Below are 57,671 nucleotides of genomic sequence, written 5' to 3'. Positions count from 1 at the left end.
GGACACGCTCGCGGGTGAGTTCGCCGCGCTCGGCGCCCTCATGCCCATCACGCCGGATCCAATCCCTGCTATCGCCGATCGCGGCGCGGGCTGGGTCGCGTTGGACGACGGACGGTTCGCTGCCACGGCCCGGATCACGTCCTGGCCCGAGGAAACCGACGGCGACCTCATGCCGAAGATGCTGCTCGGCACAGACGCAGACCGCTCGTTCGCCGTCCTCTACCGGCCGCTGCCGGTAGGCCAGTCCCGCCGATCCGCAAAGTGGCAGCGCGCCGCGAGCGAGGCGTTCACCACCGACAAGGTCAAGCAGGACGCCCACGATCTGGCCAGCGGGACCACCCATGGCGCCCTGGTCCAGGGCGCGACGCTCGTGGACATCGACGCCTACCTGACGGTGTGGGGCGACAGCCCTGAGGCTGTCACCGACGCCCGCTGGCAGGCCTCTCTCGCCGCCGACCGGCACCGCATCCGTCTCGACTGGCTCGCTGGCCAGCAGCACCGCGCTCACGTGATGACCACCCCGCACGGGGCCTCCACCAGGAAAGGGGCGATCCTCTGATGATCCGCCTGCCCTCCAACCACGCCGCGATCACGGCGCCGCTTGTCGCGTCCAGCACCCGGTTTCCCGGCGTTCCGATCGGCCGGTCGCTGCTGGACGGGCGCCTCTTCCACCTCTCCCCCGTGCTGACCGACACGGCCGTCCTGCCCGCCACGAACAGCCTGGCCCTGGGTGGTCTCGGCTCCGGCAAGTCCTCGACGGCGAAGGCGCGGATCCGACGCGAGATCCTCCACCATGCCCACCAGGCCGTCATCATCGACTCCTTCGGCGAGGACAGTGCCGGCGGCGAATGGGCGCCGCTGGTCCGCTCCCTAGGAGGCAGAGTCATCGAGGCCGGCACTTTCACCCTCAACCCGGTCAGCACGCTCTTCCCGCCGGGGGTCCGCGAGCAGCTGATCCGCTCGCTGATCCTGGCTGTTGAGCCCGGCGCCCTCACCCACCAGGCCACTCACGCACTCCAGCACGCGCTGACCCACCCGAAGGCGACATCGCTGACCGGTCTGGTGGACGCCCTGGTCACCCCTGAAAACGGCCGGTGGCCCGCCACCAAGCTCAGTGAGTGGGGCGAGGGCGCAGCGATCGCCCTGTCCCGCTACACGGAGGGCTCGCTCCGCGGCCTGTTTGACGGCCAGGACGCGAGCCTCCCCGAGACGAACCTTCCGATCCTGTCCTTCGACTTCTCCGCCCTGGACCGCAACTCCCCGGCGATTCCGTCGCTGATGGCCGCGGTGTCGTGCTGGGCAGAGCAGGTGTGGCTGCGCCAGTCGACCGCCGTGCACCGGCACCTGGTCCTCGAGGAGGCGTGGCAGATTCTGCTGTCCCCAGCCACGAGCGAGCTGATCCAGCGGCTGCTGAAGAACTCCCGCAAGGCCGCGCTGAGTTTGGACGTGGTGATGCACACGCTGTCCGACCTCGGTGAGGGCAGGGCGCAGGACCTGGCGCGGCTGTGCGAGATCGCCCACGTCGGACGCCTCGGTCCCGAAGAGGCGGCCATCGTCGGTTCACTGCTCGGTCTGCCCGCCTGGGCTGTCGAAAAGATCCCGGCGCTCGATCCGGGACAGGCCGTATGGAAGGTCGGTCCGGACCACGTCGACATCATCCAGACCGTCCTCAGCGAAGAGGAAGCCACACTCACCGACACATCCTCGCGCCGCCGCAAGGCGCAGCAGGCCCTGAGCATCGAGATCGAGCAGGACGATGAGACACAGACGGAGATCGGTGGCGCCGTCGCCTGGGACTGGGACATGCCGTCCAACGTCATCGACATCTGCCACTTCGGCCTTGCCCGACACGAGACAGTTTTGAAGGCCGCGCTGGCCGGCCGGTTCGACGAGGCCGCTCAACTGGCTGCCGTCGGCGAGCGAGAGGACATCACCTCCCACGGCCTCAACTCCACCCAGGCACTTGCGTGGTTGGAGACCCGTGCGCAAGTGGCAGAACTGCGCGGTGACCCCGGACAGGCAGCGCAACTGCGCGCTACCGTCGCCCGCATGGGCAACGAGGCGGACTGGTTCGACAAGAGCGGCGACAGCACGTCCCCGGCCTGGCATAGCGTGCCGCAGCCGCCCGCACCCGCCCTGCTGACTCCTGACGAGAGGCAGCCCGCACCGACGCGTCGGCGGGCTTGGCCCTACGTCGCTGCTATCGCGGCGTTGTCCATCACGGCAGTCGGCGTGTGGCAGCACGCCAATGATGAACAGCACACCCAGGAGCGCCAGCAGAAAGCCGCCGCGTACAAGGGACGGTCCGGAGCGGCAGTCCGCATCGACGGCGTTCACGCGGACGTGGTGGCGCAATGGAACAGCGCCAGGGACCACGTCGTAGTGGAACTGCGCTCCTACTTCGACCGCAACGCCAAGTATCTGCGGATCGATGCCTCAGGGAAAAGCGCTCAAAGTGCTCGAGGGGATGACAGGTGGTACCCCAAGACCCCTGAGCTTTCGCTTCCGGTAGAGGACCCGCTCGCGGACGTGACAGTGCGAATCGCGATCGGCGGAAAAAGCTGGAAGGAAGGCTCGCGGGCAGACTTCCGTAGCGTCCGATTGTCTCCGAGCGGGATTGCCTACGACGCAGAAACCGGAGACGAGCTGCCTCCTGACTGACGCAATCTCCCTTCTAGCGGCGACGGCCCGCCCCCTTCCCGGGTGCGGGCCGTCAGCCTGTCCTCTCACCTTCCAGGTGCTCCGCCTGGCTCCCGCCCTGCCCCGATCGGCGCGGTTTTGCGAGGACCGAACAGGCCGCCCGGCCACCTGCCCCACCCGCCTTCCGCGCCCGCCGACGAAAACGCCGGCGGGCGCAGTGCTGCCCCGCCCAACCTGTTGGAGGAGATCACGCGTGCTCATTTCCCGCCCGCGCCGCCGGATCGGCCGGCCCCCGCTACCCGCACCGCCCCGACCGCCTGCCCGGCACCTGGAGTGCGTGATGGGTAGCCGGCCGAAGGAGGAACTGGTCGACGTCGACGTCTACGACGACGGAATCGACCGGTTCCCGTTACGACTGGGGCCAGGCCCCGAAAGGGCTAGCCACGCGCCGCCAGTTACGTGCTTTGGGTCTTTGCGCCCCGGCGGCCAGGACCCCGTCGTGGAGGTCACCTGGCGCGGTGGCCGCAGGGTGGCCTACTTCTACCGCATCGACCTGGCGAAGCCGGTACGGCCGATGACGCTGGCCAAGGAAGCAGCGCTCGATCGCGCGATGGCAGCGAGACAGACCTGTCCCCGGTGCCGCCGACGCTATGACGCGTGCTTGCCGCTGCGCACCCTCGGCATGTGCTTGGAGTGTTTCGACGGAACCCCCGCCGCCCCCGGCACCTACACCCTCCCCGCTGACACCACCCATCACCTCGCCGCCTGATCAACGAGCTGGCCGAAGGAGTAGTCACCCATGGCTCTTGCCTGGTCTTCCCGCACCCCATCCGCGCCCACCGCCACGGCGGGCCTCGACACGGCCACCGTCGACGCGGACCAGAACCTGGACGCCGCCTGCGCTACGGTGGCGGGCGTTTCCGCCCGCACCGACGGCAAGGCCTCCCTGCTGCTCGCTTTCAACGGCGCCGTCCTGGCCGGCCTCGCGTCCGTTGCCGACCCGCACCTGCCGCCGCTCCCCGGGCCTTAGGTGAGGTCGCTGTCCTGGCTCTGGCCGCGGCCGCTGTCCTGCTGCTCCTGGTGGTCCGGCCCCGCCTGGGCGGCGATGGACGCGCATCGTTTCCGTGGGCCGGCCTGGACGACGACCACGAGATCGTCGCCTGCATGCAGGGCGACACTCGTGCCGCCCGTATCCGGGTGTTGTCCCGGATTGCGGTCGGCAAGTACCGCCAGCTGCGCGCGGTCGACCTGAGTCTCGCCGCTCTCGCCCTGCTCCTGCTGGCTGGCGCCAGTGCCCTGATCTGACGGTCCTCCCTCCCGCCTCGCTCTATCCAGTGCTGTCACTGGCGTGGGCGGGGCCGGGCGGTGGACCGGACAGTCCGGCCCGGCACAACGAACCGACTGGGAGACCCGAATGACGGACACCCTGCACAGCCCAGCCCGCGCGTACGGCGCGGACTCCCCGCTCGCCTACCTGCTGGATCTCGCCGACCAGGAGGGTGGCGCCCCCACCGATCAGGAGCAGCGCGACGACGCCGAGACTGCGGCCGCGCACCACGTCTACGCCTACTCCCTCGAGCAGGTCGTCGACGCGGTGGCGTGGCACGGGTATCCGGCTGTCCTCGAGGCCGGTCGCCGCGGGTGGGAGGCGTCGGCGGTGGCGTGGCTGGACGGCGGCCTGTGGCTGCACCACACGCTGCGCATCAGCGAGGCCGACGGTGCGAGTGACGTGCTCACCCTGATCGTGCCGTGTACGTGCGGCCGTGGCTACGTCGACATCGGCCTCGACTCCGAGGACGTCCTCATGGACATCCTCACGGAGCTCCGGCCCACCTGCGGCCGCTCCCCGCACGACGACCGGGACCCGCTCGACTGCGCCAGCGTGAAAACCGTGCCGCACATCGGCCCCGCCAGCTCCTGGCGGTAGCGGGACCCGGGACGGCCGCAGCATCGGCAAGGCGCATCGACCGCCCCGGGCGCTCCCATCCCCATCACAAGACAGAAGCACCATCCAGCATGCCCGACCTGCGGTCGGACCGGAATCGAATGATCAACGCGAAAGGCGCACCCTCCGCCTGCACAGCACCGGGTGCGCCTTCCTCATGCCCCGCCCCGAAGGGCGAGAACAGGAGCCATCATGCCCGCCCCCACTGCATTACGTCAGCGGTCCCGCACACTGATCATCGCGGCCACCGTGCCGCTCGCGCTGACCGCGCTGCTCGCCGACAACGTCCGCGTGCGCCGCCAGCTGGACGCCGCCCGCAAGGACCCGCTGACCGGACTGCCCGGCCGCGACGCCCTCACCGACCGCACCGAACGCCTCGCCCGCACACGCCGCGAGCAGCTGCACGTCCTGGTCGCCGACGCCGACGGACTGAAGGCCGTCAACGACAGCCTCGGACACGCAGCCGGCGACACCCTCATCGCCGCCACCGGCCATCGCATCGGCGCATGGGCCGCCGCCCGCGGAGGCATCGCCGCACGCCTGGGAGGCGACGAATTCGCCGCCGCTGTTCTGCTGCCGCCCACCGCGACCGCGCGGGAGATCGCCGCGCTGCTCAAGCAGCTGGAGCAGCCCCTCGACCACGCCGGACACCCCCTGCACCCGGCCGTGTCGATCGGCATCGCGCGCGCTATCGACCTGCCCGAGACGGCCGGCGCTGCCCGCCTGCTGCGCGGCGCCGACATGGCCATGTACCGCGTCAAGACCCGCGAGAAGCCGGCCGGCTACACGGCGACCCGGCAGGACGCCTACACGCCCACGGTGCACGGACGCCGCCCCGGCCGCCCCGGCACCCACCTGACCATCGGATGACCGACCCCCGCAAGGAGCCGCTGTTCGAGCCGGGACTGGTCCCGGCTCCCGGCAGCCTCCTGGACTGGCGCGACAGTCGGCACTTCGACCGCTGGCAGGACCGCCCCTGCGCGCTGTGCGCCAAGCCCACGCGTGCAGGACGCGCTTGCGCAGGAGGTCGAAGTTGGCGCGGCCGAACATCTGGCGCTTCAGCATCTTGATCTTGTTATTGTGGCCTTCGACGGCGCCGGAGCTGTAGCGCAGGCTCAGGCCGGCGACGACGGCGTCGAGGTCTTGTTCGAGGCCGGTCGCGAAGGTCCGCAGGGCCGGGATCGAGTCGGCCTGCACTTGTGCGATCCAGTCCTTGAGCCGGTGTCCGTGGCGGTTGTTCATCAACTCGGCGCCTTGGAGCAGGCCTGTTGGTGGCAGCGGAACCGGCGCACCTGTAACTCGATGATCACGCGACGTTGACCAGTTGCAGTGTCGTCCAGGCGGCGTACGTAGCGACTGTGTACCCGTGTCGAGCTGGTCCCGCAGCCCGGACATGGCGCTCGGCCGGACCTCGCGGCGGCTTGGACGGTCACCAACTCGCCGCGGACGGCGATGGCGTCGAGCACGACGTCATCAGCGTGGTGGAACCAAAGGTCTTGGAGGAGCGCGTCAGTCACGAGGGTTCATGATCTCGGTTTCGGTGACCCTCCGTGGCCCTGGCACGGAAAGTGATCCAGAACCACTTTTCAGGAGTCGCCGACACCCACCCGACCTCACCTGAAAGGACCAGTCTGCCCAGGCCGCGATGGCACTCCCCCCTCCCCCAGAGTCCTGTTCATCCTCGGGGCAGCTGCCTCACCGGAGTGGAGAGCCGCATCCAGGCCTGCACGTGGCCGCCCGCCACCTGGCCCCCTCCGGCTTCCAGCGCGAGATCTCCGTCCTCGCCGCGCCGCTGACCGACCACGGCCCCAGCGCACCGATGCGCAGTTTCTGCCCATCTCAGGAGTAACGCAGGGAGAACGCTGGAGGCCGACCATGACCCCGACCACGGTTTCGCCCCGTCGGGGTGTTGTGCCGGCAGGGCGGCCACTCAGTGAAGCGACACCGGCGGACACGCGCCGGGTGATGGCTCATGTGGTGGCCCATACACCTAGAATCGGAAACATGTTCGATGACCTGCCGCCGGACCTCGCCAGGCTGCTCACCCTGCGGGTGTGGCACACCATGTGGCTGCAGCGCATCGACAGCCAAATCGCCGCTGTCCAGCAGCGGGAGGCCGAACAGGAACACGGCTGTACGAACCGGCCCGCAGAGCCAGACTGGATCGTGGAGCTCGGCATCGGCGCCGGCCGCCCGCCCATCGAAGTCCACATCGGCGGCTGCTACGCGGCAGGCAAACGCCGGCGCCCCATACCCCGCGACGAAGCACGCCGACTCCTGGCCGCCGACGTGCGCGCCTGCGGCCACTGCCAGCCCGACAACGCCCTGGACATCCCCGACTTACCCGCTGGCCCGGCCTCCCCCACCGCGATGCACTGACCGGCACCCCGCCCCTTCCGTCGCGGTGATCCACCCGCCCGACACCCGCGACAGGACACCCCGCTGACCGCCGCTCCCCCGCCACCGCCGATCAGCGAGCCCGACCCCTCCACCTTCACCTGCTCCAGCGGCCTGGTCGGCCTGTGCTCTGGCTGCCAGCGCCACACCCACAAGTACGGCGCCAGCGGCCTGTCCTTGTGCCAGTGGTGCATGGACCCGTCCAGAAGAACTGGGGCACCACGTCCGCTTCACCAGCAACCGACCGTAGACGCGCTCGGCAACCAACGATGTCTACCCGAAGCACTCCCCCGCGTACTTCGGGCAGGGTGAGGCCCGTAGAGGAACTGGGGCCCGGCTGTGCCCACGTACATATCCAGCTGGTGCGTCACCCCCGCAGCGCTACACCAGCTCGGTCGGGTGAAGCAGCACGGATCTGCGAACTGCCGTCGCTTCAGCCGCGTTGTGGCGGGCATGAGACCGATCAATGAGGCGCACCCGGCGGAGCCGGGTCTGGCCGTGGTGGAGATCGCGGCCGCCGACGATGCCACCGCCTTCGCCGTCCAGGAGCTGCTCGCCGCACGATGCGTCATCGCACCGGCAGACGCCACCATGCGAGAGCCAGGCGAGATCGGTATCCGGCTGCGCTTCTTCCTGGATCTACGCCAGCAGCCCGATACATAGCCGTCAGGCCCGCCGGCCGGGCGAACGACACCGCCCCGGGCGGTCAGGAGACCAGGGGCATGTGCGAATAATGCGCAAGGCCAGTGAGGTGCCCCAACGCGCTGACCTGCTGTGGTCGGGGTGACAGGCGGGGGTGCCCAGACCGTGGTCAGGCCCGTGGTCGGGGTACGTGCGCCGCCGGATTGCGGACGGACGATCTTGGTGAGACATGGGCCTGTGACCTGGACGCTGCCAGAGGCCGATGCTCGCCACCCCCGTGCCCAACCCCACTCTGCGGCCCGGATGGGCCGCAGAACCGAAATGGGACGGCTTCCGGGCCCTGCTCTCCATCGACGCGGATCGGGTCGTGCTGCGCTCCAGGCGCGGCACCGAGATGCTGTCGGCGTTCCCGGAGATCGGGGCCGAGGCCGCGCAGCTGCCGGACGCGACCGCGCCGGACGGTGAGTTGGTCGTCTGGGACGCCGCGGGCCGGCTCGCCTTCGAGCAGCTGCAGCACCGGCTCCAGCGCCGGGGCGCCCAGGCGGCCCGGGCCGCGGGCGAGTGGCCGGCCCATTTCGTTGCCTTCGATCTGCTGCGGCTGTCGGGCACCGATACGACCAGCTGGCCTTATCGGCGGCGCAGGGCCGCGCTGGAGTCGGTGTTCGCCGACCGTCGGCTGTCGGCGCCGTGGGTGCTGTGCCCGTCGACCACCGAGGCCGACACCGTCCGCGAGTGGCTGACCTGGAGCCTTTTTCACTTGTACGGCCTGCGGGTGAGCGTCGGTGAAGTGTTGACGGTGGCGTGCCGAACGGGGCATCCCGTTGGTTTGGAGAGTCGCCAGGCATAACCTTCACCTGCGGAGATGCCCCGTGTTCTCCTATCCTGCCGGATGCGATGTCGATCCGGAGCTCCTGGAGCTGGTCACGATGGTGATCGCGTCCTGTGAAGCCGGCCGGCGCTGCAGACTGCGTCCGTACGACCGGGCCCGGTGCACCCTGGTCTACCTGCGCAAGCACGACACCCTCGAACAGATCGCCGCAGGCTTCGGCATCAGCACGGCCACCGCCTGGCGCTACGTGAACCACACGATCGGGCAACTTGCGGAGCACGCGCCGTCGTTGACCGAGGCGCTCACCAGTCATCACACGGACGGCTACGTGCTGCTGGATGGCACCGTCGCGGAGACCGACCGGGTCCAGGCGCCGGGGCACTTCTCCGGCAAGGTCCGCCGCGAGGGCGTGAATCTGCAGGTCATTGCGGCAGAAGAGGGCAAACTGCTGTGGATGTCACCCGCCCTTCCGGGCGGCACCCACGATGTGACGGCCGCCCGCGAGCACGCCATCGTCGACACCTGCGCGCGACTGGACCTCGAGATCCTCGCGGACAAAGGGTACGTCGGGGCCGGCGGCACTGTGATCACCCCGATCAAACGACGGCCCGGAACTGAACTGCCCGACAAGCACAAGACGTCGAACAAGGTCCACGCCGCACTGCGTGCTCCCGTCGAGCGAACCATCTCCCGGATCAAGCAGTGGCGGATCTTCCGGCATGCCCGCGTCAGTCCGAACAGACTCACGTCAGTAGCTGCCGCGATCCTCACCCTCATGATCTACACGTGAAAAAGGCTCCTGGTCGTCGGTCGGCATGGAAGGCGCGTCTTCAAGCAGCTCGAGGATTTCTACCACCCGTCAGCGAGAGGGTGGTTGAAGTACAAACCGCGCGAGACCACCGAGGCAGTCGTCGGCCGGTCACCGGCACCCTCACCGCGCCCCGCACCCTGCTGCTGGGCCGGTACGACGACAACGGCCACCTGCAGTACGCCGGCCGCACTGCCACGCTCACCCAGGCGGCCGGCAGCGCAGTCGGCGGACTGCTCGCCCCGGCAGGACCCGGTCATCCCTGGACGGACTGGTCCTTCTCCGCCGGGTGGGGCAGCCGCGAGAAACTGGACGTCACCCTGGTGAACCCCAAGCTGATGGTCGAAGTCAGCATCGACGTCCCCCGCGATGCTGCCGGCCGGTGGCGCCACCCCGCACGCTTCCACCGCGCCCGCCCCGACCTCACCCCCACCGGAGGTCGCCGCCGCACAGACGGCGGCACCCGGTGGCCCCGCCGACACGACTGAGCACGCCTCCCGCCGACAACTATCCGACTGTGCTCGGTCGTCCCCTTCGGAATTGCCACACCCGAGTCCTGCACCGTCCCCGACTCCGCCCCAACTGGCCTCACCGCGGCCACGGCGTCACCACGGAGAACCAGGTCGGCTGGTTGGTCGCTTGAGGAGAGCCCAGCTGAAGAGGCGCCCTTGCTCCTTTTCTCGCCGCTCCTGTTCTACGTCCCAGTCGCTACGGGGGAATGAGCGCTGTGCGACATAGACAGGCTCTCGGAGTGCGGGCCCGCATACCCCCACGACCTCCCATCCGTTTAGCCCGAAGCGGTCAAGTGATACCTCAACGGGGCGCCACTCGTTCTCCTTCTCCCACCACTTCTCCTCCACTCGTACCCACAGGTACTCCCAGCGCTGAACGTCAGCCATGAAAGCTTTATGCCCGCTTGGTGAATCTTTGTGAATAATGTCCGCCGTTTGCTGCGCCGTTCCAGTCACTGACAGCCCCAAACTGCGCTGCCCTAGCGGTCCGCTCGCGTCGACGCAGGGTCGGCGACCGGTCGGACGTGTTCGCGAGCATCCGACGGACGGTCTCCGGATGCCAGTGCTCCCCACGTTTCGGGCGGAACCCTTCGACTTCGAGCGTGGCCGCGACCTCCATCAGGTCCAGCTCGGACTTAGAAGTCATCTCATTTGGCTGGGTAAGCTGCCAGTCGTGGCGAGGATCGTTGAGCGGCTGGTGCCGGATGAGTTGTGGGAGCTGTTCCAGCGGGTGGTGCCGGAGGCGCCATCGCGGCCCCAGGGTGGCGGCCGGCGTCGGCACGGCGACCGCGAAGTGCTGGCCGCAATCGTCTTCGTGGCGACATCAGGCTGCACGTGGCAGCAGTTGCCGACCGCGTCGTTCGGGCCGTCCGGAGCGACGGCTCACCGGCGATTCACCGAGTGGACGAAGGCCCGGGTGTGGGCCAAACTCCACCGTCTGGTCCTCGACGAACTCGGATCCCGCGGCGAGTTGGACTGGTCCCGGTGCGCGATCGACTCGGTCAACATCCTGAGTTCCGCAGAACTCCCGTCACCTAGAGCTACAAAATGTGAGCTGACCAGGGAGGATGTGGCGAGGCATAGCGAGAAGGCGTGTCACTAGGCGCTGACATTCTCGCTGGTCAGCGCGTTAACGACCGCCAAATAGCCTCTTGATGCTGAGGGTTGCCCTCACGCTACTCGATCACGTAGCGCACTTCGAGTCCCGGCGCACTACATCGAACTGGGCCCACAAAAGGGACGTTAGGTGGCGGAACTCCTCCACTTCTCACGGCATTACTGGAGGGACGCGCCTGCCTCGGCAGCTCTCTGACCAGCGAAGATGTCAACGCCTAGTGACACGGACGATTCGGGCAGGAGGCGGCGAAGTCGCAGGTCACAGCCCACTTCGTGCCGCTAGGCGGGCCGACTTCTGTGGAACCCGGGAACATGCGGGCCCTGAAAAGGGGGAGCTGACAGGCCCGAATCCTGTAGACCGGGGCAAGTACGGGTCAAAGATCCACCTGATCACGGAACGGACCGGCCTGCCCCTGTCCATCGGTGTCTCGGGCGCTAACACGCACGACAGCCAGGCACTGATCCCCCTGGTGAAAGGCATACCGCCGATCCGATCCCGCCGAGGACGCCGACGGCGCAGGCCACACAAACTCCACGCCGACAAGGGCTACGACTACAACCACCTGCGGCGATGGTTATCCAGCCGAGGCATCCGGCACCGCATTGCCCGCAAGGGCATCGAGACCTCGCAACGACTCGGCCGCCACCGCTGGACCATCGAACGCACCATGGCCTGGCTCGCCGGATGCCGACGTCTGCACCGCCGCTACGAACGCAAAGCCGACCACTTCCTGGCCTTCACCAGCATCGCCTGCACCCTGATCTGCTACCGCAGACTCGCCAAATGAGATGACTTCTTAGACGGTCTGCGTACGCAGAGAGATCTTGCGTTGCGGCCATCTGGTGATGATGTCGCGGCCCACCGACATGCCTCGCCCGCGCAGTTGGGGCGACTCTGTGGCCTTCGAGGGTGAAATACGGGGCAGGTAGCCCTCGTAGCGCGAATGACCTAGTAATGTTCGGCCACATGAGCATCCCCAGCCCTCGTGGGGAGCGAGAGAAGCTAATTACATCCCTCACTCCTCAGCTGCGCAGACACCTGAAAATCCGTGCCTTTGAGCACGGAATGGACATCCAGGACGCGACCGAGCACGCCATCAACGCCTGGTACTCGGCGGACGGTCTCCCCGAGGTCAAGACCGACGGTGCGAAGACGTGGGGGACATTCCTCCCGGTCGGCGAACCAGACAAGTTCAAGGCCACTTGCACCGAGCGCGGCGTCACCTATGTGCAGGGGCTCGCGCAGGCTCTGACCTTGTGGCTCGACAACCACCCCTCCCCCACAGCCCCGTTGGTGGCACAGCCAGTCGTGCGGGTCATAGTGGCCAACCAGAAGGGCGGCGTCGGCAAGACGTTCATCTCCTCCGGCATCGCCCAGGCCCTCGCGGAGGCCGGCCACCGCGTACTGCTTGTCGACTACGACCCGCAGGGACACCTCACGGCCGAGCTCGGCTTCGAAGACCTCATGTACGAGGACGACGTCGAGACGCTGATGATGCACATGGACGGCACCGCCAGGGGCGACATACACGATCTGTTGGTCGCCCTGGATCAGAAGGTCTTCGGCAATCGGCTGCATCTGCTTCCCGCCTCCGACGACGCGTTCCTGCGCGATGTCGCCCTGTCGAAGGTCAGCTTCAGTGAAGCGGCGCTGGAGCGGGCGCTGGAGCCGTTGGAGGCCGACTACGACGTCATCATCATCGACGGGCCTCCCAGCCTGGGGCTGAACATGGACACCGCGTTGTACTACGTACGCCGCCGTGACGGAGAGCTCGCCGACCGGTCCGGCGTCATCACCCCGGTGTGGGCCAACAAGGCGTCTCACCGGGCGTTCCGGCTCCTGAAGTCGCAGAAGGACGACCTGTGCCGCAAGGGCCGCATCCAGGTCGACTACCTGGGACTGGTCGTCAACGCCTACGACAGCCGCCGCGGCAAGCTGGTCCAGGAGAACAAGGACCAGTGGGAGAAGAGCAGTTCGCCAGGGGTCCTGGCGGTGATCGGTGACTTGAAGGAAGGGCGCGAGGCAGCGGACGGCGAGATCCCTCTGCTCGAGTACGCGCCCGACAGTGAACATGCGCAGGTAATGCGCGACCTGGCGAAGGAGCTTGCCGTATGACGCGTTCCAAGCCGCAGCGGGTCACCCGCGGCTTCAGCGTGGATGATGACGGAGGAGACACCGGTACGCCGGCCCCGCGTCGCATCCGTACCCGGCAGCAGATCATCAACGGTGAGGGCAAGCGGCCGCCGGCCAAGGTGGAGCTCGCACTGCTCGCGCACAACCCGTACAACCCGCGCGAAGAGCTCACCAACATTGAAGAGACCGCGGATTCCTTGCGGGCCAAGGGACAGATCCAGCCGGTGACAGTGGCCCGGCGAGCTGCCTTCCTGACGGCGCACCCCGGGCAGGAAGACACGCTGGGCGAGGCCGAATACGTCGTCATCGACGGCAACCGGCGTCTGGCTGCCGCCCATCTCGCCGGCCTGGAAGAGCTACGTATTGACGTCAACGACGATCTCGCAGCAAGTGCGGCGGACCTCCTGGAGTCCGCGCTGATCGCCAACATCCACCGCGAGGATGTGGCCCCCATAGACCAGGCGAAAGCGATCCAGGAACTGACGCAGGTCCACGGATCGCAGGGTGAGGTAGCCAGGAGGCTGGGGAAGACCCCGGCATGGGTGTCGCAGCGCCTGGCGCTCCTGGAGCTCACGCCAGAGCTGCAGGAGAAGGTCGAGGCGGGCGAGTTGAAGGTGGAGCCTGCCCGTCGGATCGGTCGGCTTCCGAAGGAGGAGCAGCAGGCTGAGGCAGAGATGGCCATTAGTGCGGTTAAGGCTCCGCGTCAACGGCGCCGCAACCCTGCGGGCGAAGCCAGCGACGCCCTTGCCGTTAACGCCGTTGATACCCCTGGCGGTCCGGCCGGGTCGGACTCGGACGCCACGGAGACCGTTAACGCCGTTAATACCTCTGTCCAAGACGCTGGTCCGGTGGGTGCCGCCGACACCGGAATGGACACGTCGACGCAGGGTGAAGGTGGCCAGCCGCGCCGGCTGCCGTACGACGACGCCTTCTACATCGTCCAGCACCTGCACGTGAAGATGACCACCGAGAACTTCGTCCAAGGTGCGCGCTTCTGGATGGACGTTCTACGCCAGCAGCACCCCGACGCCTACGGGGCACTGCTGCAGGAGCTGTCCCAGCAGGAGCAACCAGCCTGACGTGGCAGCAGGTCTGGCACGCAAAAGAGGCCCTGTCACCGGCCGTAGTGAATCAGTCGGCGACAGTGGGGACAGGGCGTCTTGGACTTGCAGCACAACGAGCACAACGAGTTCTCAGTAGTGCGGAGCGCCTGCGGACGACGCCGGGCAAACGCTGGTCCGACCGGCCGTCTACGTGCGCCCCGACCAGGTGACGGACGCACCGGAACTCGCCGGCTGGTACACCGGCGAGCCACTCCCCGTGGCCGCCGGATGGGAGTCCGCGTACAGCCGCACGGCATGGTCTCCGAACTGGTCCAACGATCCCGAGGGCTGGCCGAGTTCACCCATGCCCTGGACGCCTGGCGGCAGGGAAACGCAGCGCAGGCCGACCACGTACTCGCACGGCTGCTGCCGGGCGGCGGCAGCCCGACATCCGACAGCGGCACCGGATTCGTCACCCCCGACCTCGTCCATCTCTTCTGGGGCCACACGCTGGAAGACATCGCCGTGACGGACCCGAAGAACATCCGCCGCTCCACACTCGACGCCGCCCGAGCCGAATGCCTCGCCATCCCGGACTCCTCCCCTACCCGGCTACGTGCGCGGCTCAGTCTGGCCACCAACAACTGGCAGACGATCCCGCCTTCACACGGCTGGGCCGCCTCAAAGCCTCGGTCGACCTGGCCCAGGTGGAGAACTGCCGTGTCAGCGCCGGGCTTGTGGCCGACGACGGCACGATCGGCCGGGCCCTGCGGCGGGTTCGCCGCGCTGAGCGCACCGAGGGCGGCTGGAGCTCTACGCCGACACCGAATCGGGTGTCGGGTCAGGCCGCGGACAAGCACGCGCAGTGCAAAGTGTCTGGCCAGGTCGTCGGGCCACCCGTTAACGCCGTTAATACCTCGGAGTCCCGGCCGCGCGCGAGACACAGCCCGCTCCACTGTTAACGCCGTTAATATCGGGCGCCGACGCAGACCAGGCCGGGCCGTTCGGTGGGGGAGTGGAATCTCAATGAGCGTGTCAAGGCGTCTGCGGGACCGGCGGGGTAGAGGTGAACAGCCTCTTGTCGCGCAGCATCGCCCAGAGCACATCGACCCGGCGGCGGGCCAGCGCGAGTAGCGCCTGGGTATGGAGCAGCCCTTCGGCTCGCTTCTTGAGGTAGTAGTCCCGGGACGGTCCTGGTCGCATCATCGCGGACTGCGCGGACTGCGCGGACATGTAGAACAGCCAGCGCAGGCGGCGGTGGTAGCGTTTGGGCCGGTGGTTGTTGCCGGTGCGGCGGCCGGAGTCGCGGGGTACCGGGGCCAGGCCCGCGTGCGAGGCCAAGCGGCCGGCGTCCCGGTAGGCGCTGTCAAGTTGAGTGAGGGGCCTCGGGTCTGGGATGATCGTCGGGTTTGTTGATCGTCCGGGGAGGGGGCGGCCGTGGAGTCCGAAGCGACGGTGTCGTACAAGGGTTTCCGGTTCCCGGCGGAGGTCATCTCCCAGGCGGTGTGGCTGTACCACCGCTTCCCGCTCAGCTACCGCGAGGTCGAGGAGTTGCTGCTGGCGCGCGGGATCATCGTCTCCCACGAGGCCATCCGGCAGTGGTGTGACCGGTTCGGGCCCCAGTACGCGGCCGCCCTACGCCGTCGCCAGCCGAAGGCCGGCGACAAATGGCATTTGGACGAGGTATTCGTGAAGATCAAAGGGGTCCGGTACTACCTGTGGCGAGCCGTCGACCAGGACGGCAACGTGCTCGACATCCTGCTGCAGTCGAGGCGGAACGCGAAGGCCGCCAGGCGCTTCATGGCCAAGCTGATGAAGAAGCAACAGCGGGTGCCCCGGGTTCTGGTGACCGACAAGCTGAAGAGCTACGGTACTGCCCGCCGGACGCTGATGCGCTCGGTTGAGCACCGGTCCCACAAGGGCCTGAACAACCGGGCCGAGAACAGCCATCAGCCAACGAGGCAACGCGAACGCGCGATGAAGGGCTTCCGCTCCGCCGGCAGAACTCAACAGTTCCTGTCCGTGTTCAGCCAGATCTCGGCCCCACTTCCGGCCTCGCCGCCACCGGATGACCGCACCCAGCTACCGCGCCGAGATGCAGCACCGCTTCACCCTCTGGAACCAGATCACCGGCACCGCCAGCATGCCCACCACCGTCTGAACACGGCATCATCACCGGCCCCACCCCACCCTGACACACCCTCAACCACCCAGACCACGGACAACTTGACAACGCCAACGTGGGAACCACCTCGGAGCTTTCGTCTCAGCGCTGGGAGTGTCTAATCAACGGCGGATCTGCTGATCAAGGGGGTCTATCAGGATTCAGGTGTGGTTCGTCTGTTTGGCCTACAGGTTTTTCGGTGGGCTGGTCGGCCTACACTCGTCCGGCGGTAAGGCGGCCGTCGAAGAGAACGTCGAACTCGTTCAAAGCGCTTTTCCAGCGGTTGTTCCAGCGCTGGCGGCCGCGGCCGGTGGGGTCGAGTGCGAGGGTGGCGAGGTAGAGGCGTTTCAAGGCGGCGGTCTCGTTGGGGAAGTGTCCGCAGGCCTGGGCCGCGCGCCGGTAGCGGGCGTTGAGGGACTCGATCGCGTTCGTGGTGTAGACGACCTGCCGGATCGCGTCGGGCAGACCGAGGAAGGGCACGAATTCGCTCCAGGCCCGCTCCCAGGTCCCGGCGATCGACGGATAGCGCTTGCCCCACTTGTCGTCGAAGTCGGTCAGCCGTGCCCGGGCCTCGTCCTCGTTGACAGCGGTGTAGACGGGCTTGAGGTCGCGTGCGACGTCGGCCCAGTCGCGGCGTGAGGCATACCGCAGACTCGCGCGCAGGAGATGAACCACGCAAGTCTGCACCACAGTCCGGGGCCAGACGGCGTTCACCGCGTCGGGCAGGGCGCTGAGCCCGTCGCAGACCAGCATCAGCACATCACGGACGCCTCTGTTCTTGATCTCGGTGAGCACCGTCTGCCAGTACTTGGCGCCCTCGCCGCCGTCGCCGGCCCACAGGCCGAGGATCTCGCGGTAGCCGTCGGCGGTGACCGCGATGGCCACGTAGATGGGCCGGTTGGCGACATGACCGTCTCGGATCTTGACGTGCACGGCATCGATGAAGACGACCGGGTAGACCGCGTCGAGCGGGCGGGTGCGCCATTCCGCCATCGATTCCAGGGCCTTGTCGGTGATCGTGGAGATGGTCTCCTTCGTTGTCGTCATCCCGTACGTCTGGGCGAGATGGGAGACGATCTCGCCGGAGGTCAGGCCCTTTGCGGTCAGCGAGATCACCAGGTCGTCCAACGCACCAGTGCGGCGGGCGTACTTGGGCAGCAGCCGGGGCTGGAAGGTGCCCAGACGGTCTCGCGGGATCTGCACCGTGACGGCGCCGACCTCCGTCATCACCTTCTTGCTCCGGTAGCCGTTGCGGGTGTTGCCGCCCGAGCGCGACCCGCGCCCGCCGACGCGGCCGACCCCGTCGGCCAGGTGCTGGTCCATCTCTGCTTCCAGCGCGGACTGCATCAGGTGCTGAGCGAGCTCGGGCAGCAGGCCGCCCTCGCCCATCAGCCGCAGTCCCTCTCCGCGGACCTTCTCGGCCGCGAGCGCGGCCAGCTCCTCCAGCAGCTCACTGGACAGACCATTCTGCGACACCGGCATCGACTTCACGTCGGCACCCTCGACGCCACCGCCGACCTCGGCAAGCGACACGCCCTCCACGGTCTCGATCAGGTGACCAGTCGTCGTACTCATCAGGCTCACTCCTTCGGGGAGATCCACACCTGATTCATGACACTCCCTCAGCGCTCTCTCCAGGTGCGATGGGGCGGGAAGGCGTCCGCCGACGGCCCGGGGTGGGGCGGAGGGCTGGTAGTAGTCCGGGGGCGGGAAAGCCGTCCACATGGCGAAGCAGCCCAGCGGATTCAGGTAGTTGAGGAACTGTAATGGACGGAGACGCTGGTGAATACCGGTGATCTGTGGCCCGACCCCGATGGGGCCTGGCTGCGGGTACGACGGATACAGACCAAGCTGCACCAATGGGCGGTCGGTGATCCCGACCGCAGGTTCGATGATCTCTACAACCTTGTCCATCACCCCGATTTCCTCACCGTCGCGTGGGAGAGGGTGAGGGGCAACAAGGGCGCGCGCACCGCCGGCGTGGACCGGGTCATCCCGGCCTTCATCGCCGCCGACGCCGACATCGTGGCCTTCCTGAAGAACACGCGGGAGCAGTTGAAGGCCCGCACGTTCACCCCTCTGCCGGGGCGGGCGCGCATGATCCCCAAGCCGGGCAGCGGGGGAAAGCTCAGGAGGCTGGGGATTCCGACGGACATGGCATAGTGCCGCGTCGTCCAGGCAGTCTTTGGGTTCCTTGACGGTGACCCACCCGTTCCATGCGCTGGCGGGCCGGCAGCTGGACATTCTGTTCGTCAAGCGCCGGGGTGGTGCGCTGGTCTTCGTTTGCGCGTACGGCGTGGGCCGGAGTGTGACGCTGCCGCAGGAGTGGACGGATCGCGGCGGGGAGCCGGGCGGGGACCGGCTCGCGGTCGAGGGGCTGAGTGCTCTTCGTGCGCTGGTGGATGCCCTGGTGAGCCGTGGTGCCGGCACGGACGGGGGCGGATCCTGATGCCACGACTGTTGTGTCGCGCACCAGCCCCGGGGCGGGCGGAAGCGAGGGGCCGTGCCGTCATCACCGCAGTGCCGCGTGGAGATGGTGATGGTGCTGGCCAACATGGTCGAGTCCGTACTGGGAGGCGGCCGTGATCGTCAACGGGACCTCGAAAATCACCGCGTCCCACCGCTCGCGGACGGCGGCGGTCTATCTGCGGCAGAGCACGTTGATCCAGGTGAGGGACAACACCGAGTCCACGCTGCGGCAGTACGCGCTGGGCGACGAGGCGGTCCGGCTGGGCTGGGACCGCGAGGACGTCCTGGTCATCGACGCGGACCTGGGACTGTCGGGCAAGTTCGGGCAGGTCCGCGAGGGCTTTTGCGACCTGGTCGCCAAGGTCTGCCTGGGCGAGGTCGGGGCGGTCTTCGGCCTGGAGGTCTCCAGGCTCGCGCGCTCTTCCGCCGACTTCGCCCGGCTGCTGGAACTCGCGCGGCTGACGGACGTGCTGCTGATCGACGACGACGGGGTCTACGACCTGACCAACTTCAACGACCGGCTGCTGCTCGGCTTGAAAGGCAGCAAGAGCGAAGCCGAGCTGCACATCCTGTCGAGTCGGCTGCAAGGAGCGAAGCGGGCCGCTGCCGAGCGCGGCGACCTGCGCTTCCCGCTGCCGGTGGGCTACGTCTACGACGACGAGGGCGAATGCGTGATCGACCCGGATATGGAGGTGCAGGCCGCGATCCGTGACGTCTTCGCCGCGTTCGCGGCCGGCGGCTCGGCCTACCAGGTCGTCGCGGCGTTCGCCGGCCGACGCTTCCCGCTGCGCGCCTACGGAGGAGCGTGGGCAGGTCAGTTGCGGTGGGGCAAACTCACCCACGCCAGGGCACTGGGGGTTTTGAGTAACCCCTGTTACGCGGGCACCTACGTCTACGGCCGTAACATCACCCGGCGCCGGGTCCTACCGGACGGCAGCGTGCGTACCAGTCTGACGCGGGTGCCCCGGGAGAAGTGGCCGGTGGTCCTGCACGATCACCACGAGGGCTACTGGACCTGGGCGGACTTCGTGGCGGCCGAGGCGAAGCTGAAGGCGAACTGCACCCACGACGGAGCCAGGCCGGCGCGGGAGGGCCTGGCCCTGTGCCAGGGGATCATGTTCTGCGGATCGTGCGGGCGCCCGATGACCACCCGCTATCACCACGACGGCCAGGCCGTCTACGGGTGCTCGCTGTCGCGGGCCGACCACGAGGCCACTGCGACCTGCCGCTCGATCCGCGCCGACATCGTGGACGACGCCGTGGTCGCCAAGCTCCTGGCCACCCTCGGCCCCGGGCAGATCGAGCTGGCCCTGGCCGCCGCCGACGAGGTCGCCGGCCGTCACACCCGCTCGCACCGCGCCGCCGAACTGGCGATGGAGCGAGCCCAGTACGACGCGGATCGCGCCGAGCGGACGTTCACCGCCGTCGATCCGGAGAACCGCATGGTCGCCCGCACCCTGGAGGCCCGCTGGGAGGCCAGACTTGCCGCACTCGACCAGGCCCAGGCCGCCCTGAACACCGCCCGCGAGGCCAAGCCGGCCCTGCCGGACCGCTCCGCACTGCAGGCCCTGGCCGCCGACCTGCCCGGATTGTGGCACGCCTCCGAGACCAGCGACCGCGACCGCAAACGCCTGCTGCGGACGCTGATCTCGGATGTGACCCTGCTGCCCGAGTCCGACCGGGCCCGCGCCCGGGTCGGGGTGCGCTGGCACGCCGGCGCCACCGACGAACTCGCCCTGACCCGCCCCCGGCTCTCGGCCGATATCCGGCGGACCCCAGCGGCGTCGCGGGAGTTGATCGCGGCCCTGCGTCCGAGCCATACCGACGAACAGGTCGTCGCCGCACTCGCCGACGCCCAGCTGACCACCGGGACCGGGCGCCCCTACGACGTGGCGGCCGTCAAGTGGGTCGGCTACACCTACAAGATCCCAGCACAGGTCCCGTTCCGGGACGGGGAGATCTGCGTCAACCAGGCAGCCCAGATCCTGGGCATCACCGCGGACGCCGTCTATTACTGGCTCACCCATGGGCGCCTTCATGCCCGCAAGGATGACGGCGGACGCTGGTGCATTCCCTGGAACGACCAGGTCGAAGCCGCCTGCCGCCGCCAGATCGACACCTCCGGCCACCTCCCTCCCCGCCCCACGACACCGCCGCTGACCTTGCCCGGCGAGGTCAGCGTCCAGCACGGTGCCGCCCTCCTCGGTGTGGTCGAGCACGCCCTCTACTACTGGATCCGCTGCGGACGGCTGAGGGCCCGCAAGGACGTCGGGGGCCGCTGGTGCATTCCGTGGAATGACCAGGTCGAAGCCGCCTGCCGGGACTGGATCACCCACCCCGAGCAGTTCATTCCCACCGGGCGCCGCCCGCTGCCCGCCGAGGCCGCCCGCGCAGACGAGATCAGCATTCCCGAAGCAGCAGCCCGCCTCGGGGTCCTCGACGCGGCCGTGCGCTACCAGGTGCGTGTCGGGCGCCTGCCCGCCCACCGCACCCCCTCCGGCCGCATCGCCATCCCCTGGAACGACCAGGTCGAGGTCACACTCCGGGCTGATCTGGACCGGCCCAAACACCCCGGTCCCACCGGCCCCGGCAGCCACCCACTGCCCGACACCGCCACCGCGCGCGGCGAACTGAACGTCCAGCAGGTCGCCGCACGACTCGGCGTCCGTGCCGGCGCGGTCTACTACTGGATCGCCCGCGACAGCCTGGACGCCCACCGCGCCGCCGACGGCCGCCTGAGCATCCCCTGGACCAGCGACAACGAGGCCGTCTGCCGCCAACTCGCCGCCCAGACCATGAAATCCGCTCCCACAACCCGAACACTCACAGCAGGAGGGGCAGTATGAAGCCACCATGCCCACTGTGGCGGACCGGGTGGTGATGACGGCCGCGAAGCTGGTTCTCGAACCGGTCTTCGAGGCTGGGTTCACCGAGGCGAGCTATGGGTTCCGGCCGAAACGGTCCGCGATTGACGCGTGTGAGGGATGGCGTCCCGCGTGATGGTGTAGGCGATCACCGTGCGGGTGTGCGCGGGCGGGTGCCCGGGGCGTGCATCCGGTGACGGTCTCCGCTCCCTGCGCATGAGGCAGGCCACCGTGCAAATCTCCCTGGTGAACGGCCAGTTCAACCCTGGAGGTGCCCGATGGCCTTGTCCCAGTCTGACCTACAACGCCTGCTGGAGTCACTACGCACGGCGGACGGGATCGAGCTCGTCCGCAACGTCGCCGAGCGCATGCTGCAAGAGCTGATCGAGGCCGAGCTCAGCGGCCGGATCAGCGCCCAGTGGAACGAGCACACCGAAGCCCGCACCGCCTTCCGCAACGGCCACCGGGAGAAGACCTTGGCCACCCAGGCCGGCGATCTGGACCTGGCGATACCGAAGCTGCGCAGCGGCAGCTTCTTCCCCAGCCTGCTGGAACGGCGGCGCCGCATCGACCAGGCGCTCTACGCCGTCATCATGGAGGCATACGTGCACGGGGTGTCCACCCGCTCGGTCGACGACCTGGTCAAGGCGCTCGGCGCGGACAGCGGAATCTCCAAGAGCGAGGTCTCACGGATCTGCGGTGACCTGGACGAACAGCTCACGGTCTTCCGCGGCCGGCCCCTGGATCACAGCCGCTTCCCCTACCTCTACCTGGACGCCACCTACTGCAAGGTGCGCGTGAACCACCGGATCGTCTCCCAGGCCGTGGTCATCGCCACCGGCATCAGTGAGGACGGCGGCCGTGAGGTGCTGGGTGTGATGGTCGGTGACAGCGAGACCGAAGCGTTCTGGAGCGAGTTCCTGCGCTCCTTGCGCGAACGCGGCCTGGGCGGGGTCCGTCTGGTCATCTCCGACAGTCACAGCGGCCTGGTGGCAGCGATCCGCAAGGTCATGCTCGGTGCCGCCTGGCAGCGTTGTCGTGTCCATTTCTTGAGGAATGTGTTTTCCGTGATCCCCAAGGAATCCGGGGAAATGGTCGCGGCGACCATCCGCACCATCTTCATCCAGCCCACCGCCGAAGCCGTCCATCACCCACTCGATGCGGTGGCCGACATGCTCGGGCAGCAGTTTCCCAAGGTCAGGCAGATGCTCCTGGACGCCAAGGAGGACCTGACCGCTGAGGGGCCTCGCGTTTTCCGGACAGGCTTCTGACCGTTTATTTCACGCGGCGATTCGCAACTTCTCGTACTCGGCATGGACTTCGCGTGGAGGGCGGTACCCCACCGCCGAGTGGAGGCGTTTGCGATTGTACCAGAATTCGATGTAGCGAGTGATGTCCTGCCGGGCGACCTCGCGGGTCAGGTAAGTCACCCTTGATACGCGCTCGTTCTTCAGGGCGCCGAAGAATGATTCGGCCATGGCGTTGTCGAAACAGATCCCGGTGCGGCCGGCAGATCTGCGGAGCCCGAACCGGTCCAGCGTCCTCCCGAACTCGGCTGACATGTAGTTACTTCCGCGATCCGAGTGAAATATCGCGTCGGCCGAGAGGTTCCTGTTCCGTGCCGCGTTACGGATCGCCTTGGATATCAGTGGGGTTTGGTAGTGGTCGTCCATCGCGTAACCGATGACTTCCTTCGTGCAGCAGTCGATTACCGTCGCGAGGTACAGCCAGCCTTCCCCGGTCCCGATATAAGTAATGTCACCGACGAGCTTTTCGCCGGGTGCGTCCGCGGTGAAGTTGCGGCCGACGAGGTCCGGCACTTGGCCGGCCGCGGCCTTGGTGAGGTTGAACCTCTTCGGCTGTGGCTGGCAGGACTCAAGTCCCAGCTCGCGCATCAGGCGGCGGACCAGTTCCAGGCCGACGCTGATGCCCCAGCGGTGCAGCTGGGCTTGGATGCGACGGTGGCCGTAGGTGCTGTCGGAAATGTCGAAGGCTTTCTTGATGAGCAATTTCAGTTCCTCGCGCCGCTGTGCCGTCGCGGATTCCGGGCGGGATCGCCAGTCGTAGTAGCCGGATCTGGAGACGCCGAGTCTGCCGCACATGAACTCGACGCTGTATGCGCACTCCGCAGTGTCGAGCCGCATCTCATCGATGAACTCGTACTTGCTTGCTACCGGGGATCCTTCGCGAAGTACGCCGCGCATTTTTTCAGGAAGGAGTTTTCCATCTCCAGCTCACGGTTCCGCCGTTCGAGTTCCTTCAGGCGTACCCGCTCGTTCACCGTCAATTCTGCATCGGGATCCGGCTCCTGCTGCTTCTGGTGCTTCTTCACCCAGCCGCGTAGCGTCTCCGAGTTCAGCTCAAGCTCCCGGGCAACTTCGGAGATCGTCTTGCTTGACCTCAACGCGATCTGGACTGCTTCCTCACGGAACTCCGGCGAGTACTTACTGGGTGGCGCCACTTCTTCCTCGTTTCCTGTTCAGGACAACCCTATTGGGTCCCTGTCCGGAAACTTCGGGGCCCCTCACCGCCTTCGCTGCCTTTCCCATCTCGCATTGGAAGAAGATCCAGTCTTCAAATCCCCTGGAGCGGATCAACCGCGAGATCAAGCGCCGCACCGACGTCGTGCAGGTCTTCCCCAACCCGGCCGCCCTCGAGCGGCTGGTCACCGCCGTGCTCAGCGAGATGCACGACGAATGGATCGCCTTCCCCCGCCGCTACCTGTCCGAAGGCAGCATGACTGCCATCTACGCCGCCGAACACGCCGACCACACCACCCATGCACTCCCCAACACCCCGAACACTACGGAGGATTGATCGCCTACACCATCACAGGGGACGTGACCGTGTGAGGCTGTGCGCGTTGCGGCGAACCAAGGTCGGGAGTGGGTGTTCGAGGCCGATATCCGGGACTGTTTCGGGACGATTGGGCACGACGCCCTGACCGCTCAGCTTGAGCGGCGGGTGGCGGACCGGTCGATGTTGAAGCTGATCCGGGCGTGGCTGCGGATGGGAGTGCTGGAGGGTGGGGTGACGTCCCCGACCGGGGCGGGAACCCCACAGGGCTCACCGATTTCCCCGTTGCTCGCCAATATCGCCCTGCACGTCCTCGACGAGGCGTGGCAGGAGCGAGGCGGGCGGCTGGGGACGCTGGTGCGCTACTGCGATGACTTCGTGGTCCTGTCGCCGACCAGGCAGCGGGCCGAACAGGCACGTGAACTGGCGGCGGAGGTGCTGGGCGAGCTCGGGATGCGGTTGCATCCGGAGAAGTCCGGCATCGTCTGCCTCACCCGGGGCGGACAGGGCTTTGAGTTCCTCGGCTTCCACCACCGCAAGATGGAGTCGTGGAAGTGGCGTGGCAAGTTCTACTTGCAGCGCTGGCCGTCAGTGCGGGCGTTGGGGGTGTTGCGGGACAAGATCCGCGCGGCGACTTCCCGGTCCCGGACCGAGCGGTCGGTGGCTGCCGTGGTGGCCGATCTCAACCCCGTGCTGCGGGGATGGACCGGGTACTTCCGTAACGGGCATTCCAGTCGGAAGTTCAACGCGGTGGACCGCTATCTCCACGAGCGGCTGGCGATCTTCGCCAGCCGCAAACACGGCCTGAAGGGCCGCAACTGGGCCACCCGCTACAACGGGGAATGGCTTACGCGACTCGGGGTCTTCCGCCTCAGCGGGAACGTGCACTGGGTGACGGCGCATGCCAGCCGGTGAACGATGTCGGAAAGCCGTGTGCGGGAGAACCGTGCGATTACCGCTGGTCCCGGCCCGGCGATCCTCAACAGGGCCTCCGGCGGGGGCGATTGGGGTCGCGACCTGGGGATTCTGTCAGCTTGATCGGCTACACCACTTGGCGGGACGCCATCGTTGCCCGGTTATCCATGGCGTTGAGGACTGGCTGACGCTCGCGCCCGTGGGCTTGGCTGCGGTGAGGTTCCCCGCTGCGCAGGAGTGGCTGACTAGCAGGTCAGAACAGGTTGACGTGGTTTCAGGTTCACTGGTTCGGCGCTGCCGCGAGTTCGCCCCCCGCTCCACGCGCAAGTACCGCTCGAACGCGGCCACCAGGGCCTGGGCGGCCGCCCCGGGTGCTCGTGGTTCCTCACCCGGCAGCGCGTTCTGCCTGTTCAGATGGGTGAGCAAGGGGGTCAGCCCACGCCTGGTCGTCAACCCCCGGTAGCCTGCGGCCCGGCGGGAGGCCAGATACGTCTCGACTCGCTTCGTGGTCAGATCCGCCGCGGACAGCCCCCGCACTTCGAGCCAGCGGCTCAGATGGACCATCAGCCGCAGCTGGACTACCGCTGACAGCGGCGTGTAACCCGCCGCCAGCAGCGCGGACTTGAACCCTGACGCGAACGGAGCCAACGGCCCCGGTACGCGTACTTCGGCCACCTTGCTGATCGGCGAACTCATCGTGCCTCCTTCGGTGGAGTCCCTTGAAGGAAGCATCGACGGATTATGCCGATGTCGTCACCGGCTGCACAGGCCATGGCCAGCCGGTTCACACCGAGATCGGCATAACCCCAACCTCGGCATAATCGACATAGACGCCCTCGGGGACCCCGCGCGCCGCCAGCGCCGGCCGAAGCGCCGCGGCGAGGCGGACGCTGTCCTCGGCGCCGCCCCAGCGGTGCCCGACCACCGCCCGGCTGTTGTCGTCCACGAACGCGAAGAGATATGCCTTGTGACCTGCGATCTTCGGGCCGTGCAGTGCGTCGCCGACCCAGAGTTCGTTCGGGCGCGTGGCTTCGAACCGGCCGAACGCCTCCGGCGCCTGGCCGTCCGGGCGGGCAGACGTGCATCGTCCACTTGATCCGCAACAGCATCCGCTACGTGTCCCCGGCAGGACTGGGACAAGGTCGCCCGGGACCTCAGGCCCGTCTACACCGCCCCGAGCGAGGCCGCCGCGACCGAGCGGTTCCTGCAGTTCTCCGAGAAGTGGGGCGGCAAGTATCCGGCCGTGATCAAGCTGTGGTCCGACGCGTGGGCCGAGATGGTCCCCTTCCTTGCCTTCCACGTCGAGATCCGCAAAGTGATCTGCTCAACGAACGCCATCGAGAGCGTCAACGCGCGCATCCGCAAGGCCGTCAGAGCCCGCGGCCACTTCCCGTCGGAGAACGCGGCACTGAAGTGCGTCTATCTGGCGCTGATGAGCCTGGACCCCACCGGCAAGGGCCAACGACGCTGGACGATCCGCTGGAAGGCGCCGCTAAACGCCTTCCAGATCGCCTTCGAAGTCCGGCTCACACCGAGCAGCAACTGACCAACCAAACCAAGATCAGCCGTTAATTAGACAGACCCGACGGCGCAGCTCAAGCGGGTACTGGGAAGGGCGTGCCATGACTCGATCCTCTCAAATGATCGAGTCTCTTCCGAACCCGGAACGGTTCAGTTTCGTCTCAGGCGAGTAACGTGGTGATGAGTCATATATATCCGCATGTCCTTTGATGTGAGGGAAGCGCGATGACCGTGGACGGGTTGGATCAGGCGACGCGATGGCCGCTGCAAGGCCGAGAGGCGGAGTTGGCAGCATTCGAAGGAGCGTTGACTGACCGGCGGGGCCAGGGGTTTATGGTGTATGGCTCGGCAGGGGTGGGGAAGTCTCGGTTGGCGGAGGAGTGTCTCGCGCTGGCCGTACACGGAGGGCTTCGCGGCGGGCGGGCCGTGGCCAGTACGGCATTGGCGGCAGTGCCACTGGGAGCGATTGCACACCTCCTTCCCGCGGGTGTGGACATGTCAAATCCAGTGGCGGGTTTCGCCGCTGTTGGGCGCGCGCTTGCCGGTCAGGGCCAGGCGGGCAAGCCGGAACGGAAGCGGTGGGTGATCTTCGTCGATGACCTGCATCTCCTCGACGCAACATCAGCGATGCTGCTGCGCCAGTTGATGGACGCCGGCGCGATCCGGCTGATCGGCACAATCCGCTCAGGCGAGCGGCTGGGGGAAGCAGTGGAGGCGCTGGGGCACAGTGACGCCGTGCGTCGGGTGGTTCTGGCCGAACTGGACGAGCGGCAAGTAGAAGCGCTGCTGGCCCGAGTCTTGGAGGGTCCGATAGGGCGACGTACGGTGCATGAGCTCTTCACCGCCTCGGGCGGGAACGTGCTGTACCTGCGGGAACTGGTGCTGGGCGCATTGGGCTCGGGGGCACTGTCCAGTGACGGGGAAGTGTGGGAGCTTGCCGAAGGTCGGCTACTGGGTACTCCACGGCTGGCGGAGCTGATCGAGGCCAGGCTGGCAGCGGCCGGTGCGGCCGGACGGCCGGTGCTAGAGGTACTGGCCTTGTGCGGTCCGCTTTCCCTGACAGATGTCCGCAGCGTTGCCGACCTGCAGATCCTGACCGACCTGGAACGCGCTGGACTGCTGCGGGTCATCGAGGAGCGGCGGCGCGCCGATGTGGCACTCGCACACCCCCTCTACGGGGAAGTCCTCCGCGACGGGATCCCTGCCCAGCGCTTTGGCGAGTTGCTGCTGCAGCAGGCGCAGCGGATCGAGGCCCATGGCGCACGCCGTCGGGCAGATCTGCTGCGCATCGCCTCCTGGCGGCTGGCTGCTACTGGTACTGCAGATACCAGCCTGCTGCTTCAGGCGGCCGTCCTGGCCCGCCATGCGCACGACTACCCCCACGTCATTTCCCTTCTTCAAGCCGTACCGGCAGAGCACCAGACCACCGCAACGCGCCTCCTGCACGGCGAGGCGCTCTTCGAACTGGGCCAGAACAGCAAAGCCGAGGCTGTCTTGGCCAAGGCTGATGCTCAAGTCGTTGGTGAGGAAGACAAGCTGCTGGTAACGAACATCCGAAGCACGAACCTCTTCTGGGGAGCAGCCCGCACGGCGAAAGCGCTGGCGGTCAACGAAGCCGCTCGCACGCAGGTGACCAGTGCGGCCGGGCGCCAAGTACTGCACACCATAGAAGGCGCTATTCGGATCGCGTCCGGCCAATTCGAGCAGGGTATGGCTCTGCTGAACCAACTGGGGGCCGATGTCGAACAGGCACCGGATATCAACACCTGGCTGCACGGAGCGTCTTTGAAGACCATGGGACTGGCGCTGATGGGTCGCACCTCTGAAGCGGTGAAGTGGGCAGAGGATGCCTACAGCGCAAACCTTCGCGTAGACAAGCAAGCTCTCCGGCCACCTCCGGCCACACAACTGGCCCCCCTGGTCGTCGCACTGTCTGAGGCCGGCAAACTGGCTGAAGCCCGCGAAGTTGGAGAGCGCGCCTTTGCTGACCTTGTGGCAGCCCGAGCGCCCGTGCCCGAGATCTGGACAGCGCTCTTCATTGCCCGCGCCGAGCTTATGGCCGGACACTGCGCCCTTGCCCGCCACTGGTATGCCGAATCCGCCGCATTGTGCCGCGCCCACCACCAAACCAGAGCGTTGCGTCCCGTGCTGGCCGGCCTGGCCGCGTCCGCAGTACTCCTCGATGACCGTGAAACGGCAGAGGCCACGTGGGCCGAAGCCACGACCCACCCTCCCTTTGGCATGTTCACGGCTGAAGAGTGCCTCGCCGAGGCCTGGCTCCAAGCGGCTCGTGGGCAACAACCTCGCGCGCGCGCCGTGCTAGTCGATGCCGCCGAAGCCGCGCGCGACATGGGCCACTTCACTTCCGAGGCACTGCTCCTCACAGACATCGCCCGCCTCGGGGGCGCGAACGACGTTACCGACCGGCTGACCGAACTCACTCACACATGCGACGGAGCTTTCGCTCCCGCCCGGGCCCACCTCGCCGCAGCCCTGGCAGCCAGCGCTCCGATTGATCTCCTTGATGTCACCAGCGAATTGGAAGTAATCGGCGCGGACCTTCTGGCCGCCGAAGCCGCCACCGCCGCAGCCACAACGTGGCAGCAGGCCGGCGAGTCCCGCCGCGCCACGGCGGCGGCCACGCGGGCAGAAGCCGCAGCATCCCGTTGTCCGGGCCTCCGCACGCCGCTCCTGGCCACCGCCATTGCCGCAATTCCGCTCACCCCGCGAGAGCAGCAGGTTGCCCAACTCGCCGTCACCGGTGCCACTAGCAAGGACATTGCAACTGCTCTGACCCTCTCGGTGCGTACGGTCGACAACCACTTCCGCCGGATCTACGGCAAGCTCGGCGTCACCAGCCGCCAGGAGCTGGCCCATGCACTCCGCAGGGGCGCTGATGCCCCTATGGATGTCAAGCAGTGACTCCCGCGGGGTTCGGGTGGTTGGCTGAGGTGTCAATCCCCTCGGACTGTGGAGATCTTCTATGCGGCCAGCCCCAAGGCGGAGTTGGCTCGGTGGTCGTGGTCGTAGTCGATCGGACTGCGGTATCCGCACACGCTGTGTAGTCGGTTGGTGTTGTAGAAGCGATGCTGTCACGACGATCCGGTAGAGGGCAGCGTTGGCCTGGCGGTTACCGCCGCGGTTCAACCGCCGGCGCTGGGTCTTGCCGGAGGACTGCTCGACCGCACTGACACCGCACAAGGCGGCGAATGATGCCTCGCTGGCCAGCCGCTCAGGCCCGGGTTCGACATCATTCGGCGGCCTAGAGAGCCGAGAGTGCGGCCTGACCTGCGGGAACATGACTGTGACCGCCTGGAGGGCGTGTCTCTAGGCGGTGGTGTTATGGCTGGTCAGCGCGGTGCGGGATGAAGGCTGGCGATCTGCCTGGGCGCAGGGATGCCGAGCTTGGCGAGCAGGTCCTGCTGGGGCTTGGTGGGGGTGGTGACCTGCTGGAACGTGCCGGCGGGGCCGGTGAAGGTGCCGAGGTGGACACGGTCGAGTTATGGTCAGCAGGAGCGGGAAGTGCTCCTTGGTGTATCCCTCGCGACTCTTGTGCCACACAAGCAGCCTCGGCTCGAACCCGGGCCTGTAGGCGACGAACGCCACCATGTTCTCCCGGTCCCCGCGCGACCCGTTCAGCTTGATCACCGGAGTGGTGCCCCGCTGTCCCCAGGTGCGGCGCACCACGCCGGCGAGCGCCGCTCCGGACTCGTCCCCGAAGACGATCCAGCGCCCCTCGGTCACGGCTTGACCGGATGGGACACCGCCGGCCACGTCTCCGTGCGCCATGCGATCGCCTCCTCGTCGCGCTGGACCGCCTGCGTCTTCGGAACCTGCCACGACCAGCCCAGACGGTCCATGAGGTACCACACCCCCGGCACCGTGAACCGCGCCCCGTACTTCTCCTCGATCACGCGCGCGATACGCGCGAGCGTCCAGCCCTGGCCCTCCCAGCCGTGCGCCGACGCCCCGAGTCGTAACTCTCGCAGCAACTCCTGCTCCTGCTGCGGCGTCAGATACGAGCGGGACCCGTTCGGCCGCGCCACAAGCGCCTCACGACCGCCCTCCCGCCACGCCGCATGCCACTGGCCGACCGCCTGCCGGGACACCCCCAGCAGCCGGGCCACATGCGCCTGCCTCACATCCTGTTCGAACAGGTCGGCGGCCTGCATCCGCCGCGCCTCCCGCTCAGCCGGCCCCCAACGCGCGGCATTCGAAGTCCCCATACCGCCCATATGCCCGAACTGACAGATCGTCAAGCAAGACCTTAAAGATCAGTACCACCTCATCCAGCCTGCCCCGAACGCAATCACTGCCACGAGTTGACAACTATAGGAGCGTCAACGCCCTGATGGAGTCCACGATCGGCCTGTTCAAGACCGAGTTGATCAAGCCTCGTCGGCCCTGGAAAACGCTTTCCCAAGTCGAACTCGCCACCGCCGAATGGGTCGACTGGTACTGCCACCGTCGGCTCCACGGTGAAATAGGGCACATCCCACCCGCCGAATACGAGACCAAGTACTACCGCGAAACCACGAAACACCAGGTCACAGTCACGACCTAGAGTCTCGATCAAACCCGGAACGGTTCAGACCGTCACCAGCAGTCCTCGGAGCGGATCTGCGTGGAACACGCCAACGCCGAACACAAGCAGTGGCGCACCCTTCAGCGCTACATCGGACGTCGCGAGTACTTCGACGAGACCTTCGCCGCCATCGCCGGCCTCGTCTCCGACCGAGCCGCCGAACGGTGATCAACCTCCAGCCAACCCGACAGGCCAGCACGCCCCAACCTCAAGCGCGCACCCCTCCGTTATTGTACGACGGCGGCACATCCGACACCGGCGATCCCTCGCGGTCACAGAAACCCGAAAATCATCCCACCCCACCACCAACAACGTGACAGTGCCACATGAGCGCTTCGTCTCAGCGGGGGCCCTGAAAACTCCCCTGCAGCACCGGGATGAAGTTGAGTACCAGTTACTCGGACTGGGAGGCGTTGGGAATCCGTATGCGCTAGCAGCAGTGCTCCCCGCCGGCAGCGCCCTTTGCTTCCGGTCTATCGAAGGAACTGACACGAAATGTCGACTCTACGTAATAGAACTCTCGCTCTCGTTGCCACTGGCGCCGCCTCCGCCGTTTTGGCTGGCTTCTCCGCTACCCCGGCTGCGGCTACTATCGATAGCGGGAGGTATAAAGTCACGATAAGTCTCAACTATGTGGTAACGGATGATGACGGTGACGGGGTCTCGAACCCTACTGTCAGTGGATCCTATAAGAGAGATGTCAATGTCGGACCGTTCTATCCCGTGGACTGGGAACCCCTCGGGAAAACGGCATGCGCGGGTGGGGAAGTGTGGGCACAATTGCAGGAGAGGGTCGCGATTTATGACAGTCGAAACCCCGACGGAGCTCACCGCCCCAATCAAGTGCGAGTCGATCTGGGGACGGTCCTCTACGAAGGTGCTTCGTGCTCGACGGGCGACTCTGACGGTTATGGCTACAGAACTTTTTACGTCGACGCGGGCACGGATACCTACGGCACATTCAATGTCTACAACACAGAGGAAGGCAGTAGCGACAAGATAAAGGTCGCATACAGGATCACCAACAGCAAGGTTGGCTGAGAGCCGGGGCGGTCTGATACTACAGGGAAGCTTCGAGAGCGCGTTGCCGTTATTGGATGACCGGCGTCACGGCGGTGGGATGATGGGTGGCCCTGAGGTTGGTCCCCGAGAGTGGACACCGGGTTTCATACGGCGAGTGACAGCGTACGTGACGTGATCAGTTGCTGTTCGAACTCGGCTGGTGTGAGGTAGCCGAGGGCGTAATGCCGACGGCGCCCATTAAAGGAATTCCGTCAGTGTGGTCATTCTCTAGTGAAATTGAAACCAAGGCGTCCCGCAAGTTCGCTTGGGACTTTTGGTCGAACGTCGAAAATTGGGTGAACGTAGATCCTATTGAGGTCCGCCTGGAGGGTGCTTTTTCCATTGGCGGTCAAGGCGTTACCGTGACCAAAGAAGGCGATCCCGTACGTTGGGAAATAGTGAACGTAATTAAGGGATCGCAGGCGGAAATAATGTTCCCAGTCCCCGGGGCGAAACTTCTTGCCAAGTGGGTATTCTGCTCCTCGCCCACCTTGCCCAGAGGATGTAAGATTTCTCAGGTTCTATCATTACACGGGGAGTTGGCAAAAGATTACGAGGCGGCCGTTTCTGCAGGGATGGAAGGCGGCGTCCCGGAAGGGATGGAGCGGCTGCGTCTGGCAATAGATCAAGCATTCGATCAAGCCGCCGAGGAAACGAAACGCGGTGATTGAGCTTCTTCAGCTTGGCACCGATCGGGTGACGGCCGTCTCCGCAAAGCTTGCCGATCGCTGCAGGCCGTGCCGCGGTCAACCTTCGGCACCTATTCGCCTTGGGGAGTGGCCGCTGAAGAGGCTCATTGAGCCGTTTCCATCCTGTCTCTGTGGGGTGAAGGTGCCAGGGCTTGATCCAGGGCCCCGGCGAGTGCCTGGATCGTCCCGGTCTGGGGTGTTGATCTCGGTGGTGGGCCCCGGAAGCAGGTGAACACGGCACCTGTGGATCATGTAGTTCTCTACGCTGCAAGATCCACGAAGGTGCCGTGTTCGTTTCTCCATCATCCCCTGTCGCTGTCCCCGTGCCTTGTGCGCCCTGCCTGGAAGCCCTCGGCGAGGGTGCCGCCAAGGAGCAAGTGCGCTGCCTGGTCGCCGAGTTCGAGTCGGTCACCGATCCGAGAGGGGCTTGCGGAGTGCGGTACCGGCTCTCCTCGCTGCTGGCCCTGGTGGTCTGCGCGATGACCCCGTCCGGCCACGACTCGATCACCGCGGCGGCGGAGTGGTGCCGACGTGCGACGCGGCTGTGATCATGATTCGTGTGTACTTCGCGGAGCTTCGAGGCGCTTCTTCCTCATCTGACGGGTGTCGTGGTGGAGTTGGTGGAGCGGCCTGTCGGCGGGATCACCCTGCATGCCCGCGCGCGTGCGGCCGATGGGCTGTGCCCGCACTGCGGCAGTTCCTCGGGACGGGTGCACGGCCGGTATCCGCGACGGTTGTCGGATGCGGCGATCAGCGGCGCCCGGGTGGTGATCGAGCTGCTGGTGCGCCGGTTCCGGTGCCTCAACGCCGCTTGCGCGGCAGTGACGTTCGTCGAACAGGTTGCCGGGCTGACCAGCCCACATGCCCGCTTCACCCCGCTGCTGCGCGAGATGCTTACCAGCATCGCGGTGGCGCTGGCCGGGCGGCCGGGGAGCCGGCTCGCGGCGGCTCTTGGAGTTCCGGTGGGCGTTGTCAAGTTGTCCGTGGTCTGGGTGGTTGAGGGTGTGTCAGGGTGGGGTGGGGCCGGTGATGATGCCGTGTTCAGACGGTGGTGGGCATGCTGGCGGTGCCGGTGATCTGGTTCCAGAGGGTGAAGCGGTGCTGCATCTCGGCGCGGTAGCTGGGTGCGGTCATCCGGTGGCGGCGAGGCCGGAAGTGGGGCCGAGATCTGGCTGAACACGGACAGGAACTGTTGGGTTCTGCCGGCGGAGCGGAAGCCCTTCATCGCGCGTTCGCGTTGCCTCGTTGGCTGATGGCTGTTCTCGGCCCGGTTGTTCAGGCCCTTGTGGGACCGGTGCTCAACCGAGCGCATCAGCGTCCGGCGGGCAGTACCGTAGCTCTTCAGCTTGTCGGTCACCAGAACCCGGGGCACCCGCTGTTGCTTCTTCATCAGCTTGGCCATGAAGCGCCTGGCGGCCTTCGCGTTCCGCCTCGACTGCAGCAGGATGTCGAGCACGTTGCCGTCCTGGTCGACGGCTCGCCACAGGTAGTACCGGACCCCTTTGATCTTCACGAATACCTCGTCCAAATGCCATTTGTCGCCGGCCTTCGGCTGGCGACGGCGTAGGGCGGCCGCGTACTGGGGCCCGAACCGGTCACACCACTGCCGGATGGCCTCGTGGGAGACGATGATCCCGCGCGCCAGCAGCAACTCCTCGACCTCGCGGTAGCTGAGCGGGAAGCGGTGGTACAGCCACACCGCCTGGGAGATGACCTCCGCCGGGAACCGGAAACCCTTGTACGACACCGTCGCTTCGGACTCCACGGCCGCCCCCTCCCCGGACGATCAACAAACCCGACGATCATCCCAGACCCGAGGCCCCTCACTCAACTTGACAGCGCCTACCGGACCACCCCAGAAACGCCGCTACCAGCATCGATCTAAATCAGACGGTCTCTGATCTCCAACTGAAGGGACTGCGCGATGACCTCCACCGGGTACCGGTGACGCTTGTACGAGGGCGACACACTCGCCACGGCAGACCTCCCAGCCCGATCAACCCGAAGATCATCCCACGCCACCAGAGTTAACGTGACAGCACCGTCCAGACCGACCTATCGCGCTGATGCTTACTTGTCACTGGTGAGTAAAAACGGCAACTTCTCGGTCGAAGCCGACGACTAGTTCACCTCCGGATGCGATCGCCAGGCTCGTTATTGGATAGGGGAAAGTCAAATCGGTGCCGAGCCGTGTACGGGTAACGAGATCCCATGCCTGCACTGTCCCGTCTTCGCGGCCGGCAACAACCGTAGGTCTGCCATCCACAATGCCGGTGGCCACCGCGCAGACAGTTGAGGTTGGCCCCGTGAGCGGCTGACCAATCTGCTGCCTACTGGTCAGATCCCACACCCGCACCGACCGGTCCCTGCTTCCTGTAACGGCAATGGGTATGCCATCCAGCACCGTGGACGCCACCGTGCACACCCAGCCGGTGTGTCCGACCAGCGGTGCGCCCATCTGCCGTCCGCTGGACAAATCCCACACTCGCACCGATCGGTCTTCGCCGCCCGTAATGGCGATGGGCTCACTGTTCAGCACCCCTGTGGTCACGGCACGCACTCTGCCCGTGTGTCCGATGAGCGGTGCTCCAACCTGATGTCCAGTGACCAGATTACGTACAGTAACGCATTTGCCTACTTCTGTGATCATGACAAGGGGGATGCCCAGCTCGGCCACATCCCGTTCCGGCCTCTCAGTGATGTTGTCAATGCTGGTAGTGCCGATCTGCCGGCCGGAAGCGAGTTCCCAGGCCAGTACGGTCTTGGCATCGGATCCGGAGACGGTGACGGCAATCTGTGTACCGTTGGCAACCCCCGTGCTGATTGTGTGCACAGGACTGGTGTGGCCGACGCGCGGCTGGCTGAGCAGACGCGGGGCAGCCAGGTCCCACACGCGCACCGTCCCGTTCTCCCCTCCCGTGACGACGAAGCAATGGTTGTCCACCGCGGCCGTAGCGATTGACCACACGGTATCTATGTGTCCGGACAGGGGCCTGCCAGTTTGCTGGCCGGTGGCCAGATTCCGGATCTGCACCCAGCCGCCTGACCAGTCCACGGCCACGACCGTAAGCCCGCCGTCAAATGCAGTAGTGGTCACTGCATGCATCGGATTACTGTCCTGGCTGGTAAGGAATTGGCCTGTTTGTTCGGATTCCCGTAGATCCCACACGCGGAGGGCATCCCCGGTGACGAAGTTTCCGGTAAAGCCGACGGCGACGGGCTTGGCGTTCAACTTTGCTGTCGCTACTACCGTAGGCATGCCAGTAGGACCCATCAAGGGCGCTCCGGTCTGCTGCCCCGCCACCAAATCCCACCGTAAAACTGTTCCATCCGAGCCGCCGGTGATGGCGACGGGCCAGCCACCCACCACGGCTGTGGCGACCGTAGTCACTTCAGAGTTGTGGCCGGTGAGAGGTTTCCCGACTTGCTGGCCGACGGCCAGGTCCCACACGCGGACCGTGCCATCGGCACCACCGGTGACGGCGAGCGCACAACAGTCAACGATGACAGTCTCCGCACACCGGACGGTCCCGTTGTGGCCAGTGAGAGGTTTCCCGACTTGCTGGTCGGTGGCCAGGTCCCACAGGTGGACCGTGCCGTCGGCAACACCGGTGACGGCGAGCGGCCGGTCATTGACAACGGCTGCTGACACCGCAGTCAGTGCTACGCCATGACTGACGAAGCACTCACCGATCTGAGAGCCGGTAGCGAGGTCCCACCACCGAAGAGTTCCGTCATTGCTTCCGCACAAAGCGACGATTCTACTGCCTAGCGTCACCGTCGCCACGCCGCGAATCCCACCCTGGCAGCCATCGATGGAATACAGGAACCGAGAGTCGACCAGCGAGCCTGTCGCCCAGCCCACTCGCCATTGCTCCCCGGGCGCTCCTGCCACATTCACTGCGGTGATCCGCTCGGCCAGATCACGAGCCCCGAAGCGTGCCGCGTCCAGCGCCAGCGCTTGCCGACGCAACGCAGGTGTTGCGGTCCGCCATCGAGCCACTGACGTTCGATACACCGCAGCCATCAACTGTGAATCCCGACCGGCAGTCCTGTCCAGCAAAGGAAGCACCCGCCCGGAGTCGGCAAGCACCATGAAGCGGGGATCCCTCAAACCGCCATCTGCCTCAGCCCCGTCGAACCATCGAGCTTTAGACGACACATCCTGTGACATGCCAGCCAAATCTACAGGCGCCCAGTCAGTTTGAGGCGCCCCGAAGTTCTCGGGCAGTGGTCCCCAGGGCCCGGCGAGTGCCCGGCTCGCCCCGACTTGGGTCGGTTGGCCTTGAGGGTGAGGCCCGGAAGCAGGTGAACACGGCACCTGTGGATCATGTAGTTCTCTACGCTTCAAGATCCACGAAGGTCCTGGGTTCCGCCAGGGCCCCGGCGAGTGCCTGGATCGTCCCGGTCTGGGGTGTTGATCTCGGTGGTGGGTCCCGGAAGCAGGTGAACACGGCACCTGTGGATCATGTAGTTCTCTACGCTGCAAGATCCGCGAAGGTGCCGTGTTCGTTTCTCCATCATCCCCTGTCGCTGTCCCCGTGCCTTGTGCGCCCTGCCTGGAAGCCCTCGGCGAGGGTGCCGCCAAGGAGCAAGTGCGCTGCCTGGTCGCCGAGTTCGAGTCGGTCACCGATCCGAGAGGGGCTTGCGGAGTGCGGTACCGGCTCTCCTCGCTGCTGGCCCTGGTGGTCTGCGCGATGACCCCGTCCGGCCACGACTCGATCACCGCGGCGGCGGAGTGGTGCCGACGTGCGACGCCGGAGGAACTGGCCGCCTTCGGCCTGCCCTACCACCCACTCCTTGGCCGCTACCGGGTGCCGAGCGAGAAGACCCTGCGCAGCGTCCTGGGGCGACTCGATCCCGGTGAGATCGGCGCGGCCGGTTACGACTACCTTCGGCCTCTGCTGTCCGCACAGCCCCGCCGGCCGGAGCCGGTGATGCCTGGCTTTATCGAGCAGTAGCGACGTCGCTTGTCGATGAGTTTGGGAGGCGCCTCGATACACGGATGGGTGGTGTTGACGAGTTTGGGAGGCACCGGGGTACTTGCCAGGGCAGCATCGGGATGCTCCTGGTGAAAGGTGCTGGTCATGCCGCGGATGTCGAGGGTCGAGCTGTACGCGGCGATCCGGCGTGACCACCGCGGCGGCATGTCGATGCGGGAGCTTGAGCGCAAGCACGGCGTGACGTGGCGGACGGTGCGGAAGGCACTGGACTCGGCCTGGCCGGAGCCGCGCAAGACGCTGCCGCCCCGGGCGAGCGGGCTGGATCCGTACAAGCCGGTGATCGACGAGATCCTCCGGACGGACCTGGATGCGCCACGCAAGCAGCGTCATACCGTTACACGGATCTTCCACCGGCTGGTCGAGGAACATGGGGCGGACGTCTCCTACGGGATGGTCCGCTATTACGTCGCCGGCCGGAAGCCGGAGATTCTGGTGGCGTCCGGCAAGGCACCGCTGGAGGCGTTCGTCCCGCAGACCCATCAGCCTGGTCACGAGGCGGAAGTCGACTTCGGTGACGTGACGGTGCGGCTGGCAGGCGAGCTGGTGACCTGCTATTTGTTCTCTTTCCGGCTGTCGTATTCGGGCAAGGCCGTCCACCGGGTGTTCGCCTCCTGCGGTCAGGAAGCGTTCTTCGAAGGTCATGTCCACGCGCTTCGGACACTGGGCGGCGTCCCGCGGAGGAAGGTGCGCTACGACAACCTCAAGGCCGCAGTCGCAAGGGTGCTCGGGCTGAGCCGGGCAAGGGTCGAGGCTGACCGGTGGATTGCGTTCAGGTCGCATTTCGGTATTGAGAGCTTCTACTGCCAGCCCGGTATCGACGGCGCCCACGAGAAGGGCGGTGTCGAAGGCCAGATCGGCTACTTCCGTCGCAACCACTTCGTTCCCGTCCCCGAAGTTTCCTCGCTCGCCGAGCTGAACGAAATGGTCGGGCAGTGGGACCAGCAGGACGATGCACGCCGCATCGGTGCCCGGTCCAAGACTGTCGCTGAGTGCTTCGCGCTCGAACAGCCGCTGTTGATGCCCCTGCCCGAGGAGCCGTTCGAGACGGGCCGGCTGTTCACGCCGAGGGTGGACCGCTATGGCCAGATTCCCGTCCGCACCAACCGCTACTCGGTGCCGATCCGGCTGATCGGCAAGCGGGTGCGAGTCGTCCTGCATGCTTCTCACCTGGTGGTTTATGACCAAAACGTGGAAGTGGCCAGACACGAGAGACTCATCGCCAAGGGCGCCGTCCGCCTGGAGCTGGATCACTACCTGGAGGTCCTGGTCCGCAAGCCCGGCGCGTTCCCGGTTCCACCGCCCTCGAACAGGCCCGCTCGGCAGGCAAATTCACCCCTGTCCACGATGCTTGGTGGGCTCAGGCTCAGAAGATCCACGGCGAGCGGGACGGCACCCGCGCCTTGATCGAGGTCCTGCTCCTTGGTCGGCACCTGCCGCACGAGTACGTCGTCGCAGGACTGGCCGCGGCCCTGCGGGCGGGGGCGATGACCGCTGACGCCGTCGCGCTGGAGGCCCGCAAGGCCGCCCAGGCCGAGACCGAACCCGACCCGTCAAGCCGACCATCGCCCGCCAACTCGTCGGCGAACGTGACGTCTCTGCACGAATGGAAGCTGTCTCATCTCCCTCCGGACACCCGGCCGCTGCCGTCGGTGACCCCCTATGACCAGTTGCTCCGACATCGTCGCGCAGTCCACCGAGAGGGAGAAGCGCAGTGACCCTGCCCCGCCAGCGAGGCTTGACCGAGCAGGCCGCCGACGCCGCCATCGACACCGCCTGCCGCATGCTGCGGCTGCCGTCGATCAGAAATGAGTTCAACGAGATCGCCGACCGGGCGATGAAGGACCAGATGACCTACCGCGGCTTCCTCGCCGAGCTGCTGATGGCCGAATGCGACGACCGGGCGCGGCGCCGCTCGGAACGGCGGATCAAGGCGGCCGGCTTCCCGCGGGAGAAGTCCCTGCGGGCCTTCGACTTCGACGCCAACCCGAACATCGACGCGGCCACGATCCACACTCTTGCCAGCTGTGAATGGATCAAGAAGAGTCAGCCGCTCTGTCTGATCGGGGATTCCGGCACCGGCAAGTCCCACATGCTCATCGCCCTGGGCGCCGAGGCCGCGATGAAGGGCTACCGCGTCCGCTACACCCTCGCCACGAAGCTGGTGAACGAGCTGGTCGAGGCCGCTGATGAGAAGCAGCTCAACAAGACCATCGCGCGCTACGGCCGCGTCGATCTTCTCTGCATCGACGAGCTGGGCTATATGGAGCTCGACCGCCGCGGCGCCGAACTGCTGTTCCAGGTTCTGACCGAGCGGGAGGAGAAGAACAGCGTCGCGATCGCCTCGAACGAGTCGTTCGGCGGCTGGACCAAGACCTTCACCGATCCCCGCCTCTGCGCGGCCATCGTCGACCGTCTCACCTTCAACGGCACCATCATCGAGACCGGCACCGACTCCTACCGTCTCGCCCAGACCCGCGCACGAGCTCACGAGCAGGTCAAGGCCGGCTGACGTTCCGGCTGCCGAGCGGGACCGAGAGGATGTGACTGGCCTCACAGCATTCCCGCGGCGTCTGCTGTCGATCCGGCCACTGCTGGTTCGTCCTTCCAGCGACGCGGCCACCGGCCGCCAGAAGGCAAAGCGCAAGGAAAGGCCTGATCATGCAATACGTGGTGCTGATCTATCGGGACGAGTCAAAGGACGGCGAGGTCGACTGGGACCAGCTCGGCAAGGACTACGATGCCTACGCCGCCGCAGCCGTGCAGGCCGGTGTGATGCAAGGCGGCCAGAAGCTGCAACCGTCGGCTACCGCGACCACGGTGGCCATCCGCGAGAGCGAGCGCCTGGTCACCGACGGCCCGTTCGCCGAGGCCCGTGAGCAGCTGGGCGGATTCTTCGTACTGAAGTGCGCGGACCTGGACGAGGCGCTGGAGTGGGCGGCGCGCTGCCCGGGCGCGAGTCACGGCACGGTGGAGGTGCGTCCGGTGATGCCCACCTGAGCGGCGGCGAAGAGCTCGGGCAGATCTTCCGAGCCGAGCACGGCCGGGTCCTGGCCCGGCTGGTGAGCCTCCTCGGCGACTTGGACGTCGCCGAGGAGGCCCTCGCCGATGCCTGCCTTCAGGCGGTACGGCGCTGGCCGGCCGACGGCATCCCGGACCACCCGGCCGCCTGGCTGACCACGGTGGCCCGCAACGCGGCGATCGACCGGATCCGTCGCGAGCAGAACCTGGCCGGCAAGCTCGCGCTGCTGCGAACGGAGACCACGATGGCCCACACCCAGGCGCCACCCGAACCGGCGCAGGGCGACATCCCCGACGAGCGGCTGCGGCTGTTCTTCACCTGCTGCCATCCCGCCCTGGCACGGTCCGCTCAGGTCGCGCTCACCTTGCGCTGCCTGGCTGGTCTGAGCACGCCGGAGGTCGCCCGGCTGTTCCTGGTAAGCGAGCCGACCATCGCCCAGCGCATCGTGCGGGCCAAGCGCAAGATCCGCGACGCCGCCATCCCCTACCGCGTCCCGGACAGCACCGAGCTTCCTCAGCGGCTGCCGGCTGTTCTGGCAGTGCTCTATCTGCTGTTCACCGAGGGATACGCGGCCACCGCCGGACCCACGCAGATCCGCCCGGAACTGTGTGAGGAGGCCATCCGTCTGGCCCGCGTCCTGCACCGCCTGCTGCCCGACGAAGCCGAGACCACCGCGCTGCTGGCGTTGATGCTGCTGACCGACGCCCGCCGCCCCGCCCGCACCACAGCCGACGGCCAGCTGGTCATGCTCGAGGACCAGGACCGCACCCTGTGGGACCAACAGCAGATCGCCGAAGGCCGCCAACTGGTCATCACCGCCCTGCACATCAGGCCGCCCGGACCCTATGGGCTGCAGGCGGCGATCGCCGCGGTGCACGCCGACGCCCCCACCGCACGGGCCACCGACTGGCCGCAGATCGCCTCCCTCTACGGCATGCTCGCCAAGACAGTCCCCTCACCCATGGTCGAACTCAACCGGGCCATCGCCCTCGCCATGGCCGACGGGCCCGCCATCGGCCTGCGCATCCTCGACCAGCTCCAGGAGGACGGACACCTTGCCGGCTCCCACCTGCTGCCCGCCGCCCGCGCCGAACTCCTGCGCCGCCTCGACCGCACCACCGAAGCGGTCGCCGCCTACGACACCGCACTCGCCCTCGTCGGCAACCAAGCCGAACACGACTACCTCCTCCGCCGACGCAACCAGCTCACCCAACCCGAACAAGGACCCGCCCATGACCCCCGATGAACTCTTCGACGACATCGCCGTCGACCTTGCCCACCACGGCGCTACCGCCGGTGCGATGTTCGGCAAGCGCGCCCTCAAGGCCCACGGCAAGGCCTTCGCCTGTCTCAAGGACGACTACCTCGCCTTCAAACTCGGCGACGGAACCCCCGCCCACGCCGAAGCCCTCGCCCTGACCGGGGCCGAACTCTTCGACCCGTCGGGGAAGCACCGTCCCTTCAAAGACTGGGTCGCCGTGCCCCACGCACACGCCGCTCAGTGGCCCAACCTGGCCGAAGCCGCACTGAACAGCCTCAGCTCATAACCCGGCTGTCGAGCGCCCCGGTCCTGCCTCTCGCCGGAAGCAGCGCCGTCATTTCTCACGGACAAGCACGAGCCAAGTGATCACCAACTGCTGCTAAAACTCACCCACAAACGCTGTTGCTGAACGTGCACGAAGCCACGATGCCCGACGGTGGCACCGAACGTGAACAGCGCCGGGCTCACCGGGCGGCCGCCCGCGCCGAGCCGGTACGGCTCCGGCGGCGGGCGATCGCGGTGGACGGCACGTGCCTGCGCGGCGCGAGGCGCCCGGACGGCAGCCGCGTCTTCGTCCTGTCCGCCGTCCGTCACGGCGACGGTGTCACTCTCGCCTCCCGCGAGATCGGCGCGAAGACCAACGAAATCCCCGAGTTCGCACCTCTCCTCGACCAGATCGACGACGCGGATCTCACGGGGGCGGTCGTTACCGCCGATGCCCTCCACGCCCAACGCGACCACGCCATCTACCTGCGCGAACGCGGCGCCCACTACCTGCTGACCATCAAGAACAACCAGCGCGGCCAGGCCCGTCAACTCCACGCCCTGCCCTGGAAGGAGATCCCTGTGATCCACCGCGACGACGCCCGGGGCCACGGCCGTCACGAGCAGCGGCTCGTGCAGGTCGTCACCGTCGAGGGCCTGCTCTTCCCGCACGCGGCCCAGGTCCTGCGGATCCAGCGCCGACGCCGTCTCTACGGGGCGAAAAAATGGTCCAACGAGACCGTCTACGCCATCACCGACCTGCCCGCCGAGGAAGCGAACGCAGCCGAGATCGCGTCCTGGGCTCGCGGGCACTGGACCGTGGAAAATACCGTCCACTGGTGTCGAGATGTCACTTTCAACGAGGACAAGTCCCAGGTCAGAACCCGCAACGCGCCCGCCGTACTCGCTGCCCTCCGCGACCTGATCCGCAGCGCGCTCAAGCTCGCCGGCTACGTCAACACCGCCGCCGGACGACGAGCCCACACCGAGCGCCCCCGCGTCCTCGCCCTCTACGGCATCACATAACCAAACCGGACGATCCAGGCACACGCCGGGGCCCTGTGGGTTCCGCAGAAGTCGGCTCGAATGAGCAACCGGCTCGAACTCGGTCCGCTTGGGAGCAGAGCAGGCCGCTGACCTGCCGCTGACGGCGGGAATCGGACAGTGAGATGGATCTTTGTGATCGTCCACAAAGAGTTCCGTCCCTGACACTGCTCTGGCGTTCTGCGTGATCAGCTTTTGACAGGGCGTCGGCCGGGAAGCAGTGCGTACTCAAGTGTGATCCGAATTCGCTCGCGCAAGCTGGTTGAGATTGGTAGGGGGTCTCTGGGACCGCTGAGGGCGCCCGGTCCCCGCCTTTGTGATAGGGATCACTGCAATGCGTGCGGCTGGTCGGACAGGACTGTGCGTGGACATATCACTACGCGCCCGGGTACGGGCCGGGGACCCGGCCGCATTCGGGCAGATCTTTGATGCGCACGCCCGTGTCGTGTACCGGCACGCGGTGCGCTGGACCGGTGACTGGGCCGCGGCCGAGGACGTGGTGTCCCTGACGTTCCTGGAGGCCTGGCGGCTGAGGAAGAAACTGCGCCCGGGCGGAGAGAGTCTCCAGCCGTGGCTGCTGGGAATCGCCACCAACGTATTGCGTAACACTGCCCGCGCTGCGCGTCGGCACCAGAAGGCGTTGACCCAGCTGCCGCTACGCGAGGCTGTGCCGGATTTCGCGGAGGAGCTGGTCGGGCGGCTCGCCGATACCGAGCAGCTGGCCGCGGCCAAGGCCGCGCTTGAGCGGTTGCGGCCGGCGGAGCGGGAGGTGTTCGCCTTGTGCGTGTGGTCCGGCCTGGAGCACGCAGCGGTGGCCGAAGCGCTGGGCGTGCCGGTCGGCACAGTCCGATCCCGGCTGTCGCGGGCGCGCAGCCGCCTGCGGCAGCTCACGGAGCAGGAGCTGGCCCGGGTTCCGAAAAGTATGCAACGCGACTCTGCCAGCGGACAGATACCGGGTGACCGCGCATCCGCGGTCCGGTCGAAGCAGGAGAAGAACCGATGAATGCCACCCCGCACTCGCCGCGAAGCCCGGAGCGTGAGGAACTGTCCCGGCTACTGCCAGCAGCGGCAAACCCGGATCTCTCCCGCGACCGCCACCGTCTGCTGAAAGAACACCTCATGAATCACGTACAAGAAGAGTCCGGTCTCACTGCCAGGCGTTGGCGGCTGGCCACACGCGTTGCTGCTCCGCTGGCACTGGCAGCGGCCGTGGCTGGTGTCGCGGTGAGCGTCGGCCAGACGTCCGGCAGCAGCGACACCGTTACCGTCGCGGCCGGCCCGGGCCAGATCCGTAACGTGGCCTACACCCTGGACCGGGAGCCCAACAGCACGGTGAAGATGAGCCTGCGGGTCAAGGGAGGGGAGATGAAGTGCGTCAATGGCAAGTGCACCACCCCCGGCGAAGCCTGGCCCGGGCGAACGAGGGTGGTGGCAGACCCCGCCGAGTTGCAGCACGACCTGGACCGCATGGGCGTGCCCGCCCGTGTCTACCGCGATGATCCCACCTGCCCCATCGCCCAGAAGGACCTCAACCGGGACAAGGAGGCAAGCGGGGCCGCAGTAAGCAAGGTTGAACGCGTGCACAACCGGCTGGTGGCAACCATTCACCGGGACAAGATTCCCGACGGATCTACCCTCGTGGTTGTCCTGCCGTCCGGTGAAGGCAAGGATGAGGGACTTTTCGGTACGGATGTCCTCAAGGGCGACCTTCCGTCCTGCTACCACGCCCAGAAGGCGGAACTTCCCTAACGAAGGACATGCCTCGCTGAAGATCTTCAACGCTCACCGCGGCAAGTAGCCACCTCTTAACCTGCAGCAGCCGTGGCCCGCCGGAACACATCACCCGGCGGGCCACACCCATGCGACTGCTCAAAGGCGGAGTCCGGAGTCAGTCCCCCGGCCGCCTGACGGCGGCGCCTCGCGGCCGTGAAAACCTGCCGGGTGGGGCCGCCCGCAACGCCGTTCGCTTCTTGGCACATCGAGGCCGTGAGTCAGTCTGGCGCCGGGGGCCGAACAGAGGGGCCGCGCACTGTCGCTTCGAGCACGCCGGTTAGATTCTCACTCTTCCCTCAACCGGTCCCCCGGGCGGTCCCAACCTATCGCGCAACAAGGCCGAAGGCAGGGAGAGGCGTGCACGCAGCGGAAGACATCGAACAGGCCGAGGAGATCGTCGAGCGGGTCGCCGCGATCGACATCGCCAAGGCCTCGGGCATGGTGTGCACGCGCCTGCCCCACGACGACAAGCCGGGCAAGCGCGTCCAGCGCGTCTGGAACGTCGGCGCGACCACCAACGCCATCCTGGAACTCGCTGACCACCTGCGCTGCCAGGGCGTCACCCGCGTGGTCATGGAAGCGACCGGGTCGTACTGGAAGTGCTGGTTCTTCCTGCTGGAAGCGGCCGGGCTGCAGGTGTGGCTCGTCAACGCCCGCGACGTGAAGAACGTCCCGGGCCGGCCCAAGACCGACAAGCTGGACGCGATCTGGCTGGCCAAGCTCACCGAACGCGGCATGCTCCGGCCCTCGTTCGTGCCCCCGAAACCGATCCGGCAGCTCCGGGACCTCACCCGCACCCGCACCGTGCTCACCGAGGAACGCACCCGGCACAAGCAGCGCGTGGAGAAGCTCCTCGAAGACGCCCAGATCAAACTCTCCACCGTAGCCACCGACATCTTCGGCGTCTCCGGCCGCGCCATGATGGACGCCCTGATCGCCGGCCAGCGCAACCCGAAGGTCCTCGCGGAGATGGCCAGAGCCCGGATGCGGAACAAGAAAGCCGCCCTCATCGAGGCCCTGACCGGCCAGTTCGAGAACCACCACGCCCGGTTGTGCCGGATGCTGCTGGACCTGGTCGACTCCCTCGACGCCCGCATCACCGAGCTGACCACCTGGATCACCGACGCCGTCGAAGCGATGCCCCGGGCCTGCGGCCCCGAGTCCGAGACGCAGGAACAGGCAGGCGCTGCGTGCCTGCCGCTGGTGGAGCGGCTCGACGAGATCCCCGGAATCGGGATCCCCACCGCCCAGGTCATGATCGCCGAACTGGGCCTGGACATGGGCGTCTTCCCCACTCCGGGACACCTAGCCTCCTGGGCCAAACTCTCACCCCGCACTATCCAGTCCGGGAACAAGAACACCTCCGGCCCCACCGGCAAGGGCAACTCGTGGCTCAAGGGCGCCCTCGGAGACGCGGCAATGTCCGCCGCGAAGACCGACACGTTCCTCGGCGCCCGCTACCGCAAGCTCGTCAAACGCCGAGGCCACAAGAAGGCCCTGGTCGCGGTCGCCCGATCGATCCTGGTGATCGTCTGGCATCTCATCAACGACCCCACCGCCCGCTTCGCCGACCTCGGCTCCGACTGGCACACCCGACGCCTTGATCCAGAACGTCGCACCCGCGACCTGCTCCGCCAGCTCAAGGACCTCGGCCACGACGTGACCCTCACCCCGGCAGCCGCCTGACCACCCCGCCTCCGACCCCGCCTCCTGACCACCTCACCCCCGACCCACTGACGCCGAGGGGCCACCTCGGCACGCCCGTCTCACCAAGTGTTTTCCGCTTATCTTGTTCTTTATCTACCAAGACCTTCCCGGCTTGCCGATGGCTTTGAGGGAGTGTCATGAATCAGGTGTGGATCTCCCCGAAGGAGTGAGCCTGATGAGTACGACGACTGGTCACCTGATCGAGACCGTGGAGGGCGTGTCGCTTGCCGAGGTCGGCGGTGGCGTCGAGGGTGCCGACGTGAAGTCGATGCCGGTGTCGCAGAATGGTCTGTCCAGTGAGCTGCTGGAGGAGCTGGCCGCGCTCGCGGCCGAGAAGGTCCGCGGAGAGGGACTGCGGCTGATGGGCGAGGGCGGCCTGCTGCCCGAGCTCGCTCAGCACCTGATGCAGTCCGCGCTGGAAGCAGAGATGGACCAGCACCTGGCCGACGGGGTCGGCCGCGTCGGCGGGCGCGGGTCGCGCTCGGGCGGCAACACCCGCAACGGCTACCGGAGCAAGAAGGTGATGACGGAGGTCGGCGCCGTCACGGTGCAGATCCCGCGAGACCGTCTGGGCACCTTCCAGCCCCGGCTGCTGCCCAAGTACGCCCGCCGCACTGGTGCGTTGGACGACCTGGTGATCTCGCTGACCGCAAAGGGCCTGACCTCCGGCGAGATCGTCTCCCATCTCGCCCAGACGTACGGGATGACGACAACGAAGGAGACCATCTCCACGATCACCGACAAGGCCCTGGAATCGATGGCGGAATGGCGCACCCGCCCGCTCGACGCGGTCTACCCGGTCGTCTTCATCGATGCCGTGCACGTCAAGATCCGAGACGGTCATGTCGCCAACCGGCCCATCTACGTGGCCATCGCGGTCACCGCCGACGGCTACCGCGAGATCCTCGGCCTGTGGGCCGGCGACGGCGGCGAGGGCGCCAAGTACTGGCAGACGGTGCTCACCGAGATCAAGAACAGAGGCGTCCGTGATGTGCTGATGCTGGTCTGCGACGGGCTCAGCGCCCTGCCCGACGCGGTGAACGCCGTCTGGCCCCGGACTGTGGTGCAGACTTGCGTGGTTCATCTCCTGCGCGCGAGTCTGCGGTATGCCTCACGCCGCGACTGGGCCGACGTCGCACGCGACCTCAAGCCCGTCTACACCGCTGTCAACGAGGACGAGGCCCGGGCACGGCTGACCGACTTCGACGACAAGTGGGGCAAGCGCTATCCGTCGATCGCCGGGACCTGGGAGCGGGCCTGGAGCGAATTCGTGCCCTTCCTCGGTCTGCCCGACGCGATCCGGCAGGTCGTCTACACCACGAACGCGATCGAGTCCCTCAACGCCCGCTACCGGCGCGCGGCCCAGGCCTGCGGACACTTCCCCAACGAGACCGCCGCCTTGAAACGCCTCTACCTCGCCACCCTCGCACTCGACCCCACCGGCCGCGGCCGCCAGCGCTGGAACAACCGCTGGAAAAGCGCTTTGAACGAGTTCGACGTTCTCTTCGACGGCCGCCTTACCGCCGGACGAGTGTAGGCCGACCAGCCCACCGAAAAACCTGTAGGCCAAACAGACGAACCACACCTGAATCCTGATAGACCCGGCTTTGAGGCTCTCGGGGCGTTTGACGGTCTTGCCGACGTCGTAGCGGGGTGCCCGGTGTCTGTTCTTGGCGCCGGGTGGTCGTCCGGGGCCGGTGCCTCGGGGTTTGGGAACACGGGTCGGGCAGGCGAGGTAGGCGCGGATGTTCCTGAACCCCCGGCGGACCCGGGCCGGGGTGAGCCGGTCGGAGGTGGCGGGTTTCTCCCACGGCCGGCGGAGGTCTTCGGCGAGGGGCCGGGCGAGCCGGAGCTGGGTGTGAGCGACGATCAGGATCCAGGTCCAGCGGTCCGCCGCCTCGGGAGTACGCAGTTTCGGAGTGGTCCAGCCGAGGGTCTGCTTCGCGAATCGGAAGGTGTGCTCCAGGTCGAAGCGGCGGAGGAATGCCTGCCAGAAGCGGTCCACGTCTTCCGGGGTGGCGCCCGTCTTGGAGGACCATAACCATACCGGCGGGGCATCGCGGTCCTTGGACAGATGCTCGACTTTCAACCGGATCAACGTCCCCTCGACCAGGGGAAGTTCACCGTCGTGGTCGAGCCATGAGGAGCGGTGGGTGAGCCGTGGGTGGACCCGGTCCCAGGCCTGGGTTTCGGCCTTGCCGTAGTTGGTGGTGTCAGTGACCGTGGTGATCGCGGGCTCGGGCCAGGTTTCCGGCTTGGTGAAGCGGAATTCCGGGCCGTGCTTGGGTGGCCGCCCGCCCTTCGGGTCGTGGACGCGAGGCGGCTTCGGCAGGCGCATGACGCGGTCGGAACGGACCCGGCCGACCAGCTCGACGGGCAGGTCGCGCAGGACCCAGGCCAGGCGGGTGACGTCGTAGCCGGCGTCCATGACGATCACGATGTCCGGGCCCCCGACCTGCCACTGGCCTGCGGCGATGAGCCGTTCGATGACACCCCGCAGCTGGGAGGCCGTGACCGCGGTCGCGTCGTCCGCCGGGCCGAGCCGGACCGCGTCCAGGATCGCGGTCCAGGACGTGGCACCCGGCTCCAGGACGGCCACGAAGGAATAGGGCCAGCCCGGAATGAACTGCGATGCCGTCTTCGCGCGGCCATAGACGTGACAGAACAGCCGGTCGGCTGAGCACGGCGCGTCCGAGCGGAGCCACGGCGACACATCGACCGCCAAGACCAGGCGCCCGCCGTCGAAACGCGGCAAGGGCAGCCCTGCCAGCAGCGTCCGAAGCCGGTCGACGTCGATCCGGCCGCGGTTCAAGCCTCCGTACATCGCTCCGTGCCCGCGCCGATGCTCGGGCAGAAGGGTCAAGTTCACCGCGGACTTCACCGCACCATCGGCACACAGCACCGCGTCCACCAACTCGAACAGTTCGTCGCGCCGAGCGGTCAGACACTCGTAGAACTCGCCCCGGAAGCGTGACGCTTCCGCGAACGCTTCCCTGCGGACAGCATCAGGCAGCAGACTCATCCTCACGGCCTTCGTCGTGGTCACGTGCACCTTGGTCGGAGCACATGATCAGACGAAGGCCGCCCCCACGTCCGACCAACCCTCAGGTGAGCGACTTAGTTCGAGACACCGTTCGGGGCCGGAAGAAAAAGAACAAGCTGATGTGTCGCTGTTGGGGCTGCAGGGCTGTCCCGGCCCCTGCCGGGACAGCCCTGCGCCTGACACCGCGGGGGAAACCTGTTGTGTCCACCCCAGATGATCATGGGATTCCGTCTTTTGGGTGAGTGATCGCTACTCCATCTGCGGTCACGGCCTGGTCCGCGACCGGGCATGCTCCTGGCAGTCGGTAAGACGGAACCTGACGGAACCCGGCACGGTCAGCCGTGGCGGCTGGACTCAGCCGTAAAGACCCCGCACGCGTACCCGGGTCGGGTTTCCGCCTCCCTCACCTGGACGGACTACGCTCGGCTCCGGCCCGTGCCGGTAGGGAGCGCGCGGGACAGGCCCCGGTCCCCGTGACGGGACGCAATGCGGCCGGGGCCGCTCCCTCTCACGGGCAGCGTTACGGCCGCCGCCCAGTAGAGTCCGAGGTCGGCGAGTGCGGCCAGCTTGTCCACCATGAGCTTTTTGCGCCTGCTCTTGCTATTACTGAGAAACACCCCGACTTTGACCCCCGACTCGACTCGTCCTGCAACACCTCTACGTGGGCCCTGGGGACCGTCACAGAGCATGCGGGCCTTGTACTTGGGCCACGGGGCCCGCAATGACGGAGTGCGCCGTGCCCGGGTGCGGATGCCGCGCACGGTGGTGGACAGAGGCGGGAAGTCCCTACCGGCTCCCTTACCGTTCCCCCTACCAAGTCCCCTGCCGGGCCGTGGAGTAGCGTGCTCACGGCGAGTGCGGCTCAGCCCCCTGGGCGAGGCCTTGGGGGCTGCCAGGGGTGCCGGTGTGTGTGCTGGGCTGAGGGGGGAGTGGGTCGGGGTGGGTGGGTCGAAGACGTATCCGTACGGGTCGACGAGCGCGGTGCGTGCGCACGTCCTGGCGGCGCTGGGGGTGCTGAAGGTGGCGACGGCGGATCAGATGCACCGGCTGATGGCGCCCGGACACAAGGACAACAAGGCCTTCCGCAACGCGGCGTTGGACCTGGCGCGGCACGGCCTGGTGGTCTCTGAGGGCAGCGCGCGTGACGGCAACAAGATCTGGAACCTGACCCCGCTGGGTTTGGACGCCGCTGCCGGGGTACTGGGCCGGGCGGCGGGGGAGATGGGCGGCACAGCGCGGGGCGCGGCCCGCTCGGGTGCCGCGCACGCGATGGCGGTGAACGAGACAGTCATCGCGATCACCCGCACGCCCGCCGCGGCCACGCGCCCCGTGCCCCGCCAGACGCCCGGAGTGCCGGACCAATCACCGGCCCGCGGCGACGTGCCGCCGCCAAACCCAGCGGATGGGGTGCCGCAGATGCAGGGGCTGGGCTGGATCGGTTCCTGGTCGACCGAAGTCCCCCTCAGCCTGCCCGGCAGCAAGGCCGGCCGGGCCGGGGTGCGTGCAGACGCGGTCCTGCAGGCGCCGGAGGAGTTGCCGGTCCTGTTCGTGGAGGTCGACAACTGCACCGAGTCCGCCGCGATCCTGGCGGCGAAGTTCGAGAAGTACCTCCGCTACTTCCGGGTGAAGATCAAAAACTCGGTCGGTAAGGACATGCCGGCCTGGCGCGCCCTGTACCGGCCGTCGGGCCGGGATGGTCATCCGCCGATCCTCATCGTCTTCAACCCCGGCACCCGGACCGGCCCGCAAGCGTTGAAAAACCGCATGAACACCGTCATGGAACTGACCCGCACCGCCTGGTCCGGCGACTACCACCCGGACCGCGGATACGGCGCGCAGGACAAGGACGGCTTCTACGACTACACCGACGCCATCCCGCTGCTGTTCACCACCCTGGACCGCCTGCAGGCTGACAGCCCACGCGGTGTGGTGTGGTGGCGGTGCGGCCACGGGCAGTGGGAAACCCTCCCCGCCGCTCTCGCCAACCCAGCCGACCACTCCGCCTGGCACGCCCGCGATGAGCAACGGCGCCTGCGTCACAAGGAAGCCGAAGAAGCCAGCCGGCAAGAGCATGCGCCACGCACGCCGGCCTGGCCCCCGACACCCGACCCGGACCCGTGGCCCGACGAAACCGCCCCGGATCCTGTTCCCGCTCCGGCCCCGCCCTGTGAGCGGTGCGGGCTGCCGGTCACCGGCCAGGACGGGCAGGACGATGCCGTGTTCGACTCGCCGGAGAACGGCCGGCACTGTGCCACCTGCCGCAGCGACATACGCCAGTACCCGACCCTGCGCGCCGCGCTCTTCGGACGCCGCCAGCGCAGCAAGTAGCCCGGTCCCGTCCAGAGCGCGGACGCTGTTGGTAAATCCGCCCCGCTGGATCTCATCCGGCGGGGCGGAGTGCTGCGAAGGGTGAGACGCGGGTGCGGGCGAGGGGTCTGCCGGTGAGCCAGGCATCGATGCGGGCGAGGTTGATGGCGGCGCCGGTGAAGTGGTGTTGCAGTCGGGTCTTTGCGAGACCGCGGTAGCGGGATCTGCGCAGGCCGAAGGCTTGGACGCCTTGGGAGATGCTGCCCTCGACGCCGGCGCGGTGTCCGTAGCGGCGGCGCCAGTGGTCGGTGTCCTGCTCGGTGCGGGCCTGCTGAAGAATCTCGTGCTCGGCTTTCGGCCGCAGGGTCAGGTTGCGGCCGGTTCCGGCGTTGGTGCAGGACGTTCGCAGTTCGCAGGGGCCGCAGTGCCGTTCGGCGAAGCGGACGCGGGTGACCGGGGTGCCTCGGTGGCTGCGGGTGTCTCGCCACGAAACGCTGATGTGGCCACCAGGACAGACGGCGTGGCGCTGGTCCCAGTCGATGGTGAAGCGGGTGCTGTCGAAGAAGCCGCCGGTCACCTGGTGCCGGTTGGTGTTCTTCCCCACCGGTCCGACGAGGTCGATGCTGTGATCGCGGCGGGCGTGGTGGATCTGCTCGGCATCCACGTATCCGGCGTCCACCAGGTGTTCGTCCGGCACCAGTCCGCGTTCAGCCAGGGCGGTGTGGATGTCCTCCAGCACCGCGCCGTCGGTCACTGGTGCCGGGGTGGTGTGGATGTGGGTGATCAGGTGCGGGGCGTCGGGCTCGCAGGTCTCGCTGAGATGAACCTTGTATCCGGACCAGCCCAGATCCCGCTTCGCCCCGGTCCTGGCCTCGGGCTCGTGCGGGGTGCGTAAGCGGATCAGACCGGGCGGGGTGTTCTTCGGCTCCCGCCAGCGCACGGCCCCCTCGGCCTGGTGGAACTGCTGCACCCAGGTCTGACGCAGGAACTCCACCGCGGGCAGATGCCGCAGGCCGGGCGGTGCCGACGCCGACCAGGCGGCTTGGAGCAGCACCATGCCGTCGGCCCCGCACTGGTCGCCGTGCTCGACGCGGGCGGCCCACCGGGAGGGGAAACGGCTGTCCTCCGGCCGGGCCGAGTACCGGTCGAACCACTCCGGCGCCGCCACGGTCACCAGCCAGTCCCCGGCCGCCTCGGCGATCTGGTTCAGTGCCGTGCGCAGCGTCTCGACCACGAACTCCAGCCGGCTCAGGTCCCTGGTCACGGCCAGTACATGAGTGGCGTCCGTGCGCTGCCGCTTGCCCGCCGTGACCAGCCCCGCTTCCCCGGCGGCGGTCAGTACCGCGTCGAACACCGCCCGGCCCGCATCCGACTCGGCTAGCCGGGCCCGGAACTCACTGAGCACGGAGAAGTCGAACCCCGTGTCGGCCAGCTCCAGCGACAGGGCGTACTTCCAGTCCAGACGCGAGCGCACCGCGTGCGCGGCCTGCCGGTCGGTCAGCCCCTCCGCGAACTGCAACACCGACACCAGCGCCAGCCGGGCCGGTGACACCGCCGGACGCCCTCGCACCGGGAACAGCTCCTCGAAATCGACGTCGGCGAAGACCGGCCCGAGCGCATCCCGTACCCGCATCACCAGACAGCCCTTCGGGAACACCGCACGCGCCAACCGCACGGTCTCCTCAGGGATCTCCGCCAACTCCACCCCACGCAACGACACGAACCCACCCCAGAAACACGACGACGGCCTGCACAACCCCAACGGGGTCACACAGGCCGTCGTCACGCAAACCCCGGATTTACCAACAGCGTCCAGAGCGCGGTCGGGGCCGGGCTACAGCTGAAAACTCGAGACCGGGCAGCGGAAGTCGAGTTCTCAACCTCTCGCGCACCGGTCACACCGTGGGGGCATGAGACCGGTGCGCGCTGTCCTGTGCAACGACCCCTTGACGCCGCCGGACACGACGCGCGGCCTTGCACCACTCCGTCGCCGCGGGGACGGACCGCAGGTGCACCCGCTCAAGCGCGCCCACACCTACACCCTCTACACCCTCGAGGAGCGCGCGCAGCCGGTTGGCGGTGTTGCCGCCCGTAACCGCGTGAGGAGCAACGCCACCCGCAAGGACGACCTGAAGCTGCGACCCGATGCCCTTCTCCGTCATGACCACCGCATTCCGAGTTCGTCGAGCTCGGTCCGACGTTTTGGGGCGAGTTTGGCCGCCCTGCGCCGCGTGTTGTCCAGCCACCCACCAAGCCGCAGTCCAACGACTTCGCCGTCCTCACCCGTAATCTCTTCCGCGTGCTTGCGTGGTACGCGCAGGTGGCCCTCGCGTGCGTGGAACTGACGGGCGGCTGCGAGGTGGGTGGCCCACCGGTCCGCTTGAGTCTTGCGCACCGGCTGCAGCTCACCCCCGCCCGCGGGCTCCACCCCCAGGACGCTCTCCAGCAGCCACTGTTGCGTGGGCGCCAGCTTGTCCCATCCGACCCGCTGCGCGACCGTCCAGGCCCCGAGATCCTCGCCCTGCACGATCACCTCACCCGCCCGCACCGGCACAGTGCCGGCAGACCGCAGGTACATGAGCGTGAGGTGGAATCCACGCTGCCAGTCGATCCCCCACACCGGGCACCAGGCCGGATCGATCGCGTCCAACGCCTCCATGCGACTCTCCGACAGCTCTCCAGCCCACGACACGCCCACTTCCCCGGCAGCACGCCGCTCGGCGTTCTCACGAGTCTTCCGGGCGGCTGCACGCTGATTCTTAAGCCAGACCCCGATCGCCATGCCGTCGCCACCCCACACCGCGTTGGTGGGCGGCACCAGGTGCCCGTGCACCGCCGCGTAGTCCTGCGCCACCGCCAGCCCGTCCGTCCACGCGGTGTCCCACGCCGACCACACCATCCCCAGCCGCTCCAGCTCGGCGACGCGCCCGGCTTCCAGGGTGCCGGCGGCGTAGTAGCGCCGTACGTCCGCGATCCACCGCCCGAGCGGATACCCCCCCACCGCGCCCCACTCCTTTGGCGCGGTGAACACGTACGGCACCCGCAGTTCACCGCTACCGGTCTCGCGCAACCACCGCGTCGCCGCCTCGATGCCGCGCCGCCAGTACGCGCCCTCAGGATCGATGATCCGCAGCCGGACGAACTGCGCCAGCGCGAACGGATCACGTTCCTCGCTGAACCGCAGCACACCGGCCGCCGCTCCACTCACCCGCACGCCCCCCTCGCCGCGCTCCTGGCCGCCGTCCTCGCTCTCGAACCCGCCCTGCATCCCGTCCTGTTCGGCTGCCGGGCGGCCGCTGCGGATCCGAGGGTCCGCGAGCGCCTCGATCGCCTCCGCATCATGAGACCGCAACGCCCCGAGGATCTTCGCCAGGGTGCTCAAGGAATCCGACGTCAGCATTTCATTCGGATCCTCATCACGACCGAGGAACACCGGCACGATCAACGTGGCCAGTTTCCCCGCCCCCGGCTGCATACGCAGCGCCCGCCCCACCATTTGCACAATGTCAATCATCGACCCCCGCGCATCAGCGAAAAGCACAGCATCACACTGCGCCGTATCAACACCCTCACCGAGAACACGAACGGAAGACAAGACCCGCAACGCAGCCTGAACATCACGCCCCTCAAATTCCGGCCCTCCGAGGAAATCGGAGGCGAATTCGTCGAGCACCCGACGTCGATGCACAGGCGCATGCCCGCCGTACAGCCAGTCCGCCCACACCCGCTCCGCCGGCGGGAACGTGTCGGGGTCTTCCCCGGCAAGCCGGGCCGCAACCGCCGGCACCCCGGCCGCCATCGCCTCCGCCTCACCCACCCGACTATGGAAAGCCAGCACACGACAAAACCGCTCCTCAACAGCAGCCCGCATCAACCCAGCCTGAACCGCCGCCAGCCGAGCCCCCCTCACAGCAGCGGACCCGGTGTCCCCGCCCGTCAGCGCGGCATAGAGCTCCGGATCACGAATATCGAGACACAGCACCTGATACGGCGCCACCAGCCCCAGCCGGATCGCCTCCGACAACCGCAGCCTGTACGCCACCGGCCCGAAGACGGGCGAGTCCTCGTCCATACTCGCCACCAGACGAGGGCTGCCCCCCTCGGCCTCCCAGATACGCGCGGTGGCAGTCATGTAGAGCCGGCGCACCGCAGGAATCTGCTGCTGATCATGCACCGCAGCCCACGGCCGACCCGCATCACCACTCACCCGATGGGCCTCATCCACCACCACCAAGTCCCACACCGGCAGACCAGCCTCATGCGCACGCTGCAACACGCCCTGCCCGACCGAGGCATACGTCGCAAACACCGTCACCAGATCCGGCCCCGCCGTCCACGCCACCAACTCGCCGGGATCCGTCGTACACGGCACACCCTGACTCTCCTCAGCACGCAGAGAACACACCCCAACCATCGCCCCACGCCGACCACCACCACGCCACGCGCCGGCCATCTGCACCAGCAGATCCAACGTCGGCACCAAAACCAGCACCCGGCGAGCCGAAAGACGATTCGCAGACTCCACACCAATCAGCGTCTTACCGGACCCAGTCGCAGCAATTACCTGCGCCCGCAACCCCTCCGGCGGCATCCAACCACCCGGCGGCTCAGAGAGAACCCTCAGAACCGAATCAACGGCCTCAACCTGATGCGGACGCAACGTCACAGATGACATTCTTTCCTCCTTCTCCCGCTTCTTTCCACGAGGCGAATCGAGGGCTGCTCAGTTCAAGGAACTCAGATACTGGAATCCATCCAGTCCCTCACCGCTCCGACCCAAAATTACCTGGAGAGGCACCTACCTAACATCCCAGACTCTATCTACCCAGCAGAAGTGACGCACACCGTTGTTCGGAAGTGGGTGGAGATGTGACGAGTCGACCTAGAGTCAGCGGGTCAGAGACACAACCAACCCCTCCCCCCTTACTGCCGCCTTTCTGGCGCGCCCGGAGGGTGCGTCAGGTCCCGTACTGGACTGCGGAGCAGGCCGGTACGGGACTGATCCGGCGTCAGCCGGATCGCCGTATCGCGGAGCGATACGGCCAGGCGGAACGGAGTTCCGCCCTCCCGCGCGGAGCGCGGGAAGTGTCGCGTAGCGACACCGCGTCGCGTCTGCGGG

Annotated in this window: 41 protein-coding genes and 16 pseudogenes (1 of these 57 running past the window's edge); 43 read left to right on the top strand and 14 right to left on the bottom strand. The window is 67.2% G+C overall.

Annotated elements, in window-relative coordinates; translation table 11 throughout:
* From OG985_RS49750 to OG985_RS49720, 7 genes are all read left to right on the top strand, one after another.
* Nucleotides 1–559, top strand: the 3' portion of a protein-coding gene (locus tag OG985_RS49750) for a hypothetical protein (protein ID WP_331718615.1). 515 nt of this gene lie to the left of the window's left edge; the window shows 559 of its 1,074 coding nt (coding positions 516–1,074); its start codon lies beyond the left edge, outside the window; its stop codon occupies nucleotides 557–559.
* Nucleotides 560–681: 122 nt separating this feature from the next.
* Nucleotides 682–2,661, top strand: coding sequence for a hypothetical protein (locus tag OG985_RS49745; RefSeq protein WP_371674782.1), 1,980 nt, complete (start codon nucleotides 682–684; stop codon nucleotides 2,659–2,661).
* Between the two features lie 478 nt (nucleotides 2,662–3,139).
* The gene (locus OG985_RS49740; protein ID WP_371674781.1) at nucleotides 3,140–3,409 is read left to right on the top strand and encodes an RRQRL motif-containing zinc-binding protein; all 270 of its coding nucleotides are present in this window, start codon (nucleotides 3,140–3,142) and stop codon (nucleotides 3,407–3,409) included.
* A gap of 30 nt (nucleotides 3,410–3,439) precedes the next feature.
* A complete protein-coding gene (locus OG985_RS49735; RefSeq protein WP_331718613.1) occupies nucleotides 3,440–3,670 on the top strand; it encodes a hypothetical protein in 231 nt (76 codons plus the stop codon).
* A gap of 50 nt (nucleotides 3,671–3,720) precedes the next feature.
* Nucleotides 3,721–3,945, top strand: coding sequence for a hypothetical protein (locus OG985_RS49730; RefSeq protein ID WP_331718612.1), 225 nt, complete (start codon nucleotides 3,721–3,723; stop codon nucleotides 3,943–3,945).
* A 109-nt stretch (nucleotides 3,946–4,054) separates the two neighbouring features.
* Nucleotides 4,055–4,567, top strand: coding sequence for a hypothetical protein (locus OG985_RS49725; protein WP_331718611.1), 513 nt, complete (start codon nucleotides 4,055–4,057; stop codon nucleotides 4,565–4,567).
* Between the two features lie 210 nt (nucleotides 4,568–4,777).
* Nucleotides 4,778–5,455, top strand: coding sequence for a GGDEF domain-containing protein (locus tag OG985_RS49720; RefSeq protein WP_331718610.1), 678 nt, complete (start codon nucleotides 4,778–4,780; stop codon nucleotides 5,453–5,455).
* Between the two features lie 198 nt (nucleotides 5,456–5,653).
* On the opposite strand, the pseudogene OG985_RS49715 reads toward OG985_RS49720, so the two are convergent.
* Both OG985_RS49715 and OG985_RS49710 read right to left on the bottom strand, forming a co-directional pair.
* Nucleotides 5,654–5,827: pseudogene (locus OG985_RS49715) on the bottom strand (transposase); the annotation flags it as partial.
* Nucleotides 5,827–6,018: a transposase family protein gene (locus OG985_RS49710; protein WP_371674799.1), complete on the bottom strand. Its 192-nt coding sequence runs from the start codon at nucleotides 6,016–6,018 to the stop codon at nucleotides 5,827–5,829. The pseudogene OG985_RS49715 and the gene OG985_RS49710, both read right to left, overlap by 1 nt.
* A 571-nt stretch (nucleotides 6,019–6,589) precedes the next feature.
* On the opposite strand from OG985_RS49710, the gene OG985_RS49705 reads away from it, so the two are divergent.
* The 9 genes and pseudogenes from OG985_RS49705 (at nucleotide 6,590) to OG985_RS49665 (ending at nucleotide 14,102) form a co-directional block, all read left to right on the top strand.
* Nucleotides 6,590–6,964 (top strand): DUF6233 domain-containing protein, encoded by a 375-nt coding sequence (locus OG985_RS49705; RefSeq protein WP_331718609.1) that lies wholly within the window; start codon nucleotides 6,590–6,592, stop codon nucleotides 6,962–6,964.
* A 471-nt stretch (nucleotides 6,965–7,435) separates the two neighbouring features.
* Nucleotides 7,436–7,645 (top strand): DUF6207 family protein, encoded by a 210-nt coding sequence (locus OG985_RS49700; RefSeq protein ID WP_331718608.1) that lies wholly within the window; start codon nucleotides 7,436–7,438, stop codon nucleotides 7,643–7,645.
* A 241-nt stretch (nucleotides 7,646–7,886) separates the two neighbouring features.
* A complete protein-coding gene (locus tag OG985_RS49695) occupies nucleotides 7,887–8,471 on the top strand; it encodes a hypothetical protein (protein ID WP_331718607.1) in 585 nt (194 codons plus the stop codon).
* A 22-nt stretch (nucleotides 8,472–8,493) separates the two neighbouring features.
* A complete protein-coding gene (locus OG985_RS49690; RefSeq protein ID WP_331718606.1) occupies nucleotides 8,494–9,243 on the top strand; it encodes a transposase family protein in 750 nt (249 codons plus the stop codon).
* Between the two features lie 80 nt (nucleotides 9,244–9,323).
* The gene (locus OG985_RS49685; protein WP_331718605.1) at nucleotides 9,324–9,749 is read left to right on the top strand and encodes a hypothetical protein; all 426 of its coding nucleotides are present in this window, start codon (nucleotides 9,324–9,326) and stop codon (nucleotides 9,747–9,749) included.
* Between the two features lie 697 nt (nucleotides 9,750–10,446).
* Nucleotides 10,447–10,875, top strand: coding sequence for a transposase (locus tag OG985_RS49680; protein WP_371674780.1), 429 nt, complete (start codon nucleotides 10,447–10,449; stop codon nucleotides 10,873–10,875).
* Nucleotides 10,876–11,218: 343 nt separating this feature from the next.
* Nucleotides 11,219–11,677 (top strand): annotated as a pseudogene (locus tag OG985_RS49675) (IS5 family transposase); the annotation flags it as partial.
* Nucleotides 11,678–11,856: 179 nt separating this feature from the next.
* On the top strand, nucleotides 11,857–13,005 hold the full coding sequence (locus OG985_RS49670; RefSeq protein ID WP_331718665.1) for a ParA family protein: 1,149 nt from the start codon (nucleotides 11,857–11,859) through the stop codon (nucleotides 13,003–13,005).
* Nucleotides 13,002–14,102, top strand: a complete 1,101-nt coding sequence (locus OG985_RS49665) for a ParB/RepB/Spo0J family partition protein (protein WP_331718604.1) — start codon at nucleotides 13,002–13,004, stop codon at nucleotides 14,100–14,102. The genes OG985_RS49670 and OG985_RS49665 overlap by 4 nt, the downstream gene beginning before the upstream one ends.
* A gap of 999 nt (nucleotides 14,103–15,101) precedes the next feature.
* Here OG985_RS49665 and OG985_RS49660 read toward each other — a convergent pair.
* Nucleotides 15,102–15,431, bottom strand: a pseudogene (locus OG985_RS49660) (transposase); the annotation flags it as partial.
* Between the two features lie 72 nt (nucleotides 15,432–15,503).
* Between OG985_RS49660 and OG985_RS49655 the strand changes: the two are divergent.
* A pseudogene (locus tag OG985_RS49655) lies at nucleotides 15,504–16,227 on the top strand (IS6 family transposase).
* Nucleotides 16,228–16,443: 216 nt separating this feature from the next.
* On the opposite strand, the gene OG985_RS49650 reads toward OG985_RS49655, so the two are convergent.
* Nucleotides 16,444–17,712: an IS256 family transposase gene (locus OG985_RS49650; RefSeq protein WP_331718661.1), complete on the bottom strand. Its 1,269-nt coding sequence runs from the start codon at nucleotides 17,710–17,712 to the stop codon at nucleotides 16,444–16,446.
* A gap of 300 nt (nucleotides 17,713–18,012) precedes the next feature.
* On the opposite strand from OG985_RS49650, the gene OG985_RS49645 reads away from it, so the two are divergent.
* The 4 genes and pseudogenes from OG985_RS49645 to OG985_RS49630 form a co-directional block, all read left to right on the top strand.
* Complete coding sequence (locus OG985_RS49645; RefSeq protein ID WP_331718603.1) at nucleotides 18,013–18,393, top strand: hypothetical protein; 381 nt, start codon at nucleotides 18,013–18,015, stop codon at nucleotides 18,391–18,393.
* A 37-nt stretch (nucleotides 18,394–18,430) separates the two neighbouring features.
* Entirely contained in the window at nucleotides 18,431–18,679 is a 249-nt protein-coding gene (locus OG985_RS49640) for a DUF5372 family protein (RefSeq protein WP_331718664.1), read from the top strand.
* Between the two features lie 133 nt (nucleotides 18,680–18,812).
* A complete protein-coding gene (locus OG985_RS49635; RefSeq protein ID WP_331718602.1) occupies nucleotides 18,813–21,545 on the top strand; it encodes a recombinase family protein in 2,733 nt (910 codons plus the stop codon).
* Between the two features lie 296 nt (nucleotides 21,546–21,841).
* Nucleotides 21,842–22,801 (top strand): annotated as a pseudogene (locus OG985_RS49630) (IS256 family transposase); the annotation flags it as partial.
* A 42-nt stretch (nucleotides 22,802–22,843) separates the two neighbouring features.
* Here the strand turns inward: OG985_RS49630 and OG985_RS49625 are convergent.
* Nucleotides 22,844–24,024 (bottom strand): IS3 family transposase gene (locus OG985_RS49625; RefSeq protein ID WP_331718600.1). Its coding sequence is split into 2 segments (ribosomal slippage): nucleotides 22,844–23,760 and nucleotides 23,760–24,024, totalling 1,182 coding nucleotides; the frame shifts between segments, so codons are not numbered across the junction.
* A gap of 68 nt (nucleotides 24,025–24,092) precedes the next feature.
* On the opposite strand from OG985_RS49625, the pseudogene OG985_RS49620 reads away from it, so the two are divergent.
* Both OG985_RS49620 and OG985_RS49615 read left to right on the top strand, forming a co-directional pair.
* Nucleotides 24,093–24,380, top strand: a pseudogene (locus OG985_RS49620) (transposase); the annotation flags it as partial.
* A gap of 39 nt (nucleotides 24,381–24,419) precedes the next feature.
* Complete coding sequence (locus tag OG985_RS49615) at nucleotides 24,420–25,274, top strand: reverse transcriptase domain-containing protein (protein WP_331718599.1); 855 nt, start codon at nucleotides 24,420–24,422, stop codon at nucleotides 25,272–25,274.
* A 114-nt stretch (nucleotides 25,275–25,388) separates the two neighbouring features.
* Here the strand turns inward: OG985_RS49615 and OG985_RS49610 are convergent, their stop codons facing one another.
* Together OG985_RS49610 and OG985_RS49605 are read right to left on the bottom strand one after the other, a co-directional pair.
* The gene (locus OG985_RS49610; protein WP_331718598.1) at nucleotides 25,389–25,970 is read right to left on the bottom strand and encodes a hypothetical protein; all 582 of its coding nucleotides are present in this window, start codon (nucleotides 25,968–25,970) and stop codon (nucleotides 25,389–25,391) included.
* A gap of 124 nt (nucleotides 25,971–26,094) precedes the next feature.
* Nucleotides 26,095–26,337, bottom strand: a pseudogene (locus OG985_RS49605) (DDE-type integrase/transposase/recombinase); the annotation flags it as partial.
* 11 nt (nucleotides 26,338–26,348) lie between these two features.
* On the opposite strand from OG985_RS49605, the pseudogene OG985_RS49600 reads away from it, so the two are divergent.
* Together OG985_RS49600 and OG985_RS49595 are read left to right on the top strand one after the other, a co-directional pair.
* A pseudogene (locus OG985_RS49600) lies at nucleotides 26,349–26,820 on the top strand (transposase); the annotation flags it as partial.
* Between the two features lie 200 nt (nucleotides 26,821–27,020).
* Entirely contained in the window at nucleotides 27,021–29,717 is a 2,697-nt protein-coding gene (locus tag OG985_RS49595) for a LuxR C-terminal-related transcriptional regulator (RefSeq protein ID WP_331718597.1), read from the top strand.
* A 135-nt stretch (nucleotides 29,718–29,852) separates the two neighbouring features.
* On the opposite strand, the pseudogene OG985_RS49590 reads toward OG985_RS49595, so the two are convergent.
* Both OG985_RS49590 and OG985_RS49585 read right to left on the bottom strand, forming a co-directional pair.
* Nucleotides 29,853–30,032: pseudogene (locus OG985_RS49590) on the bottom strand (transposase); the annotation flags it as partial.
* A gap of 503 nt (nucleotides 30,033–30,535) precedes the next feature.
* Nucleotides 30,536–31,021: a winged helix-turn-helix domain-containing protein gene (locus OG985_RS49585; protein ID WP_331718663.1), complete on the bottom strand. Its 486-nt coding sequence runs from the start codon at nucleotides 31,019–31,021 to the stop codon at nucleotides 30,536–30,538.
* A gap of 116 nt (nucleotides 31,022–31,137) precedes the next feature.
* On the opposite strand from OG985_RS49585, the pseudogene OG985_RS49580 reads away from it, so the two are divergent.
* The 6 genes and pseudogenes from OG985_RS49580 to OG985_RS49555 all read left to right on the top strand — a co-directional run.
* Nucleotides 31,138–31,359, top strand: a pseudogene (locus OG985_RS49580) (integrase core domain-containing protein); the annotation flags it as partial.
* 60 nt (nucleotides 31,360–31,419) lie between these two features.
* Nucleotides 31,420–31,548, top strand: coding sequence for a hypothetical protein (locus OG985_RS49575; RefSeq protein ID WP_331718596.1), 129 nt, complete (start codon nucleotides 31,420–31,422; stop codon nucleotides 31,546–31,548).
* A 327-nt stretch (nucleotides 31,549–31,875) separates the two neighbouring features.
* Nucleotides 31,876–32,421: a hypothetical protein gene (locus tag OG985_RS49570; RefSeq protein ID WP_331718595.1), complete on the top strand. Its 546-nt coding sequence runs from the start codon at nucleotides 31,876–31,878 to the stop codon at nucleotides 32,419–32,421.
* A gap of 161 nt (nucleotides 32,422–32,582) precedes the next feature.
* Nucleotides 32,583–33,113, top strand: a complete 531-nt coding sequence (locus OG985_RS49565) for a hypothetical protein (RefSeq protein WP_371674779.1) — start codon at nucleotides 32,583–32,585, stop codon at nucleotides 33,111–33,113.
* 305 nt (nucleotides 33,114–33,418) lie between these two features.
* Nucleotides 33,419–33,670, top strand: a pseudogene (locus OG985_RS49560) (transposase family protein); the annotation flags it as partial.
* Between the two features lie 18 nt (nucleotides 33,671–33,688).
* A complete protein-coding gene (locus OG985_RS49555; RefSeq protein ID WP_331718593.1) occupies nucleotides 33,689–34,207 on the top strand; it encodes a transposase family protein in 519 nt (172 codons plus the stop codon).
* On the opposite strand, the pseudogene OG985_RS49550 reads toward OG985_RS49555, so the two are convergent.
* Together OG985_RS49550 and OG985_RS49545 are read right to left on the bottom strand one after the other, a co-directional pair.
* A pseudogene (locus OG985_RS49550) lies at nucleotides 34,173–34,896 on the bottom strand (IS6 family transposase). The gene OG985_RS49555 and the pseudogene OG985_RS49550 sit on opposite strands and share 35 nt — an antisense overlap.
* 312 nt (nucleotides 34,897–35,208) lie before the next feature.
* The gene (locus OG985_RS49545; RefSeq protein ID WP_331718592.1) at nucleotides 35,209–37,227 is read right to left on the bottom strand and encodes a WD40 repeat domain-containing protein; all 2,019 of its coding nucleotides are present in this window, start codon (nucleotides 37,225–37,227) and stop codon (nucleotides 35,209–35,211) included.
* A 409-nt stretch (nucleotides 37,228–37,636) separates the two neighbouring features.
* Here OG985_RS49545 and OG985_RS49540 point away from each other — a divergent pair.
* The 11 genes and pseudogenes from OG985_RS49540 to OG985_RS49490 form a co-directional block, all read left to right on the top strand.
* Nucleotides 37,637–38,089 (top strand): annotated as a pseudogene (locus OG985_RS49540) (transposase family protein); the annotation flags it as partial.
* A 138-nt stretch (nucleotides 38,090–38,227) separates the two neighbouring features.
* Nucleotides 38,228–39,849 (top strand): annotated as a pseudogene (istA, locus tag OG985_RS49535) (IS21 family transposase).
* A complete protein-coding gene (istB, locus tag OG985_RS49530) occupies nucleotides 39,846–40,643 on the top strand; it encodes an IS21-like element helper ATPase IstB (RefSeq protein WP_331718591.1) in 798 nt (265 codons plus the stop codon). Before istA ends, istB begins: the two are co-directional and overlap by 4 nt.
* A gap of 149 nt (nucleotides 40,644–40,792) precedes the next feature.
* A complete protein-coding gene (locus OG985_RS49525) occupies nucleotides 40,793–41,131 on the top strand; it encodes a YciI family protein (RefSeq protein ID WP_331718590.1) in 339 nt (112 codons plus the stop codon).
* Complete coding sequence (locus OG985_RS49520) at nucleotides 41,128–42,399, top strand: RNA polymerase sigma factor (protein ID WP_331718662.1); 1,272 nt, start codon at nucleotides 41,128–41,130, stop codon at nucleotides 42,397–42,399. Before OG985_RS49525 ends, OG985_RS49520 begins: the two co-directional genes overlap by 4 nt.
* Nucleotides 42,386–42,700 carry a hypothetical protein gene (locus OG985_RS49515; protein ID WP_331718589.1) on the top strand — a complete coding sequence of 105 codons (315 nt, stop codon included), beginning with the start codon at nucleotides 42,386–42,388 and terminating at the stop codon, nucleotides 42,698–42,700. The genes OG985_RS49520 and OG985_RS49515 overlap by 14 nt, the downstream gene beginning before the upstream one ends.
* Nucleotides 42,701–42,831: 131 nt before the next feature.
* Nucleotides 42,832–43,704 (top strand): annotated as a pseudogene (locus OG985_RS49510) (ISAs1 family transposase); the annotation flags it as partial.
* 382 nt (nucleotides 43,705–44,086) lie between these two features.
* Entirely contained in the window at nucleotides 44,087–44,725 is a 639-nt protein-coding gene (locus tag OG985_RS49505; RefSeq protein ID WP_331718588.1) for an RNA polymerase sigma factor, read from the top strand.
* Nucleotides 44,722–45,471 carry a hypothetical protein gene (locus OG985_RS49500; RefSeq protein ID WP_331718587.1) on the top strand — a complete coding sequence of 250 codons (750 nt, stop codon included), beginning with the start codon at nucleotides 44,722–44,724 and terminating at the stop codon, nucleotides 45,469–45,471. Before OG985_RS49505 ends, OG985_RS49500 begins: the two co-directional genes overlap by 4 nt.
* Before the next feature lie 381 nt (nucleotides 45,472–45,852).
* Nucleotides 45,853–47,181, top strand: a complete 1,329-nt coding sequence (locus OG985_RS49495) for an IS110 family transposase (protein ID WP_331718586.1) — start codon at nucleotides 45,853–45,855, stop codon at nucleotides 47,179–47,181.
* A gap of 289 nt (nucleotides 47,182–47,470) precedes the next feature.
* Nucleotides 47,471–48,739: an IS256 family transposase gene (locus OG985_RS49490; RefSeq protein WP_331718661.1), complete on the top strand. Its 1,269-nt coding sequence runs from the start codon at nucleotides 47,471–47,473 to the stop codon at nucleotides 48,737–48,739.
* 69 nt (nucleotides 48,740–48,808) lie between these two features.
* Here OG985_RS49490 and OG985_RS49485 read toward each other — a convergent pair.
* Nucleotides 48,809–50,224, bottom strand: a pseudogene (locus OG985_RS49485) (NF041680 family putative transposase); the annotation flags it as partial.
* Between the two features lie 960 nt (nucleotides 50,225–51,184).
* Here OG985_RS49485 and OG985_RS49480 point away from each other — a divergent pair.
* Entirely contained in the window at nucleotides 51,185–52,573 is a 1,389-nt protein-coding gene (locus tag OG985_RS49480) for a replication-relaxation family protein (protein ID WP_331718585.1), read from the top strand.
* Nucleotides 52,574–52,625: 52 nt separating this feature from the next.
* Here OG985_RS49480 and OG985_RS49475 read toward each other — a convergent pair whose 3' ends face one another.
* Nucleotides 52,626–54,272: an IS1182 family transposase gene (locus OG985_RS49475; protein WP_331718584.1), complete on the bottom strand. Its 1,647-nt coding sequence runs from the start codon at nucleotides 54,270–54,272 to the stop codon at nucleotides 52,626–52,628.
* Nucleotides 54,273–54,710: 438 nt separating this feature from the next.
* Nucleotides 54,711–57,227 carry a Helicase associated domain protein gene (locus OG985_RS49470; protein ID WP_331718583.1) on the bottom strand — a complete coding sequence of 839 codons (2,517 nt, stop codon included), beginning with the start codon at nucleotides 57,225–57,227 and terminating at the stop codon, nucleotides 54,711–54,713.
* Between the last annotated feature and the right edge of the window lie 444 nt (nucleotides 57,228–57,671).

It is taken from the genome of Streptomyces sp. NBC_00289 (assembly GCF_041435115.1).
Taxonomy (GTDB): Bacteria; Actinomycetota; Actinomycetes; order Streptomycetales; family Streptomycetaceae; genus Streptomyces.
This window is presented reverse-complemented; position numbering and strand designations above follow the sequence as displayed.

What these genes read in the sequence shown, in the direction of transcription:
- OG985_RS49735 (WP_331718613.1), top strand. Translation starts at nt 3,440, where the DNA reads ATGGCTCTTGCCTGGTCTTCCCGCACCCCATCCGCGCCCACCGCCACG.
- OG985_RS49725 (WP_331718611.1), top strand. Translation starts at nt 4,055, where the DNA reads ATGACGGACACCCTGCACAGCCCAGCCCGCGCGTACGGCGCGGACTCC.
- OG985_RS49720 (WP_331718610.1), top strand. Translation starts at nt 4,778, where the DNA reads ATGCCCGCCCCCACTGCATTACGTCAGCGGTCCCGCACACTGATCATC.
- OG985_RS49705 (WP_331718609.1), top strand. Translation starts at nt 6,590, where the DNA reads ATGTTCGATGACCTGCCGCCGGACCTCGCCAGGCTGCTCACCCTGCGG.
- OG985_RS49700 (WP_331718608.1), top strand. Translation starts at nt 7,436, where the DNA reads ATGAGACCGATCAATGAGGCGCACCCGGCGGAGCCGGGTCTGGCCGTG.
- OG985_RS49695 (WP_331718607.1), top strand. Translation starts at nt 7,887, where the DNA reads ATGCTCGCCACCCCCGTGCCCAACCCCACTCTGCGGCCCGGATGGGCC.
- OG985_RS49670 (WP_331718665.1), top strand. Translation starts at nt 11,857, where the DNA reads ATGAGCATCCCCAGCCCTCGTGGGGAGCGAGAGAAGCTAATTACATCC.
- OG985_RS49665 (WP_331718604.1), top strand. Translation starts at nt 13,002, where the DNA reads ATGACGCGTTCCAAGCCGCAGCGGGTCACCCGCGGCTTCAGCGTGGAT.
- OG985_RS49650 (WP_331718661.1), bottom strand. Translation starts at nt 17,712, where the DNA reads ATGCCGGTGTCGCAGAATGGTCTGTCCAGTGAGCTGCTGGAGGAGCTG.
- OG985_RS49610 (WP_331718598.1), bottom strand. Translation starts at nt 25,970, where the DNA reads ATGAGTTCGCCGATCAGCAAGGTGGCCGAAGTACGCGTACCGGGGCCG.
- OG985_RS49595 (WP_331718597.1), top strand. Translation starts at nt 27,021, where the DNA reads ATGACCGTGGACGGGTTGGATCAGGCGACGCGATGGCCGCTGCAAGGC.
- OG985_RS49585 (WP_331718663.1), bottom strand. Translation starts at nt 31,021, where the DNA reads ATGGGGACTTCGAATGCCGCGCGTTGGGGGCCGGCTGAGCGGGAGGCG.
- OG985_RS49570 (WP_331718595.1), top strand. Translation starts at nt 31,876, where the DNA reads ATGTCGACTCTACGTAATAGAACTCTCGCTCTCGTTGCCACTGGCGCC.
- OG985_RS49545 (WP_331718592.1), bottom strand. Translation starts at nt 37,227, where the DNA reads ATGGTGCTTGCCGACTCCGGGCGGGTGCTTCCTTTGCTGGACAGGACT.
- OG985_RS49525 (WP_331718590.1), top strand. Translation starts at nt 40,793, where the DNA reads ATGCAATACGTGGTGCTGATCTATCGGGACGAGTCAAAGGACGGCGAG.
- OG985_RS49515 (WP_331718589.1), top strand. Translation starts at nt 42,386, where the DNA reads ATGACCCCCGATGAACTCTTCGACGACATCGCCGTCGACCTTGCCCAC.
- OG985_RS49500 (WP_331718587.1), top strand. Translation starts at nt 44,722, where the DNA reads ATGAATGCCACCCCGCACTCGCCGCGAAGCCCGGAGCGTGAGGAACTG.
- OG985_RS49490 (WP_331718661.1), top strand. Translation starts at nt 47,471, where the DNA reads ATGCCGGTGTCGCAGAATGGTCTGTCCAGTGAGCTGCTGGAGGAGCTG.
- OG985_RS49470 (WP_331718583.1), bottom strand. Translation starts at nt 57,227, where the DNA reads ATGTCATCTGTGACGTTGCGTCCGCATCAGGTTGAGGCCGTTGATTCG.